Annotated in this window: 36 protein-coding genes and 2 tRNA genes; 24 read left to right on the plus strand and 14 right to left on the minus strand. The window is 59.2% G+C overall.

The window, feature by feature from the left end; genetic code table 11:
• The 3 genes from JIN78_RS17340 to JIN78_RS12340 all read left to right on the plus strand — a co-directional run.
• Positions 1–209: hypothetical protein (locus JIN78_RS17340; protein ID WP_234037974.1), on the plus strand; the 209-nt coding region annotated here is incomplete at its 5' end.
• A 261-nt stretch (positions 210–470) separates the two neighbouring features.
• On the plus strand, positions 471–920 hold the full coding sequence (gene mntR / locus JIN78_RS12335) for a transcriptional regulator MntR (protein ID WP_307833003.1): 450 nt from the start codon (positions 471–473) through the stop codon (positions 918–920).
• Positions 921–1,849: 929 nt separating this feature from the next.
• Positions 1,850–6,514 (plus strand): PVC-type heme-binding CxxCH protein, encoded by a 4,665-nt coding sequence (locus JIN78_RS12340; RefSeq protein WP_200392283.1) that lies wholly within the window; start codon positions 1,850–1,852, stop codon positions 6,512–6,514.
• Positions 6,515–6,631: 117 nt separating this feature from the next.
• On the opposite strand, the gene JIN78_RS12345 is transcribed toward JIN78_RS12340, so the two are convergent.
• Positions 6,632–9,133 carry an autotransporter-associated beta strand repeat-containing protein gene (locus JIN78_RS12345; protein ID WP_200392284.1) on the minus strand — a complete coding sequence of 834 codons (2,502 nt, stop codon included), beginning with the start codon at positions 9,131–9,133 and terminating at the stop codon, positions 6,632–6,634.
• 553 nt (positions 9,134–9,686) lie between these two features.
• Positions 9,687–11,684 (minus strand): sodium:solute symporter family transporter, encoded by a 1,998-nt coding sequence (locus JIN78_RS12350; protein WP_200392285.1) that lies wholly within the window; start codon positions 11,682–11,684, stop codon positions 9,687–9,689.
• A gap of 114 nt (positions 11,685–11,798) precedes the next feature.
• On the opposite strand from JIN78_RS12350, the gene JIN78_RS12355 reads away from it, so the two are divergent.
• The 3 genes from JIN78_RS12355 (at position 11,799) to JIN78_RS12365 (ending at position 15,089) form a co-directional block, all read left to right on the plus strand.
• Positions 11,799–12,242, plus strand: a complete 444-nt coding sequence (locus tag JIN78_RS12355) for a 23S rRNA (pseudouridine(1915)-N(3))-methyltransferase RlmH (protein ID WP_200392286.1) — start codon at positions 11,799–11,801, stop codon at positions 12,240–12,242.
• Positions 12,243–12,328: 86 nt separating this feature from the next.
• Positions 12,329–13,597, plus strand: a complete 1,269-nt coding sequence (locus tag JIN78_RS12360; RefSeq protein ID WP_234037975.1) for a putative DNA modification/repair radical SAM protein — start codon at positions 12,329–12,331, stop codon at positions 13,595–13,597.
• Positions 13,598–13,604: 7 nt separating this feature from the next.
• Positions 13,605–15,089, plus strand: a complete 1,485-nt coding sequence (locus JIN78_RS12365) for a UdgX family uracil-DNA binding protein (RefSeq protein WP_200392287.1) — start codon at positions 13,605–13,607, stop codon at positions 15,087–15,089.
• Between the two features lie 2 nt (positions 15,090–15,091).
• Here JIN78_RS12365 and JIN78_RS12370 read toward each other — a convergent pair whose 3' ends face one another.
• The 4 genes from JIN78_RS12370 to JIN78_RS12385 form a co-directional block, all read right to left on the minus strand.
• Complete coding sequence (locus tag JIN78_RS12370; RefSeq protein ID WP_200392288.1) at positions 15,092–16,684, minus strand: RtcB family protein; 1,593 nt, start codon at positions 16,682–16,684, stop codon at positions 15,092–15,094.
• Positions 16,653–17,279 carry an HNH endonuclease gene (locus tag JIN78_RS12375; RefSeq protein WP_200392289.1) on the minus strand — a complete coding sequence of 209 codons (627 nt, stop codon included), beginning with the start codon at positions 17,277–17,279 and terminating at the stop codon, positions 16,653–16,655. The genes JIN78_RS12370 and JIN78_RS12375 overlap by 32 nt, the downstream gene beginning before the upstream one ends.
• Positions 17,280–17,429: 150 nt before the next feature.
• Positions 17,430–17,502: transfer RNA gene (locus tag JIN78_RS12380), tRNA-Lys, on the minus strand.
• 100 nt (positions 17,503–17,602) lie between these two features.
• Positions 17,603–17,675, minus strand: a tRNA-Ser gene (locus JIN78_RS12385).
• Positions 17,676–18,578: 903 nt separating this feature from the next.
• Here JIN78_RS12385 and JIN78_RS12390 point away from each other — a divergent pair.
• The 6 genes from JIN78_RS12390 to zigA are packed head-to-tail and all read left to right on the plus strand — an operon-like array spanning position 18,579 to position 22,984.
• On the plus strand, positions 18,579–19,169 hold the full coding sequence (locus JIN78_RS12390) for a hypothetical protein (protein WP_200392290.1): 591 nt from the start codon (positions 18,579–18,581) through the stop codon (positions 19,167–19,169).
• A complete protein-coding gene (locus JIN78_RS12395) occupies positions 19,162–20,211 on the plus strand; it encodes a GTP-binding protein (protein WP_200392291.1) in 1,050 nt (349 codons plus the stop codon). Before JIN78_RS12390 ends, JIN78_RS12395 begins: the two co-directional genes overlap by 8 nt.
• The gene (locus JIN78_RS12400) at positions 20,208–20,444 is read left to right on the plus strand and encodes a GTPase (RefSeq protein ID WP_200392292.1); all 237 of its coding nucleotides are present in this window, start codon (positions 20,208–20,210) and stop codon (positions 20,442–20,444) included. The genes JIN78_RS12395 and JIN78_RS12400 overlap by 4 nt, the downstream gene beginning before the upstream one ends.
• On the plus strand, positions 20,404–20,577 hold the full coding sequence (locus JIN78_RS12405) for a hypothetical protein (protein WP_200392293.1): 174 nt from the start codon (positions 20,404–20,406) through the stop codon (positions 20,575–20,577). The genes JIN78_RS12400 and JIN78_RS12405 overlap by 41 nt, the downstream gene beginning before the upstream one ends.
• Positions 20,574–21,779 (plus strand): NAD(P)/FAD-dependent oxidoreductase, encoded by a 1,206-nt coding sequence (locus JIN78_RS12410; protein ID WP_200392294.1) that lies wholly within the window; start codon positions 20,574–20,576, stop codon positions 21,777–21,779. Before JIN78_RS12405 ends, JIN78_RS12410 begins: the two co-directional genes overlap by 4 nt.
• Complete coding sequence (zigA, locus tag JIN78_RS12415) at positions 21,776–22,984, plus strand: zinc metallochaperone GTPase ZigA (protein WP_200392295.1); 1,209 nt, start codon at positions 21,776–21,778, stop codon at positions 22,982–22,984. Before JIN78_RS12410 ends, zigA begins: the two co-directional genes overlap by 4 nt.
• A 109-nt stretch (positions 22,985–23,093) precedes the next feature.
• Here zigA and JIN78_RS12420 read toward each other — a convergent pair whose 3' ends face one another.
• Together JIN78_RS12420 and JIN78_RS12425 are read right to left on the minus strand one after the other, a co-directional pair.
• Positions 23,094–24,164, minus strand: a complete 1,071-nt coding sequence (locus tag JIN78_RS12420) for a peptidylprolyl isomerase (RefSeq protein WP_200392296.1) — start codon at positions 24,162–24,164, stop codon at positions 23,094–23,096.
• A 3-nt stretch (positions 24,165–24,167) separates the two neighbouring features.
• Entirely contained in the window at positions 24,168–25,430 is a 1,263-nt protein-coding gene (locus JIN78_RS12425; protein WP_200392297.1) for a valine--pyruvate transaminase, read from the minus strand.
• Between the two features lie 94 nt (positions 25,431–25,524).
• On the opposite strand from JIN78_RS12425, the gene JIN78_RS12430 reads away from it, so the two are divergent.
• Together JIN78_RS12430 and JIN78_RS12435 are read left to right on the plus strand one after the other, a co-directional pair.
• On the plus strand, positions 25,525–26,019 hold the full coding sequence (locus JIN78_RS12430; protein WP_200392298.1) for a redoxin domain-containing protein: 495 nt from the start codon (positions 25,525–25,527) through the stop codon (positions 26,017–26,019).
• A gap of 104 nt (positions 26,020–26,123) precedes the next feature.
• Positions 26,124–27,257, plus strand: a complete 1,134-nt coding sequence (locus JIN78_RS12435) for a hypothetical protein (protein ID WP_200392299.1) — start codon at positions 26,124–26,126, stop codon at positions 27,255–27,257.
• Here JIN78_RS12435 and JIN78_RS12440 read toward each other — a convergent pair.
• The gene (locus tag JIN78_RS12440) at positions 27,238–28,116 is read right to left on the minus strand and encodes an A/G-specific adenine glycosylase (protein ID WP_200392300.1); all 879 of its coding nucleotides are present in this window, start codon (positions 28,114–28,116) and stop codon (positions 27,238–27,240) included. The genes JIN78_RS12435 and JIN78_RS12440 overlap by 20 nt on opposite strands.
• A gap of 375 nt (positions 28,117–28,491) precedes the next feature.
• Here JIN78_RS12440 and JIN78_RS12445 point away from each other — a divergent pair, with 375 nt between their 5' ends.
• The 6 genes from JIN78_RS12445 (at position 28,492) to thrC (ending at position 33,041) form a co-directional block, all read left to right on the plus strand.
• Entirely contained in the window at positions 28,492–28,809 is a 318-nt protein-coding gene (locus JIN78_RS12445) for an HU family DNA-binding protein (RefSeq protein WP_200392301.1), read from the plus strand.
• Between the two features lie 14 nt (positions 28,810–28,823).
• Positions 28,824–29,384 (plus strand): SRPBCC family protein, encoded by a 561-nt coding sequence (locus JIN78_RS12450; RefSeq protein WP_200392302.1) that lies wholly within the window; start codon positions 28,824–28,826, stop codon positions 29,382–29,384.
• Between the two features lie 31 nt (positions 29,385–29,415).
• The gene (locus JIN78_RS12455) at positions 29,416–29,922 is read left to right on the plus strand and encodes a septal ring lytic transglycosylase RlpA family protein (protein ID WP_200392303.1); all 507 of its coding nucleotides are present in this window, start codon (positions 29,416–29,418) and stop codon (positions 29,920–29,922) included.
• A 118-nt stretch (positions 29,923–30,040) separates the two neighbouring features.
• The gene (locus JIN78_RS12460; RefSeq protein WP_200392304.1) at positions 30,041–31,009 is read left to right on the plus strand and encodes a homoserine kinase; all 969 of its coding nucleotides are present in this window, start codon (positions 30,041–30,043) and stop codon (positions 31,007–31,009) included.
• Between the two features lie 9 nt (positions 31,010–31,018).
• Entirely contained in the window at positions 31,019–31,693 is a 675-nt protein-coding gene (locus JIN78_RS12465) for a Uma2 family endonuclease (RefSeq protein ID WP_200392305.1), read from the plus strand.
• A 19-nt stretch (positions 31,694–31,712) separates the two neighbouring features.
• Positions 31,713–33,041, plus strand: coding sequence for a threonine synthase (gene thrC, locus JIN78_RS12470; protein ID WP_200392306.1), 1,329 nt, complete (start codon positions 31,713–31,715; stop codon positions 33,039–33,041).
• 56 nt (positions 33,042–33,097) lie between these two features.
• Here the strand turns inward: thrC and JIN78_RS12475 are convergent, their stop codons facing one another.
• From JIN78_RS12475 to JIN78_RS12495, 5 genes are all read right to left on the minus strand, one after another.
• Positions 33,098–38,146, minus strand: a complete 5,049-nt coding sequence (locus tag JIN78_RS12475) for a DNA repair ATPase (protein WP_200392307.1) — start codon at positions 38,144–38,146, stop codon at positions 33,098–33,100.
• 168 nt (positions 38,147–38,314) lie between these two features.
• Positions 38,315–38,764 carry an IS200/IS605 family transposase gene (gene tnpA, locus JIN78_RS12480; RefSeq protein ID WP_200392308.1) on the minus strand — a complete coding sequence of 150 codons (450 nt, stop codon included), beginning with the start codon at positions 38,762–38,764 and terminating at the stop codon, positions 38,315–38,317.
• A 130-nt stretch (positions 38,765–38,894) separates the two neighbouring features.
• Complete coding sequence (locus JIN78_RS12485) at positions 38,895–40,928, minus strand: flotillin family protein (RefSeq protein ID WP_200392309.1); 2,034 nt, start codon at positions 40,926–40,928, stop codon at positions 38,895–38,897.
• A 24-nt stretch (positions 40,929–40,952) separates the two neighbouring features.
• A complete protein-coding gene (locus tag JIN78_RS12490; protein ID WP_200392310.1) occupies positions 40,953–41,558 on the minus strand; it encodes a hypothetical protein in 606 nt (201 codons plus the stop codon).
• A 125-nt stretch (positions 41,559–41,683) separates the two neighbouring features.
• Positions 41,684–42,352: a hypothetical protein gene (locus tag JIN78_RS12495; protein ID WP_200392311.1), complete on the minus strand. Its 669-nt coding sequence runs from the start codon at positions 42,350–42,352 to the stop codon at positions 41,684–41,686.
• Positions 42,353–42,464: 112 nt separating this feature from the next.
• On the opposite strand from JIN78_RS12495, the gene JIN78_RS12500 reads away from it, so the two are divergent.
• The 4 genes from JIN78_RS12500 (at position 42,465) to JIN78_RS12515 (ending at position 45,421) form a co-directional block, all read left to right on the plus strand.
• A complete protein-coding gene (locus JIN78_RS12500) occupies positions 42,465–42,905 on the plus strand; it encodes a c-type cytochrome domain-containing protein (RefSeq protein ID WP_200392312.1) in 441 nt (146 codons plus the stop codon).
• A 7-nt stretch (positions 42,906–42,912) separates the two neighbouring features.
• A complete protein-coding gene (locus tag JIN78_RS12505) occupies positions 42,913–43,224 on the plus strand; it encodes a DUF971 domain-containing protein (RefSeq protein ID WP_200392313.1) in 312 nt (103 codons plus the stop codon).
• 84 nt (positions 43,225–43,308) lie between these two features.
• On the plus strand, positions 43,309–44,379 hold the full coding sequence (locus tag JIN78_RS12510) for a mannose-1-phosphate guanylyltransferase (RefSeq protein WP_200392314.1): 1,071 nt from the start codon (positions 43,309–43,311) through the stop codon (positions 44,377–44,379).
• A gap of 481 nt (positions 44,380–44,860) precedes the next feature.
• Positions 44,861–45,421, plus strand: coding sequence for a peptidase associated/transthyretin-like domain-containing protein (locus tag JIN78_RS12515; protein ID WP_200392315.1), 561 nt, complete (start codon positions 44,861–44,863; stop codon positions 45,419–45,421).
• The last annotated feature ends 144 nt before the right edge of the window (positions 45,422–45,565 follow it).

Consider the following 45,565-nt stretch of genomic DNA (forward strand, 5'->3'; position numbering starts at 1 on the left):
AGGTCGCAGCCGGTTCAGGTTGGTTTCTCGTGAGCCGCATCTCGCGGCGGGGCGCGAAGCTAGTCACGAACCCGGCAGACGTCAACATCATTCCGTTCAAAAATCACCCTTTCGCCCCTTTCCCTGAGGAACAAAATAGCAAATTTGGTTTCACCGTCAGTATTTTAGCAAACAGGAAACATCCTAAAGGACTGGATAAGAGACTTTAATCATTATCTCACACCAATTCCTCCACTCGCTTTCGATTCGCAAGAGCTGAGAACGTTTTTAGCAAACCATTCCGAATTTGGGGCTGATTTCTAGCAAAGAGCGTGATTTAGCGGTTCAACACCGCAGTTTTGCGGCTCCCTTTTACCCTCGTCCGGGGTCCTCACCTTTAAGAAAGAGCCATTCTTGGAAACACCGGGTCCGCAAAATGGCACCGGCAGTGATTTGACTCGATTGGCAAAGTCACTAGGCTTCCCTCCATCGTGACTCGACCATCCTCCAGCAGCCCCGCCCGCATCGGCTCCATTGCGATGGAGGATTACCTCGAGCAAATCTCCGGTCTCATTGCCGAAAAGGGCTACGCCCGGGTGGTGGATATCGCGGAACGCCTCTCGGTCTCGCAGGCTAGCGTGACCAATATGATTAAGCGACTCGATGGCGAGGGGCTGGTGAACTACGAACGCTATCGGGGCACCACCTTGACCGAGCGGGGACAAGAAGTCGCCGACTACATCATCCGCCGCCACGACATCCTCACCCGCCTCTTGCAGCTTTTCGACATCGACGACGCTACCATCTACGACGACGTGGAGGGAATGGAACATCACGTGTCCAGTCCCACCATGCGCGTTTTTGAAGCTCTCGTCAGTGAGCTGGAGGCTTCTCCCGAAGCGGTTACCCGGATCCGGACCAAGTTGAAAAGTCAGGATTGAGCTGCTCTTCCCGAGTTCTTTTTCTCTGACCACCCTCTAGTGAAGTCATTATTAGAGTCTCAAGTGCAGATTCTCCCGGCTGAGCCTTTTGGTCTCCCTCTCAATCTATTTCCCCCTTTCAGCCCAGACTCCCTCTCCTCCCGATTGGCGATTCGGGAACCAACAAGTGGATAGCGCCACCTACTAGAGCCTCGTCTTCACCACTATTCCCGGGGTCGTTCATCGCCTCGAGCGCAGTCCGGATTTACAAAACTGGCAGACAGTCACGGAAGACATCACTGGTCTCGGACAGGACTACACCCTTGCTCTTCTGGAGATTGAACCCGCACCCTCCAACAGTCCGTCCCCCGGCTCTGGCCCACCCACCTCAAATCCGCCCGGATCGATTCGCTCGGTCTCCGTCGCTCTCCGCCCGGCCACCCCCTCCGGCATCGTGATTAGTTGGTTCGATAGCGCGGCAGGCCATACCCATGAAAGCTGGATCTCCGTGCCACTGGAGTCGCCACCACTTTTTTGCTTCCACCGAACCAGGTGCAGTCAGCGCGCGCTACTGGATCATGGAGCCACCGCATGGCTCAAATGACTACGTTCTTCATTCTCCCGCTGACCCCTGCAGCACTACCGCCTCTTGCGAACGACTTCCTTTTCACGAATGGCGACGACGTGGCCCGTAGTCCCAACACCAGCCTCATATTCGCCCATCCTCCCCCAAACACCATCAAAAGAACTAAGGGGAGAAGAGGCCAGAACACCGGACTGTCCAAAAGGACTTTGACCGCAGGATCGGCCCCATCGAGACATTCATGGTGAGGATACTACGAATAGAAACCCTCCCTCCTCAACTCCCATCCGAGAGCAAGCCCACAAAAATGCGGAAGGGAGAGAGCCCCTGAAGCGTAAGACGAAGCCAAGAGTCTTTTCTTTTCATCATGAATCGCTTTGCCCTGCTCCTGCCCTTGCTACTCTCCTTTTCCACCTTCTTTGCGGCCAAGCGAGATTGGCAGGAACAGGAGAAAAAGGGCTCTGCACCTTGGGAGACCCGGTGGCTGACCCGCGAATTCCATGCCGAGGGGGCCGGGGTGGGAGATATCGATGGAGATGGCACGGCCGACCTCTCCTACGGCCCCTTCTGGTGGGCAGGCCCGGACTACTCCCAGGTTCATCGCTTTGCCGAAGGGGGAGCGCTTGATGGTTCGCAAGGATACGCCAACAACTTTTTTTCCCACATAGTCGACGCCGACCGGGATGGTGACGGAGACATTCTCGTCATTGGCTTTCCCGGGCAGGAGGCTCGCCTCTATCGCAATCCCGGGCCCGCAAGCGAGGAGCCCCTCTGGGAAGTCTTTCCTATCGCGGAGATTATCAACAACGAGTCTCCACACTTCGTCGATCTCGCCGCTGGCGGGCTCCCCGAGCTGGTCTGCTCGCGGGACGGCGAATACGGCTACTACCAGGCCGGTGAAGATCCCTTTGCCAAATGGAAGTGGCAGGCGATCTCGGAGAAAGGAGACGCCGGCGGTCGTTACGAGCACGGCCTGGGCGTGGGCGATATGAACAGCGACGGCCTCGATGATGTGGTCGCCAGCCACTTTTGGTTCGAAAACCCCGGCACCCAAGGACTCTGGAAAAAGCACCGCTGGAATGAGGCCTCCTTTCCGGGAGGCTCCCAAATCCTCGTGCACGACTATGATGGCGATGGCGACAGCGATGTGGTGACCTCCCTCGCCGCACACGGGTATGGGCTCTCCTGGTTCGAGCAAACCGCACCCGGCCAATTCACCGCCCACGCCATCATGGGCGAAAGCTCCACCAACAATCCTTTCGGAGTTTGCTTTTCACAAACCCATGCCATGGCCCGGGCCGATATTGATGGCGACGGTCGCGAAGACTTCGTCACGGGCAAGCGCTACTACGCCCATCAGGGCAAGGACCCGGGCGGCTTGGAGGCTCCCGTGCTCTACTGGTTCCGCAACACGCCGACAAAAGAAGGAATCGAGTTCGTCCCTCACCTCGTTGACCAAGCATCCGGGGTCGGGGTCGAAATCAAGGTCGCTGATTTGAATGACGACCAACGCCCGGACCTGATCACCAGCAACAAACATGGATTGGCTCTGCATTTCCAAAAAGGGAAGAGTCCAGTCACGAGCAACCCCTCCTTACGCTGGAAAGTCCCCGCCGGCAGGCCGCAGGAAGACTATGGCTCGAATCTCACCCCGGAAGAAGCGCGCGACAAATTCGAACTTCCGGACGGCTTCACGATGGATCTCATTGCGGCCGAACCCGAAATCACCCAACCGATTGCGATAACTTTCGATGCCCGGGGTCGCCTGTGGGTGCTGGAGGGGCGCACTTATCCCGAACGAGCGCCGGAGGGAAAAGGGCAGGATCGGGTTGTCATTCTGGAGGACAAAGATGGAAATGGCAGCTTTGAATCCCGAACCGTTTTTGCGGAAAACCTCAATCTTGCCAGCGGGATAGCCGTCGGCTTCGGCGGGGTCTATGTCGGAGCAGCCCCCCATTTGCTCTTTCTTCCCGACCGGGATCAAGACGATCGTCCAGACGGACCGGCAGAAATCTTGTTAGATGGATGGGGTTACCAAGACACTCACGAAACGCTCAATTCCTTCACCTGGGGACCAGACGGTTGGCTCTATGGTTGCCACGGCGTCTTTACGCATTCACTCGTAGGCAAACCGGGAACAGCGGACGAGGATCGCACTCCTCTGAATGCAGCGGTCTGGCGCTATCACCCCGAGAGCCAGGATTTTGAGATTTTTGCCCATGGCACGAGCAATCCCTGGGGTCTCGACTTCGATGAGCACGGCGAATTCTTCATCAGTGCCTGCGTCATTCCCCACTTCTATCACCTCAGCCCCGGAGGCCGCTACCAGCGACAGGCCGGGCAGCACTTCGAGCCCTGGGTCTACGACGACATCAAGACCATCGCGGATCACGCCCATTACGCAGGAAAAATCAGCGACCATGCCTTTTGGGGGGACAACTTCACTTCGCGTCCGGCCGCGCCGGCGGACACCTCCGCGCTGGGAGGAGGGCACGCCCATTGTGGACTGGTCTACTATGATGCTCCCGAGTTTCCGCCTGCTTGGCGTCGACAGATGTTTTTCCACAACCTGCACGGCCACCGCATTGTCAGTGAAGCCATCGAGAAAAAGGGCTCTGGCTACATCGCCCGTCACCGGCCCGACTTTGCCCTTTCTCACAATCATCAGTTTGTGGGGGTTGCTCTCCTGCAAGGGCCCGATGGCGCGCTCTATTTCTCCGACTGGGTCGATTCCCAGACTTGCCACCACCGCGATGTCGAAATCTGGGATCGCAGCAATGGCCGCATCTTTCGCGCCCGCTATGGCGACGCCAAAAACACCACTCTCACTCTTCCCTCCCAGAGTGACAGCGAACTGGTCATCACCCTGGCCCACCCCAATTCCTTTCATGCCCGCCAAGCACAACGGCTCCTGCAGGAACGGAAGCACTTTGGCGCTCTTCATCGCGAAGAAACCGCCACCGCCTTGGAACAATTCGAACACACTCATGCCAAGCAGCCGGAGCTCTTGCTGCGCGCGCTATGGGCCCGCCACGTCGCTGGCCTTCTTTCCTCCGAGCAATTGCGGGAGACTCTTGCTCATCGGGACGAAACCCTCCGCGCTTGGGCTGTGCGCTTGGCCCCCGCCGACTCCGCATTCCACTCGGCCCTCACCAAAATGGCGCGCAACGAGACCTCCCTGCGGGTGCGTCGCTCCCTTGCCAGCAAGCTGCAAAGCCTTCCCGAAGAACTGCGCTGGAGCCTGGCGGAAGGGCTCAGCACCCACGAACTCAGTGCGCAAGACAGCAACATCCCCCTCCTCGTCTGGTATGGTCTCGCGCCCTTGTTGGAAAGCGACCCCGAGCGCGCCTTGGCTTTGGGAGAAAAGTCACCATGGCCACGCTTGCGCCAGTCTCTCTTCCGTCGCGCCACCGAAATTCCCGCTGGCCGCTCCGCTGTTATGAGCCGTTTGTCCCGCAGCAACAACGCAGCCGAATTCACTCGCCTGGCCGGGCAGCTCCTATCCGGCTTGGCGGGAGCGACCACCACGCCTCCGCCCCAAGGCTGGCAGGCGGCCAAAGAGCATGCCCGCACACTCGGCGACGATCCAGCCCTCGCCTCCATTCTGCGAGAACTGGGCACCCGATTCGGAGACGAGGAATTTTTTCCCCAGCTCCGGGCTTTGCTTGGCGACGAGACCAAAGACGCCAAAGCTCGCCTCCGGGCCTTGGAGCTTCTCACTCTAGGAGCCGATCCCAAGCTGGCCCCTGCTGCCCGCCGAGCGCTCTCCTCCCCACCCCTGCAAGAAGCCGCCGTCGCTGCCCTGCGGGATTTCCCGGGTCCCGAGACCGCCCGGGCCCTCGTTGCCATTCTGCCGGAACTCAGCCTTTCCACCCGCCATGCCGCCATCAATACCCTCGCCTCCCGAGCCGATATGGCCCTGATCCTACTCACTGCCATTGATGAAGGGGACCTCGACTCCGCTCTCCTCTCTCCCGTGATGCTGGATCAATTTGAGCGATTCGAGAACGAGGCTCTTTCCGCCCTCATCGCCCGGAATTGGAGCCGGGGCCAAGCCTTGCTGAGCCCGGAGGCCTTGGCCGAAGCCACCGCCCGCTGGGAACAAGTCCTCTCGCCCGACCACCTGGCGGCCGCCGATGCCTCCCGGGGACGTGAGGTCTTCGACAGAACCTGCGGAACCTGCCATCAACTTTTTGGGGAAGGAATCGCCCTCGGCCCCGACCTCACCGGCTCCAACCGGGCGGATTTGGGCTATTTGCTGGAAAACGTCCTCGCACCAGGCGCTATCGTTGGTAAAGCCTACCAGCTCAATATCATCACCTTGGCCGATGGTTCCACCCTCAGTGGAATGGTGACCCGTGAGTCCGCCCATCAATTCGAGCTCACCCTCCCCGGCGGCACCACGCGAGCTGTCGCCAAAGACGAAGTCACTAAAAGAGAAGAACTAACCCAATCTCTGATGCCAGCGGGATTATTCGAGACTTTGGAAATCCAGGAAGTCACCGACCTGGTGAAGTATCTCGCCAGCTCGCAACAAGTTCCACTTCCTTCCGAGAAGGACAAAAATCGCGCCATTCCCAAGCCCGCTCCAGGAGTGATTCGCTTGGAAGGCGAGGACTTGGTCTCGGCGGCCTCGACGGAGCACGGACAGGTTTCCGCCCAAGGGATGGGCGGCTTTTCTGATCACTGGAGCGGGGACAGCCAGCTGTGGTGGCGGGGCGCGAACCCCGGCGCCGTCCTCACGCTGAAAATCGAGGACTTGGCGGCGGGGACGAAAAAGCTCATTCTCTTTCCCACCACCGCCCGCGATTACGCCACAGTGCGCGTGGTCATCAATGGCCAGATCCGGGAAGTCGACCTCTACACCACCGAAGTTAAGCAGGGCCTTCCCTTGTATTTTCCAAACGTCACCATCGCCCCAAAAGAGCCACTGCAAATCGACATCCACTTGACGGGCAAGAATGCAGCCGCCGCGCCGGGCTACATGTTTGGCTTGGATCGCATCGAGATCGAAGAGAGCCGGGCAAAATAAAGCAGGCGCAAAAGCCAGGCAGAGCGCCTCTTTCCGCGGCCCTCCCCGGCAGCACCAAAAAAAGGCTCCCGGGGAAGGGAGCCTTTCTTGCTGAAATATCTGTTTTCCCGGGGAAAATCAGGGCACTTCGTAGAGCTGGTAGAAGGCTTTTTCCTCGGAAGGAGCCGCGTCCACGAAGGTGTTGGTGGCTGCTCCGGTGAAGGTGTCCCCGACATCGATGGTGAAGGGGCTGCTCAGGTCGGTGGACTTCTTCAGCTGATAAGTCGTTCCCGGGCTGAGGTTGATGAACGTCACTTCGAACCCGCCAGTTTCATTGAATCCGCAAGACTCAAGCGCCACTTCTTCCTCCGGCACCTCGAAGGGTTCACCCACAAAGAGCGTGTAGCTGGCTTCTTCAAAGGTCAGGTCCACCCCCTCATAAGTCAGCGTCCAAATGCCGGGGCTGCTCTCTGTGAAGGAGCGAGGCTCGTCAAAATCGCCCACTCCGAAGTTCTCGCCGAAGTTCACAGCCGCGAGGTGACTGTCATCAATCACCTTCCAGTAATTTCCTTCCGTCAAGTCCGCGTCGGAAAGATTGAAGGCAAGTTCGGCATTCAAAGTGAAAGTGCCGGTTCCTGTCGCGGCATCACCCGAGACCATGCCAATGGTGGCATTTTCGCGAGGATAGAACATCATGTAAGCAGTCTCCCCCACGACCTCGAAGGTGCCGTCCTCGACGACGGTATTGCCGCGATGCTCCACTCCAACCGTGAAAGTCTGGGTGCCCGTGCCCACCTTGCGGAGATTTCCGTCATGGTATTGCAACACCTCCCCGGTCTCTCCATCAATGTTGGCCGGAGTATTGGTGACCACGCCAGCAAAGGAGCCCGAGGCATCGCCCAAGCCGATCACTGCCTCCACATAACCGGCACCTGTGAAACCAGTGGAAAATTCTCCTGCCCCGGTCAGAGCCCCGAAGCGGACGTTTCCTTCCACTCCCGCAAAGACGGCTCCTTCGGCCACAAAGAGATCGGAAGCGTTGTTGGTCCAAATCTCGCTTCCGCCCGTGCCCCCGGCACTCCCCGTGAAGCGTCCTCCCAGAACTTCAATCAAGGAGCCCGCCGCCAGCTGGAAGTTACCGGTGGTGTAGGACAAATTGCCCGTGCCCGACTTCCGCAGGGTTCCTAGCCCCGTATAGACAATGGTGCCTCGGCGGCGTGCACTGCCTTCAAGGGCGATCTCCACCGTGGCTCCCGCCGAAATATCGACGGCGGAAGAGTCAAAGTGATTCGCCAGGACGAGGGTTCCACCCGAGATGTAGGATTGGCCCGTAAAAGTGCTGTTCCCGTTCAAAGTGAGCAGATTGTCTCCGGCCTTTTCAAAAATCCCCCCACCCGAGATGATGCCATCATAGGTGGTATCACCCGCGCTGGTGTCGTAGATGACTTCTCCGCTTGCCACGAGACTGGGCGAGCTCAAGATCGTCTGGTGAGTGTCGTCACCAAGCTGAAGAAAGTAATCAGCTCCGATCACGGTGTTTCCCTCGTAGATATGGGTGCCAAGAAGGGTCAAAGCTCCGGTCCCAGTGGCCTCCAGGTGAGTGGCCGCCCCTACGATTCCCGAAGAATCGGTACTTGTGATGGTGTAATCGACACTGTCATTCACAAAGGACAGAATGCTCGCTGTCGGCTGGGCATCTGCCGGGATGGTCAAGTCAGTGGTCGCCACCGCAGTGCTGGTATCATTGGCGAAATATTCATCCGCGAAAGTCGCCAAGCCCCCATTGGCATTGACGTTGTTCAGATTGCCCGGCTCCAGTGCAGCCGCCGGATCGTTCAACGCAAAATTGTTGGTAAGGTTGTCCAGGCTGCCGTCCGTCAATCCCGTCCAATACTTGGGCTCGGGATCGGGATCGGGCAGGATTTCGCCAATAGCCCGCAACTGGATGGCATTGATGTGGATACGCCCGTTGTCACTGAAGGTGGTGCCTCCATTGTTCGAACCCAATTGCTCGAAAGATTGCACGGAGGAATCGGCGGTGAAGGTGCCAATGATGTAATCGCCCTGCTCAGGTCCCTCGGGATCATTTTCGGGTTCGACAGGGGAATTGTTCAGCTCGAGAACTCCCGCCAACTGGACATAACCCTCGTCTTCCGCAGGAAGCCCATTGCTCAATGCGGTCTGAAAATTGCGCGTGCGACTCGTCCGGGCATCATTGGAGAAAACCTGGATTTCATACTCTTGACCCACCACCAGATTGGTGAAGGTCGTCACGGCAGGAGTCGTAGAGGAACCCCAAAATCCGCTCACAATCAGATCAGAAAGCTCGTCGACCTCAGTATTTGGCAGGGAACCTCGAGCAAAAGCCCCATAAGTGCCGGTAAGAGTGGTCTGGAAGGGAAGCAGAGTCGTCGAGACGGCAGGTGGATTGGCCACCCCTTGAAAAGTGACGCCATTGACTGTGAAGTCGGTGCCGGAGGATGCATTGATGGCCAGACGCAACTCGCCATTGGTGGAGACATCGCTGTCGCCACTCATGTCCATTGACGACTGCCAAGTGATCTCCGCAGCTTGCCCCGGGAGGGAGGCGAAGACGAGAGACATCAAGGAAGCCCCAAGAATTCGGTTCGGATTTTTCATGATAGATTGGTTAGGGATGGGAAGCCGCCGAGGAAGGCGGTCAGTCTCTAAAGAAATAAGGGAAGCCTTTTTTGAGTCAAAAAATAACAAATTCTGCCCCCTTCCATCGGCTCGATTCTGGTGGTTTCGGCCCCTCCCAGGACTCGCCGCTGCTCCTTCGCTGAGAAAATCCGCCGCCCAATTTTTCCCAATTTCGGAAAGGCCTCCCTCTTGAACAAAGACTATTCTCAGCACTGCCCGGCCCCAACCAACAAGAACAGAAACAACTATAAATAAACTTTTTATGAGTCATACTTCACCTGCCAACAACTTGACCGATCCTGAATCACACCAACCTCCAGACGACGAGTTCGCGAGCGAGAGGTTTTCTTTTCTACCAACGCCGACGACACGCCCTTTTTAGTCAACTGGGAAACTATCTTCCCGCCCCTTTAGAGCCCCAATTTGACGAAAAAAGACAAGAGCGATTCCCCCTCGCCACAAAAAAGCCCCGGGATGGCCCGGGGCTTTTGCGAAGATTCGATGCCTTTGACGGCGAAAGCCAACGATCGCTTTACCAGAAGATGGCGTAGAGGGCGATGGTGGCCACAATGACTCCAATCCCCACCATCTTGGCCCCTTTAGAGGACTCCAAGGCGATGACTTTGTTCTCGGGCATTTCCACCGGATGGGCCAATGGCCGCAGCTTGGTCAACACCCCGCCCACGATGAGAACGAGGAAGAAGCAAATGGCCATGCGATCGAGGAAAGCCATTTCCTCCGAATACCAGAGGCCATTCTTGGTGAGCACTGGCCCGATGAACCACTTGAGCGCGCCGTAGGCCACGACATTGGTGACGATGCCCACCACGCCGAAGAAGCGGGGAGTGCGGGGCGAGAAGAAGCCCAGGATGAAGACAGCCAGAATACCGGGGGAAATGAAGCCCTGGAACTCCTGAATGTAAGCGAAAATACTGGTGAAGTTATCGAGTTTGGGGGCCAGCAGCGCGGCCAGAATCACGAAAAGAACCACGAAGATCCGACCCACTTTCACGAGATGATCAGAGTCCTTGTTGCCAGTGAAATTCGAATACAAATCCATGGTGGCAATGGTCGACGCCGAGTTCAGCATGGAGGCCAGGGAGCTGATCACCGCGCCACAGAGCGCCGCCAGCACAAACCAGGAAATCCACGGCATGGGGCTGATGAGATTGCGCACCAAAACCGGGAAAGCGGCATCATAGTCGTAGGCTTTGAGAGTCGAGGAGCTGCCCAGAGTGGAGTCCTTGTCCTTCTTCTTCTGCTCATCAAGCTTGGCCGCCAAACCATTGATTTCAGCCGCTTTTTCTGCCGGGGTCACACCCTCCATCACCAGATTGGGGGTGCCCAAAAGGGTCGCATTGGTGACAAAGGCTGCCCGGGCATGCTCAGGCTCCAGCTCGACGAACTTCTCCTGCACGGTGAAGTAGTCGCCCGGCTTGGCGTCTGCCAGGAAGGTCTCATTCTTGGCCATCGCGGAGCTCCGCAAGTCGCCGGAAAAGAGGTTGAAGGCCAGAATGCCGGGAATGACCACGATGAAGGGAATAATCAGCTTCAGGGCAGCGGCAAAGACGATCCCCTTCTGCCCCTCGGCGAGAGATTTGGAGCCCAAGGTCCGCTGCACGATGTATTGGTTGAGACCCCAATAGAAGAAGTTGGGAATCCAGAGTCCGACGAGGAGGGCCGTCCAAGGGATGTCAGAATCCTCTTTGGGACGCACCATGTGGACTTTACCGCCCGAGAGGTTGTCGCCATTCCGCGCCACAGCCTCGCCGTTTTTCCCATCATTGAGCAACATGAAGCGCTCCCAAGCCCCGGCCGACTCGATATCGGCCGCCGTCGCGTCGGAGTTCTCCACTTTGGTCAAGATCAGCTCCTCGGCAGGCTTATCCGCCAGAGTGGAAAAGGCGAACCACATCACGATAGCTCCTCCCAGGATGAGGGCCCCGCCCCAAATCAGGTCGGTCCAGGCACAAGCTTTGAGACCACCAACAAACACATAAACCGCAGCCAGGGCGGCGATGGCCCAGCACATGGCGGTCAAGTTGCTGATCACAGGCACATCGTTGTAGTATTCCGAAACAAATTTGGCTCCGGAGAAAATCACAGAAGAAGTGGTCACGAATACCAAAGTCACAATCGCCGGGATAGCCATCGCCAGTCGAGCAGTGCCATCGAAGCGGTACTGCAGAAACTCTGGAATGGTGTAGAGGCCGGACTTGAGGAATCGCGGGAGGAAGAAGAAGGCCACGAGCACGAGGGTGACCGCCGCAATCCACTCATAAGAAGCGATTGCCATCCCCAGCCAGTCCGCCGCCGAGCCCGACATCCCCACGAACTGTTCCGTCGAGATATTGGCCGCGATGAGGGAAAAGCCCACCAGCCACCAGGTCAGGCCCCGGCCCGCGAGGAAGTAATCGGCGGCCTCTCCGCCAGCTTCACTTTTTGATTCGTCTTTTTTGGCTTTCCAAATTCCCAGGGCAATGACGCCGACGACAGCGACAATGAATAGGATAACTTCAACAGCTTGCATAAGTTGGATTTTGTGTGTTGCGCACTCGCATGGCCTTGCCACGGAGTGTAGGACACTCTAGCGGGTGCGACTTACGCTTGGAAAGGGTGAAATTTAGCGCCAATCTCCCCTCCTGTGACCCATCGCCTTCTCGTGGTCGGAAAACCGGCCCTCCCCTTTGCCAAAAACGGCCTCAACGACTACCTGCGCCGCCTCCAACGCTACGGCAAATACTCGCTGGAAACCCTCAAGGACGGCCCCGCCGAGCAGGTTTCCCAGCGCCTGCTGGCGGCCAGTGAGCGGAGCTTCCGCATCGTCCTCGACGAGCGCGGCCAGTCCCCCACCACCCGCCAACTGGCCGATCTCATGAAGTCGTGGATTGAGCGCCCCGACATCAAGGAGATTTCCTACCTCATCGGGCCCTCCGATGGCCATCTCCCCGCCACCCGCGCCGCCGCCGACTACACCCTGGCGCTGTCCAGCCTGGTGCTGCAGCACGAGCTGGCCACCCTCATGCTGGCTGAGCAACTCTACCGCCTGGCCACTATCCACGCGGGGACGCCCTACCACCGCGATTAAAGAGCACAAAACTTCCCCTGCCCGCATTTTCAAACTTGCCAGAAAGAAACTTTTGAACAACTATTCAAAAGTTCCTCCCGCTCGTTTTGATTCTGCATAAAAAACTCTCCATCCTCGCAGACGCGGCCAAATACGATGCCTCCTGCTCCAGCAGTGGCGGCCAAAAGCGCGATTCCACCGGCCCCGGTTCCTCCGCGCTGGGCTCCACGGGCGGAGCCGGTATCTGCCACAGCTACACCCCGGACGGCCGCTGCGTTTCCCTCCTCAAGATTCTCCTCACCAACGCCTGCATCTACGATTGCCACTACTGCATCAACCGGCGCTCCAGCAACACCCCGCGCGCCCGTTTCACCCCACAGGAGGTGGTGCAGCTCACTCTCGACTTCTACAAGCGCAACTACATCGAGGGGCTCTTCCTCAGCTCGGGCATCATTCGCAACCCCGACTACACCATGGAGCAAGTGGTGGAAGTGGCCCGCTCCCTGCGGGAAGACCACCACTTCCGCGGTTACCTCCATCTCAAGACCATTCCCGAGGCCTCTGCCGGGCTCATCGAAAAGGCCGGTCAATACGCGGACCGCATCAGCATCAATATCGAACTTCCCACCCAGCAGAGCCTCAACACCCTGGCCCCCGAGAAAAACCTCCGCCGCACCCGCCAGGCCATGGGGGGCATCCGCCTGCGCATTGAGGAGAATCAGGAAGCGCGCCGCGACAAGACCGTGCGGGAGGGCCAACGACCCGCCCCCTTTTCCCCCGCTGGTCAATCCACCCAAATGATCATCGGAGCCGACGATTCCTCCGATCACGAGATCCTTCATCGCAGCAACGAACTTTATAGTAGCTACAAGATGCGCCGGGTCTACTACTCGGCCTTCAGCCCCATTCCGGATTCCTCCCCCCTTCTGCCCGCCAAGTCCCCACCCCTCGTGCGCGAGCATCGCCTCTATCAAGCCGACTGGCTCCTCCGCTACTACGGCTATTCCGTGGGAGAAATCGCAGATGAGAAAAACCCCTCCCTGGACTTGGAGCTCGACCCCAAGCTCTCGTGGGCTCTGCGCAATCGCAGCCTTTTTCCGGTCGATGTCAATCGGGCCGCCCGGGAGGATCTGCTGCGCATCCCCGGCATTGGCGTGCGTTCCGTGCAGCGCATTCTCTCCAGCCGCCGCCATCATCCCCTGCGCCTTGAGCACCTCCAGCGCCTCGGAGTTTCGCTGAAAAAGTGCCGCCCCTTCCTCACCACCCTCGACTACTCTCCCGCCCCCAGCTTGCTGGAAAGCGAGCAACTGCGGCGCCACTTCCTCCCCCCGCCCGCCCAACTGGAACTCGACTTCGCTCCCTCCGAAACCGCTTGAAGCCCCCATGATCACGCGATTCATTCGACCCGAACTGGCTTCCTGGCGCGAGGCCGCCCGGGATTTGCTGTTGCAACAGGTGCCCCCGGGCGAAGTTCTCTTCGATGACGGCAGCGCCACCGCCTCCCTTTTTCTCGCGGAAGAAACAGCGGCCTACTCGTCCCGACCCCATTATAACCCCAGGGACTTGCCCGATCTCCGCATCCCCCAGCGCTTCCTCGACCTCGCCACCTTGGCCAGCTGCCACCGCGAGGCGAATCGGTGGAACCTGCTCTACGAAGCCGTTTACCGTCTCAATCACGGCGAACGACATCTCTTGGGCAATCAAGCCGACCCGGCGGTGCGCACGCTCTCCCGCCTGGCCAAAGCGGTCTCGCGCGACCGCCACAAAATGAAAGCCTTCGTTCGCTTTCGCAAAGTGGGAGAACATCCCGACAGCGGTCGCGAGCAATTCGCGGCCTGGTTCGAGCCCGAGCACCACATCGTCGAACTCACCGCTCCTTTTTTTGCCAAACGCTTCGCCTCTTTCGACTGGTCGATCCTCACTCCCGACCGCTGCGCTCATTGGGAGAAGGAAAAGCTGCACTTCACCGCCGGAGTGGAGGTCGGCGCCGCCCCCGCCGATGACGAGCTGGAGGAATTCTGGCGCACCTACTACGCCAGCATCTTCAATCCCGCCCGCCTCAAACTGCAGGCCATGCAAAGCGAGATGCCCAAGAAATATTGGAAGAATCTCCCCGAAACGCCCCTCATCTCCAGGTTGACCGCCAGCGCCTCGAACCGCTCCAGCGAGATGGTCGAGAAAGGGCCGAATCACGAGCGGGGGCACGTCTCCGCAAACACCCCGCGAGGCGCCCTCCATCCCGACACGGACCAGCCCGGACTCTCGCCCGTCGCAGCCCTCGCCCAAGCGCACGACCTCTCCCTGACTCAGATTGACGAAGCCGCCACCGCCTGCCGGTCCTGCCCCCTCTACGAAGCTGCCACCCAGACCGTTTTTGGCGAAGGCCCCCCCAACGCCCGCGTCATGGTCATTGGCGAACAACCCGGGGATCAGGAGGACATTGCCGGAAGACCCTTCGTCGGCCCGGCAGGAAAACTCCTCGACCGGGCCCTCGAAACCGCAGGCCTGGACCGCAAGGCGCTCTACCTCACCAACACCGTCAAACATTTCAAATTCAAGATCCAAGGAAAGCGACGCCTCCACGAGCGCGCCAACGCGGAAGAAATCCATCACTGCAAGCCCTGGGTCCTCGCCGAAATCCTTAAAGTCAAACCCGAGGTCATCGTCTTGTTAGGAAACACCGCTGGCCAAGCACTCCTCGACCCCAGCTTTCGGGTTCTCAAGAATCGTGGTCCCATCAACGCCCCTCATCTCGCCCCCCAAGTCGTCGCCACCATCCACCCCAGCTACCTGCTCCGCCTCCCCGACCCCGCCCAGGCCGACGCTGAATTCCAACAATTCGTCACCGACCTCAAGCTGGCTCTCTAGTCTCAATCCTCCCATTGGCTCAGGTCTTGTTTCGTGCGGCGGCGGTCGGCGCGGTGCTGGATTTGGCGCTTTTGCTTGGGGGTGAGTTCCTCGGCTTTGATCTCTTTCCAACTGCGGCCCGAACTCCCGGCCATGATGCAGCCCAAGGGACGAATCTCGGCCACGATCTCCGCGAGCCCGAATTCCGCAATCTGCGCCCGCACCTGCTCCGCATCCTTGTAGGCCACGGGCGACTCACTCAGATCAGGCTGTCCACAGAACCAACGGACATCAATCCCCTGGGTGTGATGCTCCAAGACCTGGCGGCGGGTGGCGGCATCGGGGTAACGGCGCATCAACTTGGTGCGGGAAATATTACGGCCCGCGCCATGGGGAGCGAAGGAGAGGAACTCTTCGTTATCACGACCCAAGACCATCAAAATGGGCTCCGCCATGTTCAGCGGAATGAGGCCTAACAGCGGCCGCCCTCCCGCATCCTTCCACGCCGGAGTCGCTCCCTTGCCATGCAAAAAAAGGTCGCCGCGTTGCCAGACGAAATTGTGCTCATTGCCGAAAGCCGCCACTTTTTCGGCCCCGATTCGTTCCAAAAAGCGCTCATGAATGGCCTCGTGATTCGCCTTCGTCCAACGGGAGACATATTGCAAAGCCTCCCAATAGTGGCGGCCCTCCGACGAACGGGCATCCAACCAGGCCCCGGCCTCGGGAACATGATCTCCCACCTTGGCGGTGTGCTTGAGGGCGACCCCTTGGCCCCGCTTGTAGAGGTGCGAGCCGATGCTGCGCGAACCATGATGAGTCACCAACACCCGCAGCTTCCGGGGCTGAGGCCTTCGGCGGCCGTCCGTGGCTGCCGCTTCCAGCGGCTCCCCTGGCTCCCCGGCCAGCTCATTGGCAAGCACCCCGTAACCGACCTTCCGCAAACTCTCAATGAGGTCTTCATCCACCGTCACCTCACCGAGAAAGGCGAAGTGATTGCCATCCCCCTGGTCCGCGATGTGAATCACCCCCCGCTCCCGCAATCCAGAAAGAAAAGGGTTGTCCCAGACATCCTCATCGAGAACCGGATGCGGCACGAGGTCATCATAGTGCCGCCCCCCGGGTCCGAAGCGGGTTGCGGTAGTGAGACTATCCAGCTCATTGGCCACGCTACTACGCTCCTCGTAAAAAGTAGCGAACAGCGAACAACAGATATCCGCGGAGTGCGCACTGGGAATGATGGCATTCTCCACCGCGATCACCCCACCGACAGGAATGACCGCCGGGCGGGGGCTGGTCGGACAGGCGTCGGGCATCACCGCCCCGCGCGCGATGACGGGCACCTTCATCAATTGCTCCATCTTCTTGCGCACGGCAGCGACATTCTCTTTCTCTTCCTTACTTTCTCCCCGAATGGCTTCGGAGAAGGGAGCGGGCCTTTCCCGCATCTTCACCTTGGGTTCCGGGGCGCCGAAATCGCGGGAGAGCAACTTGAAGAGATACTTCCGGTCGCAGACTCCGCGTTCCTGCAGCGCGCGCACCTTCTCCATCATCTCCTCCAGCTGGGGGCCCTTGGGCCAACCGGCCTCAATGAGGTCCTTCTTTTTGAGCGTTTTCATCTTCTGACTTGTTGGCGGGAAGGAAGTAGTTCCACTCCGCGATTTGATACGAATTTTCTAGTAAATGAGTCACGGGCACCACGGCCGGACGCTCCGGACGCCGGAGCAGGGTCAATCCCGCTTCCTGGGGGGTACGGGCGGCCTTGCGGTTGTTCACCACCCGGTCCGAGAGCACGCAGTTTTCCCAAGAGGTCTCGCCGCCCCGCGACTGCGGAATGACGTGGTCGATATTGCCTTCGCCTGCTTTGAGCACCCGTCCGGTGTATTGGCACCGGCCTCCATCGCGCTGCCAGAGACCCCGCAGCGAAAAACGGGGGCGCTTGAGGGGGACCCGGTCAAAGGAGCTCAGCACCATCACCAGAGGGATCCGGATGGGGCCGCTCACAGTTCCGACCGCGAAGTCATCCTCCCGCACCGGTAACCGAACCCAGTCCTCCCAAGGAACGGGCACCATCCAGTCGGGACCGTGGATATCGAGACCCACCGCGCCCTCCGCCATCATGGCGGCAAAGGCCTCGGCCGGCGTCACGGTATTGATCGCTTGCCAATTCCGGTTGAGCACCAGCACGATCGATTTATGAATTACGGTTTTCATCGTTCTCAATTTGAGCTTCTTGCAACCTCCAGAATCATCGCAAGGTGCGCCGCTCTTCCCGGGAGTTTGTTCCTGAACAAGGGGCAAGTGGCGGGCAGACTGAGACCGTCCACCCGCCACCACACACACATCATGGCCAGCAGGAAAAAGTGGGTCCGCCGGGCCTCGAACCCGAATCGACCGGTTAAAAGCCGGTTGCTCTCGCCATTTGAGCTACAGACCCGAAAAGCTTTGGGGGGACCAACGGGATTCGCACCCGTTCCGCGACAATCACACTGTCGAATGCTGCTGATACACCATAGTCCCCACTTCTGAAAAAGGGGTTGCGGGGGACGGAATCGAACCGACGGCGAAAGGCTTATGAGACCTTCCTGAGATACCAACACTCACCCCGCTCCTTGGAAAAAGACCCCTGACCAACGCTCTCCAGGAACAAACACCGTCACCGTTCTCCCGAACCGTGGCCGCAGGAATTTCTCGGCGGACCTTGCGATGTTTCTCCAGGCACATCTTTTCCCTCGCCTTCCAGGCCCGAAAACAAGCACGACAAGCCCTTAACTCAACTCATCATCGAGTTAAGCTTACTCTGCCGAAAACACTATCTCTTCGCGCCCTGACTTCAGGCATCAGTTCCACGGAGTCGTGTCCGGTCATGCTGTCGGAAAAAGCCCCGGCAACGGCCGCAGGCTTTCCTCGTTTTCAGGATCTATTTTTTCATTCGCAATGGCATCCCTCCTTGTTTGGGGAGCGAGGGCGCTCCTCTTTGCATCGTTTTTTGATTGAATGGTTGAAAGCTGGGGGCACAAAAAAGCCCTGATTCCCAGGAGGAAGCAGGGCGACGAAAGAGACTGTTAATCAGCCAATCACATCATCCCACTTTCCTTCACGGCCAAACCTTTTGGCAGATGGCAAAAGGTCTTTCGCGCGCTCTTGGGGCTTGCCGAAGCCTCCATTTTTCCTCGATGGAGAGGCCCTGCCAGGAGGTCCCCGACCCATCCACGAAGATCGCTCGTCGGCGCCAAAACTACGGCGCTCGGCGAAGTGGAGACTATGGGGTTGGGTGAATAAGTCATGATTGAAACAGACCTCCTTTCAAATTGCCGCCTTCGTGACGACGGAGAAACATTTAGTTAACCCTCCAACAAACGTCAACCTATTTCTTTATCTTTTTTCCGAAGCCCTGCTTTCATTCCGGTCCGGAATTGCCGTCCGTGCTCCAGCGAGCGAATTTTCTCCAGCCCCTTCGCCTTTTATTGCAATTTTGTTGCGTTACTAGAAAACGCCACTAAATTGCAGGAAATGACCGATGCTCACCACTCCATCCGTCCTCTCCTCTTCCGGGATCTCGCTGACGGAATCCAGCAACAGATGTATTTCTGGGGTCAGGACGTTCTTCGCCCGGAAGGAAATTTTCTGGTCGCCCAGGGCTTTGCGCGCAGTCCGTCGACGGGCTTGCCGGGCACCAGTTGCTATCGCCGCGCGTGGCAGGGCGGGCACATCGAGCTCTATGGCTCCTGCGCCGGCTGGTATGGCGCTCGAGGAGGCTTCACCTTCATTCGCCCTTGGAAGCGTTGTGCCCGGTGGAAGGACGGAGCGACCACTCCCATCCCGGGGAGCTGGCAAAGGGAGCTCATCGACTTCACCACCAGCGGGGCGGATCTCTACGCGGCCTCTCTTCCTTTTCTTGACTGGCTCATCTCGCACGAATTCGCCGTTCTCTCCCGTTTCGGTCGGGCCTATCGCCAGAACACCTACTGGAAGTATAGTAAAATCCCCAAAGCTAAAGCCTGGCTCCCTCCGCAGGCGGCTTTGCAATGGTTCCAGGCTTACCGGGAACAACCCGATCAGCTGCCCCGCCCCAAACAGCTTTTAATTGCAAGCCATGGATAAGCCTCTCTCCCCCTCCTTACCATCGCTCCCGCCGGTGGCTGCGGTGCGCCCCCTACTGATGCTCACCGGATTCCTCGGTGCCGGGAAGACCACTTTCCTCCGTGCTCTTCTCGGCGACCTCACCGCGCGAGGGCATCTCGCCGATGTCATCCTTAACGACCGGGAAGATGCCCGGCTCGATCAGGCCGCCTTGCAGGATCACGCGGCTTCCGTGGAAGCCCTCACCGGTTCCTGCGTTTGCTGCGAGGGCACCGAGGAACTCTGCGACCTCATCCTCAGGGCCTCACAGAGTCCCCGGCGGGTGCTTTTATTGGAGTTCAATGGCACGGCCGATCCCATTCCCCTGCTCGAGACCTTTACGCTCTTGGAGAATAAATTCTGTCTGCGCCCGCGGTGGCAGGTCTGCATCCTGGATGCCCGCCACTTTGGCCGCCGGGGTCGTTTCGATGATTTGGAAAAGCTCCAGCTTGAGACCGCGAGTCATTACTTTCTCTCCCGCACGGCCGATCTCTCTGGCAAGGAAGAGCTCCGCCTGGAGAAAGCCATCCGCGCCATCAACCCGCAAGCCAGTCGCGCAACGCCCGCCACCTTAGCGGATTCTCTCAGCGAGGTGATCCGTCGCAACCGGCGCCACACGGTTTCCACCCGCCACCCCGCGGCCCGCCAGCCGGGCGGCAACTTTCGCCTCTCCCCCGCGCCAGCAGAGAAACACGTCGACCGCCATCGCCTCGCGCACGAGTTCACCGGATGCAACCTCCTCCTCCCGCCCGTCCTCCCGGCGGGGCGAATCACCCACTGGTTGCAGCAGCTGCCCGTCTCGGTCATTCGCGCCAAGGCCCTTGTCACTTTGGACACAGATCCAGATTGCCGCTTTCTTTTCGAGCGGGTCGGCATGGAGGTCAGCCCTTGGCCCCTACCAGTCAGCGGCATCAGCAAAGCCCCCTGCTCCGGTCTCTTCATCGGCCCGGATCTTCAGCCCGAGGCCCTTCTCCAGCTCACTCGCGAGCATCTCGATCCCGATTGCCACTTTGCCCACCCATGACACTCGCCGCCTCTCCTTCTCCTGCGAAAGAAAACCAAAAAGGAACCTCCCCTCGTCCCGCCCCCCTCCACACCTACGTGGTGTGCGGGGGGGAAAGCGTGGGCAAAACCCAGCTCCTCGCCTCCCTCACCGGCAAGCAACCCCTGCCCGAGAACTACCGGGGCTCGACCACTGTCTGCGAAACCTACCGCGATGGAGACCTCCGCTGGACCGATACTCCGGGCCTTTTGTGAAGAACGCCTCGCCGTCCTGGAGGACGAAACGGTCGCCGAAACCCGCGCCTTCATCCAGTCCTTCGGAGCCCCCTATCACCAGCAAGTCGTCACCTGGTTCCGCCAAGCCCTCACCGAACAAAAAGAAGCATGAGTTCTCCCGCCATCACCCGAACCCGCGTCCTCATCGTCGGGGCCGGTCCCGCTGGTCTCGGCACGGCCCTCGCCTTGAAAAAAGCCGGGGTGAGCGATCCCCTCGTCGTCGATGCCCGCGAAGTCGGGGCCGCCTTTCGCGCCTGGCCCAAGGGCATGTCGCTCCTCACCCCTTCCTTCTTTGGCAACGCCTTTGGCCTCACCGACCTCAATTCCATCGACCCCGACTCCTCGCCCGCCGACTTTCTCCACACCCAGCATCCCACTGGCGCAGGCTATGCCCACTATCTGGAAGCCGTCGTGGCCCACTTCCAAATCCGTGTCCGCACCGGCGTTGCAGTCACCACGGTGGAAAAGAACACCGCAGGCTTCGTGGTCGAGACCTCGCAAGGCCCCATCCACGCCGACTTCCTCGTCTGGGCGGCCGGGCAATTCTTCTCTCCCCGCGAGCGGGACTTCCCCGGCTCCCAGCACGCCCTCCACAGTTCCCGGGTGAAGGACTGGTCGACCCTCGCAGGCGATCACTTCACCATCATTGGCGGCTACGAAAGCGGAATCGATGCCGCTCTCAACCTCGTCAACAACGGCAAATCGGTCCGCCTCATCTCCCGGGGAGAGCCCTGGGCCTCGGACCATCCCGATCCCTCCCGCTCCCTCAGCCCCCGCACCCTGGACCGCTTGCGCGAATTACTCAAAAGCCCCGAGAAAGCCCGCCGCCTGGAGTTCATGAAGGACACCACCATTCACCGCATCGAGGCGGGCGACGGCTTCTGGACCCTGCGCGATCAAGACGACATCCCCCTCGCCGCGACGACCCGACCCATCCTCGCCAACGGCTTCGAGAGTGGTCTCGGCATTGTCAGCGAGCTCTTTGCCCACAATCGCCACGGCAACCCCATTTTCACTGAAGAGGCAGACGAATCCACCCTCACCCCCGGTCTCTTCTACAGTGGACCGGCTCTCGTTCACCGCAACGCCCTCTTCTGCTTCATCTACAAGTTCCGCGCCCGTTTCGGCGTGGTGGCAGGAGAGATTGCCCGGCGCCTCGGGGTCCCCGGGGTCGAGGAGAACCTCCAATCCTACACCAAGGCCGGCTTCCGCAACACCGACCTCGATTGCTGCACCACCTGCGAGTGCGCCATCGAGCCCGACGAGTCCGCCCAAGCCCAGACTCCGCAACCCGCCTCCTTCGCCCAAGCATGAGCCCCTCCTTCCAAAAGCTGCCAGTCACCGTCCTCTCCGGCTTCCTGGGCGCGGGAAAAACGACCCTTCTCAACCACATCCTCCGCAATCGCGAAGGAAAGCGAGTCGCCGTGATCGTCAACGATATGTCGGAGGTCAATATCGATGCCGACCTCGTGCGCAATGGCGATGCCTCGCTCTCCCAAACGGAGGAAAAAATGGTCGAAATGTCCAATGGCTGCATCTGCTGCACCCTGCGCGAAGACCTTCTGCTGGAAGTGGGCAAACTCGCCCGCGAAAACCGCTTCGATCACCTCGTCATCGAATCCACCGGAGTCTCCGAGCCCATGCCAGTGGCCGAAACTTTCACCTTCGCGGACGAAAACGGCCAATCCCTCGGCGACCTCGCCCAAATTGATACCATGGTCACCGTAGTCGATGCCCCCAATTTCCTGCGCGACTACGCCAGCTCCGATTCTCTTGAGGACCGCGATCAGGCCGTGGGCGAGGGAGACGAGCGCACCATCGTCGATCTCCTCAGCGACCAGATCGAATTCGCCGATGTCATCCTCGTCAACAAAAGCGATCTCGTCAGCGAAGCCGAGGTCCACAAAGTCCACGGCATGATTCGGGCCCTCAATCCCCAAGCCGTCATCCACGATACCGTCCAGTCCCAGGTTCCTCTCAATTCCGTCCTCGGCACCGGACTCTACAATCCCGATCGAGCCGCCGGCCACGAGGGCTGGCTCGATTCGCTTACCGAGCACACCCCCGAGACGGAAGAATACGGCATTGCCAACTTCATCTACGAGCGCCGCATTCCTTTCCATCCCCAGCGTTTCTATGACTGTCTGCAAAAAGAATGGCCCGGTGTCATCCGCTCAAAAGGCGTCTTCTGGCTCGCCACCCGGCTCAAGCTTGCGGGCTTCTGGTCCCAGGCCGGAGCGGTGGCCCACCACCAGTGCGCCGGCTACTTCTGGGCCGCCGTCCCCCGCTCACAATGGCCCGAAGATTCCACCCACATCGAGCGGGTCTGGAAGGGAGAGAACGGCGACTGCCGGCAGGAAATCGTCCTCATCGGGCAAAACATGGACCGCGAAGCCCTCACTGCCATGCTCGATCACTGCCTCCTCAGCGAGGACGAATTGGCAAGCCAAGTGAAGTGCTGGCCCAAGAAATTCCCCGATCCCTTTCCCAAATGGAAGATGGGAGTGCGGGGTTTCTGAGGCCAAGGGGAGATTTTAGCTGATGAAATGAGCAAGTTTCAGGGTCTGCAGGGCGGAAAGGAAGGGGGCATCACGAGGAACTGACCACGGAAGCCTTGGGGCCCCCCGCTCAGAGGCTCCATGGCCGCTTGAGCACGTCGCGAAAGATCTCCAGATGATTTCCCTCCCGGCGCCGGAGGTTCTGCAGATACTCACGCACGCCATTCTCACGCTGGCGATTCGCCAAGGCCACTTGCAGCTCCTGCCGGATTTCCGCAAAGCTCCGCTCCCGGGCCGGCTTCCGCTCCAAGACCTCGACCAAGTGCCAGCCGAGGGACGTGCGCACAAGGCTGGGCTCCTTCCCGGAAAGAGCAAACAAAGATTCCGCGAAATCCGCTGGCAAGCGCTCCCGGCTCATCCACCCCAAATCCCCTCCCCGCTGCCGACTGCTGGCATCCTCACTGAATTCCTCCGCCAGTTGGGCAAAATCCCGCCCGTCTCGGAGAAGCTCGCGGACTTCTTCCAACTCTTGCCGGGCTCCGGCGTCGCTCTTCTCTCCGCTCGCGGTGGCGATGAAGACGTGCCGGGCCCGCAAACGCTCCGGCAGTGTGAAGTGATGACGGTTTTCCTCGTAATAGGATCGAATCTCGCTCTCGGGAATTTCCAACGCAACATAGCGCTCCAGATAGGCCTCTTGTTCCAGTTTTGCCCGCACCCGGGCGATCAATTCCTCCTCGCCCTGCCACCCTTGCGCCGCCAGAGCCTCGCGCAGGACTTGCTCGTTCTCGAAGCGCGCTTTGAAGGCCCTCACCTCCGCCGCCAGCTTCTCCGGGGAAACTGAAATTTCGGCCAAATTATGGCGCACCTTGATGCGCAGGAAGTGCTCATCAAAGAGCCGGTCCAAGGCCGCCAGACGGTGAAGAAACAACTCGTCGGCGGTCAGCTCGGCCGCCGCCCGCCCCTGCTTCCAGAGGCGGTCGCGCACCGCCCAATCCACCTGAGTCAGGAGAATGGGCTGATAATAAACCCGGGCCGCCACCCCCCGCGCGGTCACCTCCGCCACCGCCTTTTCGCTTCGTGGATCGGAGTCCTTGAGCGCCCCCTGCAAGGGCCCCTTGAAGACGAACAGATCGAGAAAAAGATAGAGGAGAGCCAATCCGTAAAGAACGGCTCGAATGGGGGCTCCGGAATCCACTTTCATTCCCTAGTCCTGATAGGCTGCGGCGACTTCTTCCGCGATGATGCGCAGGCCCTCCCGCACCACTTCGGCGGGCATGGTGAAGGTGACCCGAATGCACTCCCGCCCGTGGGCCCAATCCCTTTCTTCTCCGAAAAAGAAAAACTCTCCCGGCACCACCAGGACCCCTCTCCGCTGGCAGCGCTCGTAGAGCTCCCGCGAGCTAATGGGCAGCCCTTCAAACCAAAACCAGAGGAAGAGCGCCCCCTCGCTACGATGAAAATAGTAAGTAAGTTCGGACGGAAAAAACTCGCGGGCCCAAGCTTGGGCTTGTCGCGATTTTTCCTCATAGAAGGGCTTCATGACCTCGTTGGAAAGGCGGAGCAACTCGCCATTCCCGAGGAGAGGGGCGACGATGGCCTGGCCCACATTGTTGTTCGCGAGGCCCACCACCCCGGTCATCTCGGCGAGAGCCCGGGCCACCTCCTCGCGTGCCACCACGATGCCGGTGCGGGTGCCGGGAAGGCCCAGCTTGGAAAGACTCATGGTCACAATCAAATCCTCGTCCCAGACCGGGCTGGCTTCGCCAAAAATGACATTGGGAAAAGGGGCTCCGTAGGCATTGTCGATGATGAGCGGAATCCCGTGGGCGGCCGCGAGCTGACGCAGGCGATCGATTTCCTCATCGAGCAGGAGGTTGCCGGAGGGATTGGTGGGGCGGGAGACACAGATGGCCGCGACGTCATCGCCCACTTCCAGGGCATCGAAGTCGATGGTGTATTTGAATTCATGGGGCCCAGTTTTTTCGATGTGCGGGCGGAAAACCCGGAAAATATCGCTCCCCACCGACTGGTCGCTGTAGCCAATATATTCCGGCACGAGGGGAAGCAGGATTTTCTTCTGTCGCCCATCGGGCATCTGCCCCGCCAAGCTATTGAAGAGGAAAAAGAAAGCCGTCTGTCCCCCAGCGGTGACCGCGATATTCTCGGGCCCCACCGGCCAGCCGAACTCACGATTCAGCATCGCGGCGAGAGCCTCGCGGAAGGCTCCTCCTCCAGCCGGGGCTTCATAGCTGCCCAGGACTTTGCGCAGCTCGCCGGATTCCTGGATTTCGCGCCAGCGGCGTTCCCACACCGCCTCCACTTCGGGGATGTGGGCGGGTTGACCTCCGCCGAGCATCTTGATGTCGCCCCCACCGGCCATGGCCTCTCCCAGATTCGTCATCAGCTCGGCGATGCCACTGCCATTACCCAGGCGCTTGCCGAACTCGGACCATTCCCACGTCTTCATGGCGCAACGTCATATCCTTCCCCTTCCCGCTTGGCAAACCGAAGTCCTCCTTTAGACTGTCGGTGGTTCGAACAAGCAACCCATCTGACAAATTATGGCACTTTCCACTGGCACTCCAGCACCCGATTTCACCCTCGTCACCAAAGGCGCGGACGGCCCCGAGCTCTTCAAGCTTTCCGAGCACATTGGGCAGAAAAACATCGTCCTCCTCTTTGTCCCCATGGCTTTCACGAGCGTGTGCACGGACGAGTTCTGCGATCTCAGCAACAAGCTCGGCGATTACGAAGCTCTCGACGCCACCGTGGTCGGCATCTCCGGCGACAGCCCCTTCGCCCAAGCGGAATGGGCGGCCAAGGAGGGCATCAAGCTTCCCCTCCTCTCCGACTACGAGCACGAGGTCGCCAAGGCTTACGATGTCGCTTACGAGCAGTTCCTCCCCGAGGCCAACCTCATCATGGGTGGCGTGGCCAAGCGCTCGGCCTTCGTCATCGATAAGGAGGGCATCATCCGCTATGCCGAAGCTCAGGACCATCCCAAGGATTTGCCCGACTTTGCCAAGGTGCAAGAGACCCTCAAGTCCCTCTCCTGAAGCCCGGCACACGACTCCTCTTCAGCAGGCGAACGGCTCCCCGTTCGCCTTTTTTATGGAGCTAACTGCTTGCCTACATCCCCCGCTTTCCCGATGCTCTCAGCATGAAGGTCCTCGGCATCCTCCTCCTCGCTCTCACCCTCCCCCTGCCGGCCTGCTACTGGGACCGCGACACCCTTCGCGCCGAACTGGGTGGTCACCTCGATACCGTCAAAACCCTCGTTGGCTGGTTCGACCGCTACCCGCCCCTTTACTACGAAATGAGACTGGCGCGGGTCACCGCCGAGCTAGCCAAGAATCCGGAGAAGGCCGCTCTCTACGATGATGCCGCCGTAGCCTGTGATCGACTGGGGCGCTCGGACGAAGCCATTGCCTGGATGGAAAAGAAGCAGCGCCGAGCCGAGGAGGAAGCCGTAGCCCCCGGCGCTCCCACCACCCGCTACAAAACCCTCGCCAACCTCGGCACCTTTCACGCCCATCGCTGGCTCAGTGCCAAGAAGGCCGACCCCGCCACCTCCCGCGCGGACTTGGACCGAGCGATTTCCTTCATTGAACAAGCCATCGCCGAGTATCCCGCGGCCCACTTCAACCGCGAGAAATATCAGCTCGAGGTCCTGCAATGGCTGGGTGGCGACGAGAATCGCCTCCCCTCTCGGCAAGAAATCTTCCCCGGGCGCAGCTCCCTCACAGCCAGCGAATTGGCGGAGAGGGAGGCAGGCTTTCTCGGTCTCATTCAACTCGGAGCCGCTTGGGAGAGCCCGGACCTCTTTCTCCTCCTGCAAAAAGTTTATCTCGCCCAAGAGAGAGCCCATCCCCGCCTCCTCGCCAACCTCCGGGTGGCCGAGCTCCTCCACGACGGAAAGACCCTTCTCCACCCCGGCCTCAAGCCCCTCTTTCGCGACCCGGCCGAGATTAGCAATGGAAGCACCTTCCTCGAGCCTCCCGCCTTCAATCAAACGCTGGCCTACTTTGAAAAAGCCCGGCGAGCGACCGAAGAGCGCGACCAAGCCCGGGGCCGCTATCTGCAAGCACGCCTGACCCAGGGCCAGCACCCCGACACCGATCCCGACTTCTGGCAACACTGGCAAGAACCCGCCTTTCCGCCCCTTCCCGTGACCCTCACCAGCGGCTCAATTACCATTTGGATTTTTGCGGCAGGGGGAGTCCTCATCCTCGCCCTCGTCCCCGCTCTTCGTTGGAAGAAAGGCCTTTCCCTCCTCAATCCACAAGATCGGTGAGCACTTTCTTCACCGGTGCCACCAGTGGCAACCTGGCAAGTTCTCCCACCGGAACCCACTCTTCCTCCTCCTGCCGCCGATCGGCAATCGCCCCCACGGCCGCATAAACCTGTAGGGTGACCCGGTGCTTGGTGATGGCATACTTGCTGGTGTGGACTAGCTCCAAATCAGCCACTTCCTCCTCCTCGCGGAGGGGCAGGCGATAGAATCCCCGGCGCCGGCTACCCGACTCGCGAGCCAGAAGAATCTTTCCGGCCCGGCGAGCAAAAAGGGCATACTCCGTCACCACCACCGTCTTGGCTTTGCCCTTCTTGCGAGGCAACCCCTCCGGCTCCCGCGTTTGACAAAATTCTGCCAGGGGGCAGCTCGCGCAAAACGGTTGCCGGGGACGGCAGAAGACCTGCCCCACCTCCATCAGAGCCGAATTATAAAGACGGGGGTGCTCCTTATCGAGAAGCAGTCCTGCCCACTCCCACAACTGCTTACGTCCAGCGGTGGTATCAATCTCGACCGCCGAATCAAACAACCTCGTCAGCACCCGGGCAATATTGCCATCGACAATGGGGGCCGCCTCATTGAAGGCGAAGCTGGCAATCGCACCCGCAGTATAAGGCCCCACCCCGGGCAGGGTCTCCAGCTCGGCCGCCGAACGGGGAAACTCTCCCCCCCAGTCAGCCAGCACGGCCCGCGCGGTCTTTTGCAGATTGCGAACCCGATTGTAGTAACCCAAGCCCTCCCAAGCCTTGAGCAACTGCTCCTCCGGCGCATCTCTGATAGATTGGAGATTAGGAAATTCCGCCAGAAACTTCTCAAACCGATTCCCAGCCCGCACAGAGGCCACCGTCGTTTGCTGCAGCATGATTTCAGAGATCAAAATCGCCCAAGGATCCCGGGTCTCACGCCAGGGATGAGCTAGCCCGTTGGCGAGAAACCAATTCCGTGCATTATTCCGAAATTTTTCTCTTTCACTGAGTGTATTGTAGCGGCAAGGTGATTTCAACACGAGACCACCCCGGCATGCCTCCGAAGCGCTGAAAAGACAAGAACCATGTCACCAAGCGAAAAAAGTGATGGCCTTCCGGGGTTTTCTCCGCAAAATACCGAGCCGTAACGACAAACAACTATAAGATGCAAAAGTTTTGGCTAGCAATATGAGCTAACATGTGTTGCCTTCCTTAAAACAACATTGCCTCTTCGGCTGTTTCGAAACCAACCACACAAACCATTCTTTCCTATGCCAACAGTAACAAAAAGAGATTTGGTCAATCGCATTAGCAACCTCACGGGCCTGACCCAGCAACAAGTCTTCGAAGTGGTGCAGACCACTCTCGACGAGATCACCAGCGACCTTTCCAAGGGCGACACCGTGGTGATGCGCAACTTCGGAACTTTCGAAGTGAAGGTCACCAAGGCAAAAGTCGGTCGCAACCCGAAGGATCCGGCCAAGGACGTGCCCATCCCTCCCCGCGCGGTGGTGAAGTTCAAGCCCGGTAAAGAGATGAAGGAGAAAGTCGCTCCCGTGCTTCCCATCGTGCAAGAACGCGGACAATAAGCGTCTCTCCCCTCTTGGCAGCGCGCGCCCCCGAGCGCGCTTTCTCTGCCTCCTTGGAAGCCAACCCCGCTTCTCTATCTCTCTTGCCTCTCATCACTCTCACCACCAGGATCAAGGCCCCCATCAAGCGGGTTTTCGATCTCTCGCGCAGTATTGACCTGCATTTGCAACACTCCAGCCAACAGGGCGAGCTCGCGATCTGCAATCGCACCAGCGGCTTGATTGGCGAAGGAGAGGCCGTCACTTGGAAGGGCACCTTCCTCGGCTTCCGCCAATCCTTCACTCTCCGCATCACGGAGATGGAAAGCCCCCATCACTTCACCGACGAAATGGTGAAAGGGCCCCTCCTCAGGATGAAGCACCTCCATCACTTCGAAGAGGAGAAAGGACGCACCCTCCTCACTGACGAATTCGACTTCCAATCCCGTGGCGGCTTCACCGGTTGGCTCCTCGAGAATTCTTTCCTCACCGCCTACTTCCGTCGGGGCCTCGCCGAACGCAGCGAGGTCATCAAGCGCGTGGCCGAGAGCGAGGACTGGAAGAAGTTCCTCCCCGCCGACACAGCCAGCGATTGAGTCCCCTTTTCCCGCCCGCTAGAGTGAGGCCATGAAGCGAGCCTCCCTGATTCTTCTTCTCCTTCTGGTTGCCGGACTGAGCTCCTGCGGAAGAGGCGGTTACGAGGGTTACCAGACGCGATCCTACACCATCCGAGGTGTTCGTTACCACCCCCTTCCGGTGGAGCAGGCCCTGCACTACAAAGAGCGCGGCATCGCCTCCTGGTATGACGAATCCTCCTTCCTCGGGCTCAAACGTGGCAACACCTCCCTGGGGGAAAAAGTGATGCCCTGGGATGTCTCCGGAGCCCACAAGACCCTACCCCTGCCCAGCCGGGTGAAGGTCACCAACTTGCAGAACGGCAAGGCTCTCAAGCTGCGCCTCAACGACCGCGGCCCCTTCATCCCCGGTCGCATCATCGACCTCACCCCCCGCGCCGCCCGCAAACTGGGCTTCCAAGAGCAGGGCCTCACCGAAGTCGAGGTCGAGGTCCTTTCTGTGGGTGACGGCTCCTACCAGCGCAAGGCCAAGCGAGGCTTTTCTTTTTGGCCATTCTAACCACAAAGAAGTCAAAACCCTTCGCGAAACCTCTTTTGTGCCTGTTGGGCAGGAAAAAACCGCTCTCTTTCCCCATTCTTCAAGTTGTCGCGCCCGATGGGAGCTGCTAAGGACCGCCATGCCTGCGGCAAAATCTCACTCGGAAGTCACCGTCTTCGCGCCCGCCACCGTTGCCAACGTGGCCTGCGGCTACGACGTGCTTGGATTCGCCATCGATGCCCCCGGGGACTACATCACCGCCCGTCACGCCGACAAGCCCGGCCTCCGCATCACCGCCATCACCGGTGACGAGGGGAAATTGCCCCTCGATCCGCAGAAGAACACCGCCACCGTGGCCGCCCTCGACCTCCTCCACCACCTCGGGATGAGTGATCGCGGCATCGAGCTGGAGATCCACAAACGCATGCCCTTCGGTTCCGGGCTCGGCTCCTCCGCCGCCTCCGCCGTCGCAGGAGCCTACGCGGTCAACAAGCTCATCGGCGAACCCCTTTCCAAGAAGCAGCTCCTTCCCTTCGCCATGACGGGCGAGGCCTCCGCCGACGGGGCCTGGCATGCCGATAACGTGGGTCCCTGTCTCCTCGGGGGCATCGTCTTCATCCGCGACAATGACGAGCTCGACGTGGCCCAGCTGCCCGTGCCCGACAATCTCTGGGCCGCAGTGGTCCATCCCGACATCGAAATCCTGACCAAAGTGGCCCGCGAAATCCTGCCCAAGGAGATTCCCCTCGCCAATGCCACCCAGCAAATCGGCAATCTGGGCGGCCTCCTCTGCGGACTCATCCAGTCCGACTACGGACTCATCAGCCGGAGCATCCACGACGTCATCGCCGAGCCCCGCCGCCAGAAGCTCATTCCCGATTTCTACAAGGCCAAGCGCGCCGCCATGGCCGCTGGCGCCCTCGGCTTCTCCATCAGCGGAGCGGGCCCCTCCGTTTTTGCCCTTTGCGAAGGCCAGGAGATTGCCGAGGAGGCGGGCGAGGCCATCGCCAAGGTCTTCAACGCCATCCCACTCAGCAACCAGGTCCACATTTCCCCCGTCAACCGGCAAGGGGTGCGGGTCGTGGACAAGGTGCCCGAAATCGCGTAATTTATCGGCATGACGCCCCTCGAAGAACTGCTCGAACCCCTGCGGCACTCCCCCGAGCTGCCCCAGGTGGTGGACGCGCTCCAACGCCAGCTGGCTGAGGAACGCCAACGCCGCCAAGAGTTCTATCAAGAGATGACCCCCGAGGAAAAAACCGAGTTCATCGACGGCGAAGTCGTTCTCCATTCGCCCGCCAAGAACAAACATCTGGAAATCACGGGCAACATTTTCACCCTCCTCAAAACCTTCGTCAGCCTCTATCAGCTGGGTACCGTGAAGGCTGAGAAATGCCTCACCGTCTTTCCCCGCAATGATTACGAACCCGATGTCGTCTTCTTCGGGCCGGAAAAAACCGCTACCTTGCGCGACGACACCATGCGCTTTCCCGTCCCCGATCTGGTGGTGGAAGTGCTCTCCCCCTCTACCGAAGAACGCGATCGCGGCATCAAATACGCCGACTACGCCGCCAACTCGGTGGCCGAATACTGGATCATCGATCCAGAGGCCGGGGTCCTGGAGCAATACCTCCTGCAGGATGGCCGCTACCAGCTGGCCCTCAAATCCGGCTCGGGCACGCTGAAGAGCACGGTCATCCCCGGCCTGCGCTTCCCCCTCGAAGCCGTCTTTTGCGAAGAAGACAATCTGGCCGCCCTGCGCGAAATGATGAAGCCCGTCTCCTCATCCTAACCTTCTCCCACCACACCCGATGCCAACCCAGTTTTATTCCACCAACGACCGCAACAATGTGCAGCCGCTCAGGGAGGCCGTGCTGCGCTCCCTCCCCGCCGACCGCGGCCTCTACATGCCCGAGGAAATCCGTCCCTTGCCAGAGAGTTTCTGGCAAAATTGGCGCGACCTCTCTCTGGGCGGACTCGGCTTCGAGGTCACCCGCCACCTTCTGCAGGGCACCCTTCCCGAGGAGGAACTCAAGGCCCTGGTGGAAGAGGCCATCAATTTTCCCGCCCCCCTGCACCAGCTCACCGAGGACCTCTCCGTGCTGGAGCTCTTTCACGGCCCGACCCTGGCCTTCAAAGACTTCGGGGCCCGCTTCATGGCCCGCCTGATGGGCTTCCTCACCAAGGACGATGGCCGCGACCTCACCGTCCTGGTAGCCACTTCGGGAGATACGGGAGGAGCCGTAGCCAGCGCCTTTCACAAGGTCCCCGGCACCAAGGTCGTCATCCTCTACCCCAAAGGCGGGGTCTCCGGTCTGCAGGAGAAACAGCTCACCACCCTGGGAGACAACATCACCGCCCTCGAGGTGGCGGGCACCTTTGACGACTGCCAACGTCTGGTGAAAGCCGCTTTTGCTGACCGGGAGCTTTCGGAGCGCCTCAATCTGACTTCGGCCAACTCCATCAACATTTCACGCCTCATTCCGCAGTCTTTCTACTACTTCGAGGCCGCGCGCCAAGTGCCCGAAGGGCAAAAGCCTACCTTCATCGTGCCTTCGGGTAACTTCGGCAACCTCACCGCCGGTCTCCTCGCGCAAAGACTGGGTCTGCCGGTGGAAAAATTCGTCGCCGCCACCAACACCAACGACGTCGTGCCCCGCTACCTCATGAATGGAAACTACGAGCCGCGTCCCAGCGTGGCCACCATTTCCAATGCCATGGACGTGGGCGCGCCTTCCAACTTTGCCCGCATGGTGGACCTCTTCGCCCGCCCCGGCAATCCCACCGCCCGGACTCTCAGCGACGCTGATGCTGCCGACGAGATGGCCCGCCAGCTCGAAGGCCTGGCCTACACCGACAAGGCTACCCGCCAAGCTATCCGCGAAGTGTGGGAAAACTATCGCTACGCCCTCTGCCCCCACACCGCCGTGGCATACCTCGCAGCCAAGGATATCACCACCCCCGGCCACAAGGTCATCCTCTCCACCGCGCATCCTTCCAAATTCCTCCCCACCATGGAGGAGGAGCTGGGCAAAGGCGCGGTCACCGTCCCCGAGCGTCTCGCCTGCCTCGCGGAAGAGAAGAAAGTGGCGCAGGAAATCGAGCCCGACGAAGCGACCTTCCTCACCTGGCTCGGCTAGCAGTCGGTTGAAAAAGGAGGGAATGAAAAACGGCGAGCCATGTTGTCGGCAGGCTGCTAATCTCCCTGCTCCACGCTGGGCTGGATGTCGATGGGCGAAGCGCTCTTCTCAATGCTTTCAATAGAATCGTCCTCGTCCTGCACGGGAACGACCTTGATGTCGACCTGCACCGGCACCGCCCGCAGGCCCGAGATGATCTCGCGCAACTGAGCAACGGTTTCTTCCGTAAGAGACTGCGGCTTGGCGTAGTGGCTACCAGCTTGCATGATGCCCTGCTCGATGGAGGAAAGACCTTCGCGAAATTCCTGCAACTGGGCCACCACCCGGGCCACCGGGTCGTTTTCGCCCGCCCCTCCGAGGAGCTTCTGCTTGCGGAACTCTTTCTTGATCTCGGCCCACCGGGCCGCCTCTTTCTCGCTCAAGAGCCCTTCCATCTCCCGGAATTTCAACAAATTGGCCTCCGCTCCGGTGGTCAGGTTCTGGGCCTCATTTTCATAGTGGGAGACCACCAGTTCCTGCAGCTCCCCGTCCGTCATCAGGGGCACCACCTTCTCCGCGATGCGGTTCATATTCCGATAGGAGCCCTGCAGTTTGAAGGCGGGCTCGGTGCGGTAGGCATCCTCCTGCGCGGCACTGGCGATGTATTCCAGATTCACCCGCAGAATGGTATCGCGCACCTGATAGAGCAACTTCATGCCGCGCACGAACTCTTCGATCTCACCTGGCGTATAATTGCTCTCGAAGTCCACTTCCTCCAGCTCGGCCCCCGCGGCCATCTTCATCACCGCCCGCACGTCCTTCAGCCCGCCCTGTGCCAGACTGGCCAGCGACTTGTTGGAGGTGAGACAGTTTTCAATATAGCTGTCTTTGAAGGCCGACTCGTGGCTGCCGAGAATGTCGCCCAAGTTGTAGGTATCGGCCCGGTTGGCCAACATGTCGGGAATCTGGAACTTCCCCCCGCTCTCGGTGTAGGGATTGCCCGCCATCACCACCGCCACTTTTTTCCCCTTCAAGTCGTAGGTCTTAGCCCGCCCCTGATAGACCCCTTCGATCTTCCGCTGGGCATCACAGAGACTGATGAACTTCTGCAGGAACTCGGGGTTGAGATGCTGAATATCATCGAGATAGAGCATCACATTATCCCCCATTTCCAGGGCCAGGTTGAGCTTCTCGAGCTCTTCTCCCGCCGAGCGATCACCCGCCTGGGCGGGATCCAACGAGGTGACATGGTGCCCCAGAGCCGGTCCATTGACCTTCACAAAAGTCAGCCCCAGGCGATTGGCCACATACTCCATCAGAGTGGTCTTTCCGTAGCCAGGCGGGGAAATCAAGAGCAAGAGCCCCATCCGATCGGTGCGGGAATCCGCGCCCGCCGTGCCAATTTGTTTGGCCAGATTGTCCCCGATGACCGGTAGGAAAACTTCATCTAACAAACGGTTACGAACGAAGGCACTCATCACCTCGGGTTTGAGTTCCTCCAACTTCATCTCCTCCCGCTTGACCGCGATCAATTCCTTCTTGCGGGTTTGAAACTGGTGATAGAGGGGCAAGACTTCATCGCGGAAGTTGGCGACTCTTTCGCGAAAATCGTTGTAGTGAAGCTCCAGCACTCCCCCTTCAATCCGGGGATGGGAACCGCGCAGCCCTTCAATGGTCAGGGCCAAATCGAGATGGCGAACCTCCCGCTGCTCGTGGCCACCCCGGGCCAAATGAGCCGCCGCTTCCACGAGAATCCCCGTAGCGACCTCCTCCCCGGCCACTCCCCGCAACCAATCCAGCGCCAGGGCATGGCGGGACTCGGCCCGGCTCAATTCCGCCAGTGCCTTATCAAAGTCCTCGCCCGCGCGCTTGGCGGTGAGCTCATGGCGCAAGTGTTTGATCACATCCGCAGCCCCTTGCGAAACGACAAAACCGTCCCCCTCCCGCAATTGGGCAAAGAGATATTCCGCCACCTGGGCCGCCGTCACCCGTCCGGCAAACCGCGATCGCGCCAATTGCCCGGCCAACTCGTCCGCCAGGGCCAGCTCCAGCTCGTGGCGACCCGCCCCCCGATCAGCAAAGACTTTCACTCGCCGGCCATGCCCCGCAATCAAGCGGGCAATCTCGGCCCGACCTTCCTGATCCCGATCGGTCCACAACACCATCCCGGCCCCCCGCACCAGAGGGCTGAAGCGCAGCAGCCCAGCCTCCCGCGCAAGCGGCCAGAGGGCCGCCAGAATACGGGCGGCATCCTCGTCGTGAACCCCTTTGACATAGCCCTCGGCATAACGGGATTGCATGAAACCCTGCACCCCGGGCAGGAAGTCCGCGGCACTCTCCCCTTCCCACTCCTTATCTAACAGAAGGCTGACCAGCCACTCTCCCCGATAGAGGTCGGGACTCTCGCTGGCCACTTCCAGATTCCACACCGCCTTGCTTTCGGTGAAGGCCGCATCCTCAATCTTCTCAAAAAAATCGGTGCCCGCGAGATGAAACCACATTTCCCCGTCCCTCGGCACGATGGAGAGCTCGAGCTCGCGCGTATTGACCCCAAAGGCATGCTGGCCCAGCCGAATAACGTTCTGGCCATCCACATACAGCTCCTTGCGATCCTTCAGCTGGCGGGCGGCATCCTCACGGAGGGTTTTCAGCCGGGTGCGGAGATCATCCGCCTTCACCCGATCGCCGAGACCCTGCAAGTCCGCGACCACCCCGCGCACCTTTTCCACCATCAGGTCACCCGCAAAGTAACCATTGATCTCCTCCAGATTTTCAAAGGACTCCAAGCGACGCTCAATGCCTCCCAGAATGCGCTCGGCAGACCGCAGGAGGGAGCCCGCGCGGCGATTGCGCTCATCGATCAGCTGCTGCTTGCGACCCTCAAAGGCTTCGTAAACTTCCTCGCGCTTACCGGCCAACTCCTCAACATAGTCATCAAACTCCGCGAAACGCCCCTCCAGCTCTTCGAGCTGAATCATCAGCTTGGTGAGCGACTCGTCACACTTCTCCGGGGTGTCGCAGACCTCCAGATAATTGACCACCGCTTGCGAGATCAGCTTCATCTGAGCGCTGAACTGGGCCACTCCCTCGGATTTGGCCAAGTCCGTGCGCTTGTTCTTCAGGTCCGCCCGCACCCCGTTCAACTCAGCGTAGATACTAGAAATGCCGTCGATAATGGCCGTGGTCTGGGTGGCGTCCTCGATCTTGAGATTGCCAACGATCTCGATGAGCAGCTCCAGCTCACTCCCGGCCTTATCGAGAGCCTCGGCCACCTCGTCCGCCTCAGTGACCTTCGCCAGATCGGGGATGCGCCGTCCCTGCTCAGTGACCGCCTCCCGGTAGGGCGAGAGGGCCTCCTCCTTGAGCAGGAAGGCCACCGTTTTCCCGGAAGTGGCTTCGCTGGCCTCCACCAGCCGGCTCTCCAAGTCGGAGATCACCTCCTCAGGAGCATAGCGCACCTCGCGCAGGCCAATGACCTCACCCCGCCGGGTGCGCAGCTCCGAGAGATGATGAACGAAGCCGAAAATATCATCAGGCGCGGAGTGGCGCACTTTCCCCAAGAGCGCTTCCACCGCCTCCTTGACCTCCCGGGTGCGTTCGCTCGCCGCTTGCCGCTGGGCACGCACTTTGTCGAACTCGGCGAGCGCGGACTGGGCCGCCCCGTTGATTTCCCGCAGGGGCAAGGACAGCCGGGCCGTTTCCTCCTTATCCAACCAGAAATAGGAATCGAGGAGATCGTTGGTCCGCTTGACCAGGTCGAGATAGAGTCCACCGTAGTTGTCATCCTTGCCTAACAAAGTGAGCACCTCCCGGCACTCCGACATCCCGCGCACCAGGTCGGCATTGCCCACTTTGAAGAGATAGGAGCTCTGGTCCTGCTGCTGCCGGGCCAAGGCCTCCTCACTGAGATAGGGCGTGGTCCAGACTTGCAAGGAATGGTGCTTTTGGGCCGCCTCCTCGGTCTTGAAATAAACCAGTTCGCCATTGGGAAAGAGCGAATAGCCATTGCAAATGACGGGAGAATCGACGGTCTGGCTAATCAGGTTGTAGGAAAGGAGAACATAGTCACCACTGACCCGATTATAGAACACAAAGAGCGTGTCCTCTCCATTGGCCGAGACCACGCGGCGCTCGAAGACCATGTTGGAGAGCGCGGTATCAAAGATCTTCACCTCCCCGGTCAGGAGGAGATAGCCATTGGAAAAAATGAGGCCCTGCTCGTCGGGCAACAGCACACAGGAATGCCCGATGGCATCGATGCGCTTCACCTCCCGGGTCTTTTCGTTAAAGACCAGATAGCGATGCGACTCCTCGCGATAAGGCAAAATCTTCAACAAGACCAAGGGGCCGACCTCGGCATAGAAGATTTCGGCATCGTCCAGAGACTGGTCCGCATCCTCCACCGGCTCGGCGTAGATCCCCTCACCGCTTTCGGTATTGTCCTCGATCTTGATGGTGAGGTCGCCGCCCACGGTTTCCACAAAGACCCGGTCATTGATGGAGACATGGGGGTGAAGGCCCGCGCGCTGCATGTCGCGATGGGCTCGCTTCCACTCGAATTCCTGCTGGGGCGGGTATTGAAACTCGTGATCGAAACGATTCCCGAGATACTCAAGATGGCCGTCACCAGGGCGCAGCCACTTGAAGGTTTTGAAGTCGTCAACACTCTTGCCAATCCGCATCTTGAGATAGAGATGCGGCCCGATCACCATGAATTTGTTAAAAACGGTCTCTTTGTAATACTTATAGAGATATTTGAAATCATCGGAAAAAGCCGAGTCGGAGAGAATCTCCTCAATGGGGAGAGGATGGAAATGATGCCCTTCCGGATCATACTCGTAGGCCGCGAAAACATCGGAAATCTCGGTGGTCTGTTTAAGCCCGAATTGAATATTGTAGCCGAAAAGAAAACGGTTTCCTCCCACCGCAATGAGGTCGCGGGGCACGCAATTGTGCTCGGTGGTCACCCTGTCGGTGGCCACGAGAGCAGTTTCGATCGCGCCGAAGATCTCCTTGCGGGACTCATTGAGCTGGCCCAGGCGCGAGCGGAGGTCCTCGCCATGCTTCTCGAGCCGGGCCCGAATGACCTCATAACTCCCTCCTTCTAATTGTTCGGTATTTGACATTGTTCAATCAGCCCTCCACGGGGCGGTAGCAGTTGCACATTCGAGCAGAAGTCCCGCAGGGACGGTCAGAAAGTAGCCGGGGGCAAGAGAGGCACGAACGCGGCCCCCGGTCCCCGTCGGAAAAAAGCACGTCCTCTGCAGGAGGACCAGAAGCGGGTAAATGAGCATTCATCCCCAAAGGTAGCGTTCATCATACTCGACCAATCCTCTCCGCAAGAAGGCCAGATATTCGTCTTCAAAGCTCAGCTTCCGATGGTGCTCCTCTTGGGAGAGAACATACTGGCGCACCTTCTCCAGATCGGGGGCCCCCACGGAAAAAGCACCATATCCAGATTGCCAACCGAAGGCCTTGCGTTGGAGCTTGCCTTTGATCCATTTCGAAGAATCAGCTTTCAGGTCTCTCATGAAGTCCGACAGGCAATGGGCAGGCCGCAACCCGACCAGAAGGTGAACGTGATCAGCCACTCCACCCACCGCATGAGGGACCCCTTTCAACCCTCTCACCACCCCTCCCAGATAGGCAAAAAGCGGCGGCCGAAAGTCCGCTTCAAACCAAGATTCCCGTTTCCGGGTGGAAAACACAAGATGATAGTGGAGAGAGGAATGTGTTGAGCCCATCGATTCGTTATTCTTTACCTTCCAAGAGAGTTTCTTGCGCTCTTCCAGAGCGCGCTCTCTCCGGGGATTCTTTCCCCGGGGGCTTCACCCCCGGCTACTTTCTGCTGTTCCCTTCGGGACCTCATGGTTTTCACCCCAACTTTTTCATCACCTCCCCGGCCTTGGCGTCGGAGAGGCCAAAGCGCTCGGCGGCACCCAACATCCCGATGAGACTGGTGCGCTTCTCGCCGCTGGATTCACTGATGAGCTTGCTCAAGAGCGCGGACAGGGAAAGGTTCTTGAGGTCCTCGGAATCGACGCCGAAATCCTGGATCCATCCGCCCAACTGGCTCTTGAAATAATCGGGATCGCCATTGAAGAAGGTCTCCTTGACGTCGTCGATGACCCGGCTGTTGTCCACCACCCGGTCGACCACTTTGCCCGTGGTGATGGCGCGGGTGATGCGATCGAAGAACTCGGTCTCGCCTCCCACGATATCGATCTTGGCGCTCTTGAGAGCCTCGCCCACCACCTTGGCCTGCTCGGCGGCAATCTGGCGCTGGACATCGATCTCGGCCAGTTCGACCGCTTTCTCTTTCTCCAGCTCAAGCTTGAACTCTTCGTGCTCTTGGCCCGCTTCTTCGAAGAGCTTCATGGCGGCAGCCTTCAGCTCGATAGCTTCGGCGTCGGCCAGGCCCTTGGCCTTGAGCACTTCCGCTTCGCCCAGCCCCATAGCGGCGGCTTCCTTGGCAATCGCTTCCGCCAACAACTTCTTGGCGGCGGCCTCCTTGGCGGAAGCCGTCTCCTCCGCTTCGGCCGCGATGATGCGCTGCTCGGCCTTCATTTCGGCCGCCTGACGACCAGCTTCGGCCTCCTTGAGCACCTCGTAGGCTTTCTCGTCGGCCGCAAATTGCGCCGCTTCCTTCTGGGCTTCGGCTTCCTTGATGCGGCCAATGAGTTTCTCCTGCGCCATCGCTTCGGCAAGGGTGACAGTGACCTGCTTCTGCCGATCGGCGGTGGCAAATTCCTCGGTGTCCTTGATGCGTTGTTGCTCTTCAACGACCGTTTTCTCGACCGCCACCCGCTCGCGGATAACTTCCTGGATTTCCTTCTTCTGCACCTCGACCGCTTTCTCAGCTTCGATGCGCTTCAGTTCGGTGACCCGCTCGCGTTCGATTTCCTCCAACTTGCGCTCGCGTTCGACGCGCTCCAGCTCGACCGCATCGGTGCGCTCTTTGTTGCGCAGGGCGACGAGAACCTGACGTTGCTTGTTCTCGTCGGCGATCATGATCTCCTCTTCAGCCGCGATGCGGGCCTGTTCGCTGCGCTGACGCTGCTCTTCGCGAATCTTGGCCGTTTCCGCCTCTTCGCGGGCGCGCACGGTTTCCACTTCGCGCTGCTGCTTGGCTTCAGTCTCGGCCAGTTGACGCTCCAGTTCGAGAATGGCTTCGCGGGCTTCCACATCCTGTTGCTTGATGACGCGCTCCTTGTCGCGCTCGATGTGGTTGGAGAGCTTCTTCTGCTCGGCAGTGAGGTGGGTGATTTTCTTAATCCCCTCGGCATCCAGAATGTTGTCCGGATCGAGCATCTCCACCGGAGTCTGTTCCAAGAAGTCGATGGCCGCGTCATCGAGAATGAAGCCATTGAGGTCGGTGCCAATCACCTTCAGGATCTCATCGCGGAAAGTGTCGCGATCTTCATAAAGCGAGATGAATTCGAAGCGTTTCCCGACGGTCTTGAGGGCTTCCGAGAACTTGGCATCAAAGAGCTTGCGAATCTCGTCCTCGGAGGAAGCCCGATCGCAGCCCACACTCTCAGCCACCCGCAGGACATCCTCGGAAGCATGATTGACGCGCACGAAGAAGGCGACCTTGATGTCGGCCCGCATGTTGTCCTTACAAATGAGTCCGTTACGACCCGTGCGATCAATTTCGATGCGCTTGAGGGAGATATCCATGTAGTCGGCGCGATGGAGAACGGGCACGACGAGACCGGCATTGAAGATCACCTTGGTGCCGCCCTGACCGGTGCGAATGAGGGCCGTGCCTTTCTCCACCTTCCGGTAGAAACTGGTCACGACAAAAATGCCGAGGGCAAGGATTCCCAAAACGGCCAGGATGACCACGAGGACGATGGAGCCTCCCAAATCCGGCAGGAAGGCCAAGTGCAGCATTGATGTTTTCATAGTTTGATAAAGTTTGCGGTCTAGTTACGAGAGGTCACCTTCCTCAAAGGCCCGGACGAGATACTTGTCACGCTCCGGATCGTAGTCGTAGACCAGAATGCGATCGCCCCGCACAAGGGAATCGCGGCCTTCGGGAAGAATGGCGTTCAGCAAGGCCGGAGCCCCTTGTCCGCGGGGAACCTCCACTTGTCCGAAATCGGCATCCAGCACTCGGCTCTTCACGGTCCCGGAAAGGCCGATGAGCGGCTCCTGGTGCTCGTCGTCATACTTCAACGAGCGCAAAAATGGACGTAAAGGCTGGGTCACTCCTTTCACCAGCAGCGCGCTAAGGATGAAATTCGGCAGCAGCAATCCGACGGCCACCAACCCGCTTTCACCCGGATTGAGGCTCGCATTGGCAAAGATCGAGAGGGCCCACATGAAGAGAATGAGCAGGCTCAAGACGATCATGAGGGGCACATCCTGCGCATTGACGAAGCGGAGGAGGAAACCGAGGAAGCCATCACCTCCGGCACTGGCGGAATCGCCTTCGGTATCGGCATCCAGATCGAAATCAAAGCTATCGAGATCGACGGCCCCGGCCGCGCTGAGGACCCAGTAGAGACCGACTACAAACAACAGTCCGGTCAATGGTAAATTATAGCCTAACAACGAATGCTCCCAAAGCTCTATCACGATGGGAGCATTGAAGGGAGAAAGTCACCGGAAGACGATTACAAAGCGCATAAAGTTTTGCAGCGCGGAAAATGGGAAAACTAGCGCCGGGCCCGGGGATTGACGAAGGGATTGTTAGAGCCATAGAGGCACCAGGGGCCCCGGGGCACGTGCTCAATCTCGACAAAACGCCAGTGCACCTTTTGCCCGGACTTGAGGCCCATGTAATCGCGCACGGCGGGAGAAACATCGATGCCAGCGCCACCATTCTTGGTGTTTTTGGGAGGCTTGTTCATGAAGACAAACTCCCAGTCGGTGGTGTTGAAAGGCCCGCAATCTTCCCATTGGGCATAGCAAACCTTGCCATTGCGCGCGATCTCCACCCAGCGGCCGCGGCAGACCGTCTTGCCCGGTTCAGGGCGATAGCGGGCGAACCAGGGAATGACCTTGGAGGCCTCGGGCTTGTGCATGCGATGGTTCACCACATCATTGTAGGGCAGGGCGATATAGAAAGGGTTGAGCTTGGGAGTGAAGGCCTTGGGGAGATAGCCACGCCGGGCCGAGGGATCAGGATCGTCGTAGCCGCCGTAGTTGGCCTGCCAATTGACATCCCAAGAGGACTTGTTGTTCGGGGTGGGATTGCGCGAAGTGGGCTTTTCCCCAATCCAGAAAATGGTAGCCGTAGTCCCGAGGTGCCAGGGGTAGCGCGGGATGCCCCCCTGCATGGCGGGAGCCTGGGAAGCCCGCCGGTGAGCACTGGGAGCGGTCACGGTCGGCCCCTGGGATTGACCCCAAAGAGGAAGAACGGTCAGGAGCAAAAGGAAAAATTGACGAGACGGCATGCTGGGCAAGTAGGATTTCCGTGATTATAACAGCGAACAGATGAGAGCGACAACCAGCATTCTGATGGCCGGCGGCCTGCTATTGGCCTCCTGCGGACCCAACGATGATTCCGAGAGCAAGCTCAAAAGTCGTCCAGTCCTCAGTCCCCGACTGCAAGCTGAGACTCAGTCTTACCTCGATTTCGCCCGTCATGTGAAGCCCATTTTGGAAGAGCGTTGCGTTTGGTGCCACGATGGCAGCGACAAGAAGATGCCCTACTCGCTGGTCAATCGGGAAAAAGCCTTTGCCGGCAAGCGCATCGTGCCCGGCCAGCCGGAAAAAAGCCTCCTTTACCTCGCCGCCAGTGGAGAGCACCCCACCCTACAGATGCCGGCGGTGGGCGTGCAGGTAGCCGCTACGGACCTGGAGGTGCTGCGACGTTGGATTGCCACCGGCGCAGTCTGGCCCATGGGAAGCGCGGGCGAATTGAGAGGACGCTGAAGAAGTCATGGAAACCACCCAAATCAAGAACCTGGCTCTCATCGGAGACGAACTCGCCCTCGCCTGGTCCGATGGCCAGGAGAGCTATTTCAACCTCGCGACCCTGCGCAAGGCCTGCCCCTGCGCGAACTGTCAGGGGGAGCCGGACGCCCTCGGCCGCGTCATTCGCCCCACCGTCACCCACGGCCCGCGCGCCTACGAGCTCGTCAGCTGGGAGATTGTCGGCGGCTACGCCCTGCAACTGCGCTGGGGGGACGGCCATGCCACCGGACTCTACACCTTCTCCTACCTGCGCTCGCTGACACAGGAGCCAAGCTGACGCCTTTTCCTGAATTTCTGGCGATTTTTTCTCCCTCCCGATTGGGGCTTCAAATGGAGGCGGGCTTTTGTAGTATCCCGCGCGATGTCCAATTACGCACTCATTCTAGCCGGTGGCTCCGGCACCCGGTTCTGGCCTCTTTCCCGCAACCGGCAACCGAAACAACTCCTCGATCTCTTTGGCGACGGCACTCTGCTGGAGCAGACCATTGCCCGCTTGGAGGGCCTCGTGCCCCATGAAAACATCTTCATCCTGACCAATGAGGTGCAGGAAGCGAAGACCCGCGAAGTCGCCTCCATGCTGCCAGCGGAGAACATCTTTGCCGAGCCCGCCAAACGCGACACCGCTCCCGCAGTCGCTCTCGGCATCGGACTCATCGCGGCCCGCGATCCCGATGCCACCATGATGGTCTTACCCGCCGACCAGCTCATCCGCGATACCGCCGCCTACCAACAAGTGATGCGCGACGCGGTTGCGGTCGCCGCCCAGACCGAAGCCCTCGTCACCGTCGGCATCAAGCCCACCTGGCCATGCCCGAGCTACGGCTACATCGAGCGCGGCAACAAGGCCACCATCACCGGCTGCGAAGTCCAGAACGCACCCTACGAGGTGAGCCGTTTCCGCGAAAAGCCCGCCCCGGAACTCGCTGAGAAATTCCTCAAAGCCGGCAATTTCGCCTGGAATGCCGGAATGTTCATCTGGTCGGTGCCCACCGTCCTTGCCCAGCTGGAAAAACACGCTCCCGAGTTGCGCAAGTTTGTGAAGGAGCTTTGCCGTTCCTCCGACCTCACTGCCACAGTGGCAGCCCAGTTCCCGGAGCTGACCCCGATTTCCATCGACTACGCCCTCATGGAAAAAGCGGAGCGGGTGCTCAATATCGAAGCCACCTTCGACTGGGATGATGTCGGCTCTTGGATCTCGGTCGCCAAATACCTCGACCAGCAGGGCGAGACCAATGCCACCAACACCGACCTGGCACTGATTGAGGCGGAGAACAACATTGTCTTCAACAATAACAAAGGGGTGAAAGTCGCTCTCCTCGGCGTCAATGACCTCATTGTGGTGCAAACGGAAGACGCCCTTCTCGTCGCCAACCGCCATCAGGCCGACGCCATTAAAAAGCTCTCCGACCAACTGCCCGAAGGACTGCTGTAGGCAGGGCGACAGGGAGGTGAATCTCCCGCACCACCCTCCAGAAACTGAAAAAAGCATGGAAAAAGGTCCGGCGGGAAACTGCTCGGACCTTTCTTTTTGGGCCCTTCGACACCATCGCCGCCCTCTTCGAAATCAGCGATGCCCCCGTGCAGACTTACGACAAACTCGTCCTCCGCCCCACCTGGAGGTCAAGATATCCGACTATTCCGCAATGCCTGACAATCGACCCGTTCCAAGATTTTCGGATCAGGAAGAGAAACGATAACGATTTCTTTCGTCTTGCGGCAGCATCGGGAAATCAGTAAATTAAGCTTTGAATCAGAGACTTCCGCAAATGACTAACACCAAGCCCCCAACACCCACCCAAATAACGGACATTCTCAACAACCGTCCTGCTTCTATCGCAGCATCGTCGTGCTAAGAATGACTTTTCGACTAAAAATATTCTAAGGGAATCTAAACTCGAGTGTCCTACTATTGTATGAAAATCATCATGTTAATAGCAATTGTCTCTCTTTTGGCTCCACAGGGTCTAGCACAAGATACATTGAAGAGCTTTAGAGCGCTCTCACAAGAGAATATTGGAGGTGGAGTTGACGGTCGGAAAGAGTGGGCGAAGGAGAAGGCGCATCCTGGTTATGTTTGCGTTTCTACTAGTGGAATTGCTTGGGTCTATAAGTCTCCACCTTATACTGGAGGTGGACATGGCGATGGTATTTCTCCACTAAAATTTTATGGTCGAGTCGTGGATTCCGAGCTCAATCCATTGAAGGGTGCTTCTGTCGCAGAGAAACCTGTCGATCTTGGAGATGGAAGATTATCCCTCTCTAAGAAGGTTATGACAGACTCAAAGGGAGCCTTTCTCCTTGGGTCCTTCGTTGGTGCTGCGCTTTCATTGGGAGAATATGAGGGTGATGTCTATCAGTCAGATTTTAAGACGTTTGTTGTGAGCTGTGAGGGATATGAGAACCTTGAAATTACTGTTGGATTTGGTTGTCCTGAAGTCTTTATTCAACTAACGCCTATCAAGGTTGACGACTAATTAAGCCGATGCCGAACAAACCACTGAGGCCAACTGACAAGTGATTTTTAGGAAAACTGTTCACCGAGTTTGGGGTGGGTTTTCTTGATTGTTTCGATGGTTTTGAGGAGTGGGCTGTTTGATTTTTCCAGGGCTTTGAGGTAG

The sequence above is a fragment of the Roseibacillus ishigakijimensis genome (assembly GCF_016595415.1).
Classification (GTDB): Bacteria; Verrucomicrobiota; Verrucomicrobiia; order Verrucomicrobiales; family Akkermansiaceae; genus Roseibacillus; species Roseibacillus ishigakijimensis.

Coding starts and splice junctions, on each gene's coding strand:
- JIN78_RS12340 (WP_200392283.1), top strand. CDS start 1,850: ATGAATCGCTTTGCCCTGCTCCTGCCCTTGCTACTCTCCTTTTCCACC.
- JIN78_RS12345 (WP_200392284.1), bottom strand. CDS start 9,133: ATGAAAAATCCGAACCGAATTCTTGGGGCTTCCTTGATGTCTCTCGTC.
- JIN78_RS12350 (WP_200392285.1), bottom strand. CDS start 11,684: ATGCAAGCTGTTGAAGTTATCCTATTCATTGTCGCTGTCGTCGGCGTC.
- JIN78_RS12365 (WP_200392287.1), top strand. CDS start 13,605: ATGATCACGCGATTCATTCGACCCGAACTGGCTTCCTGGCGCGAGGCC.
- JIN78_RS12370 (WP_200392288.1), bottom strand. CDS start 16,684: ATGAAAACGCTCAAAAAGAAGGACCTCATTGAGGCCGGTTGGCCCAAG.
- JIN78_RS12375 (WP_200392289.1), bottom strand. CDS start 17,279: ATGAAAACCGTAATTCATAAATCGATCGTGCTGGTGCTCAACCGGAAT.
- JIN78_RS12390 (WP_200392290.1), top strand. CDS start 18,579: ATGACCGATGCTCACCACTCCATCCGTCCTCTCCTCTTCCGGGATCTC.
- JIN78_RS12395 (WP_200392291.1), top strand. CDS start 19,162: ATGGATAAGCCTCTCTCCCCCTCCTTACCATCGCTCCCGCCGGTGGCT.
- JIN78_RS12400 (WP_200392292.1), top strand. CDS start 20,208: ATGACACTCGCCGCCTCTCCTTCTCCTGCGAAAGAAAACCAAAAAGGA.
- JIN78_RS12405 (WP_200392293.1), top strand. CDS start 20,404: ATGGAGACCTCCGCTGGACCGATACTCCGGGCCTTTTGTGAAGAACGC.
- JIN78_RS12410 (WP_200392294.1), top strand. CDS start 20,574: ATGAGTTCTCCCGCCATCACCCGAACCCGCGTCCTCATCGTCGGGGCC.
- zigA (WP_200392295.1), top strand. CDS start 21,776: ATGAGCCCCTCCTTCCAAAAGCTGCCAGTCACCGTCCTCTCCGGCTTC.
- JIN78_RS12420 (WP_200392296.1), bottom strand. CDS start 24,164: ATGAAAGTGGATTCCGGAGCCCCCATTCGAGCCGTTCTTTACGGATTG.
- JIN78_RS12425 (WP_200392297.1), bottom strand. CDS start 25,430: ATGAAGACGTGGGAATGGTCCGAGTTCGGCAAGCGCCTGGGTAATGGC.
- JIN78_RS12430 (WP_200392298.1), top strand. CDS start 25,525: ATGGCACTTTCCACTGGCACTCCAGCACCCGATTTCACCCTCGTCACC.
- JIN78_RS12435 (WP_200392299.1), top strand. CDS start 26,124: ATGAAGGTCCTCGGCATCCTCCTCCTCGCTCTCACCCTCCCCCTGCCG.
- JIN78_RS12440 (WP_200392300.1), bottom strand. CDS start 28,116: ATGCTGCAGCAAACGACGGTGGCCTCTGTGCGGGCTGGGAATCGGTTT.
- JIN78_RS12445 (WP_200392301.1), top strand. CDS start 28,492: ATGCCAACAGTAACAAAAAGAGATTTGGTCAATCGCATTAGCAACCTC.
- JIN78_RS12455 (WP_200392303.1), top strand. CDS start 29,416: ATGAAGCGAGCCTCCCTGATTCTTCTTCTCCTTCTGGTTGCCGGACTG.
- JIN78_RS12460 (WP_200392304.1), top strand. CDS start 30,041: ATGCCTGCGGCAAAATCTCACTCGGAAGTCACCGTCTTCGCGCCCGCC.
- JIN78_RS12465 (WP_200392305.1), top strand. CDS start 31,019: ATGACGCCCCTCGAAGAACTGCTCGAACCCCTGCGGCACTCCCCCGAG.
- thrC (WP_200392306.1), top strand. CDS start 31,713: ATGCCAACCCAGTTTTATTCCACCAACGACCGCAACAATGTGCAGCCG.
- JIN78_RS12475 (WP_200392307.1), bottom strand. CDS start 38,146: ATGTCAAATACCGAACAATTAGAAGGAGGGAGTTATGAGGTCATTCGG.
- tnpA (WP_200392308.1), bottom strand. CDS start 38,764: ATGGGCTCAACACATTCCTCTCTCCACTATCATCTTGTGTTTTCCACC.
- JIN78_RS12485 (WP_200392309.1), bottom strand. CDS start 40,928: ATGAAAACATCAATGCTGCACTTGGCCTTCCTGCCGGATTTGGGAGGC.
- JIN78_RS12500 (WP_200392312.1), top strand. CDS start 42,465: ATGAGAGCGACAACCAGCATTCTGATGGCCGGCGGCCTGCTATTGGCC.
- JIN78_RS12505 (WP_200392313.1), top strand. CDS start 42,913: ATGGAAACCACCCAAATCAAGAACCTGGCTCTCATCGGAGACGAACTC.
- JIN78_RS12510 (WP_200392314.1), top strand. CDS start 43,309: ATGTCCAATTACGCACTCATTCTAGCCGGTGGCTCCGGCACCCGGTTC.
- JIN78_RS12515 (WP_200392315.1), top strand. CDS start 44,861: ATGAAAATCATCATGTTAATAGCAATTGTCTCTCTTTTGGCTCCACAG.